The following is a 55,337-nucleotide window of genomic DNA, read 5'->3' as shown; positions in this document are numbered from 1 at the left end:
GCCAGGACAGCGCCGCCCGCCAGCGCAGATCAGTCTCGTCCACCAGCACCACGCCCAGCGGCTCCAGATTGCGCCCTTCGGTCAACAGGCGCGGCAGCAAGGCCACCCCAAGACCGGCCGCCACCAGGGCAATGATGAAATCCAGCTGGCCGCTGCGGGCCGCCAGGCGCGGCGCAAAGCCCCGCAGGGAACAAGCGTGCTCGATGCGCGTATTGAGGGCGAACCCCTGCTCAAAAAGGATAAACGGATCGTTGGCCAATTCCGCCAGCCGCAGGCGCTCCCGGCCGCGCAGAGGATGGTCGGCGGCCAGCACGGCCATCATGGGATCGTCGCGCACCGGCTGCCAGGAAAAGGCCTCGCCAATGGGCAAAAGCGACACGCCAAGCTCCACTTCGCCGGCCAAGAGCGCCTCCTCCAGCCGGGCGCTGCCCTGCTCCATGAGCTCAATCTCCACATTGGGCCAGCGGCTGCGATACTCGGCGAAAAGCGGCGCGAAAAGCCGGGCGCTGCCGAAAATCGGCAGCCCCAGGCGCAGCCGGCCCGAGAGTAGCCCGCGCAAATCGGCCAGCTCGGCCGCCAGATGCTCGCTCTCGGCCAGCATGGCCAAGGCCCGGGCGTAAACCAGCTCCCCGGCCGCCGTCAGGCGCACGCCGGTCCCCAGCCGCTCCAAAAGCGCCTCGCCGCACTCGGCCTCCAGCTGCCCCACCGCCTTGCTCACCGTGGACTGGGTGGAGAAAAGCGCCCGGGCCGCCTTGGAAAACCCGCCCTGGCGCACCACTTCCACGAACGCTTTCAGATTGCGCAGCTCCATGCCCATTCCAATACGGAATAGTTTTCATTCCGACAATTCATTTCACAAATGGGCCAAGCATACCTATCTGATTTCCAGGCAAGGAGTTGCCGCCATGACACTGGAAACAACAAAAATGAAAAACAATCTGCGAGGCCTCGTCGAGACCACGGCCCAAGGCATCGCCCTGATCGGCCTGTGGTGGATCTGCGACGCGGCCGTGCGCGCGGCCGGGCTGCCCATCCCGGGCGGCGTGGCCGGCATGGCCGTGCTGCTGGCGCTTTTGGCCACCGGCGCGCTGCCCGTGGGCTGCCTGCGTCTGGGAGCCAAGGGGCTTTTAAACCATATGCTGCTCTTTTTCGTCCCGGCGGCGGTGGTGCTGCGGGACCATGCCGAACTGCTGGGGTCCACGGGACTCAAGATCCTGGCCGTTATCGTCGTCGGCATCCTCTCGGTGATGGCCGGCACGGCCCTGGCCGTGGAACTGCACATCCGCCTGAGGTCGCGCCATGTCCGCTAACCATTCCGCCCTGTTCTGGCTGGCGGCCACCCTGGCCGCCTATGTCGTCTCGCGTGTCGCCCGGCACTACGTGCGCGCCTGGTGGACCTCGCCGCTGCTTCTCACCTGCGTGCTGTGCCTGGGGCTGACCATCGTCCTGCACGCCGGCTACAGCGAATACATGCGCGGCGGCCAGTGGTTGCTGCTGCTGCTCGGCCCGGCCACCGTCGCCTTTGCCGTGCCCATCTACGAACACCGCGCACTTATCAAACGCCACTGGCCGACCCTGGCCGTGGGCGTCGCGGTGGGCTGCGGCCTGGCGTTCGGCGGCGGCTGGCTGCTCTCGGGGCTGCTTGGACTGTCCCAGGAAATGCGCCTGTCGCTTCTGCCCCGGTCGTTCACCACGCCCTTTGCCATGGACTTTGCCCGGGAAGTGGGCGGCGCGCCGGATCTGGCCGCCGTGTGCGTCATCGCCACCGGCATCCTGGGTGCGTCGCTGGGCGGCATGCTGCTCAAGGTGCTGCCCCTGCGCACCGCCCTGGCCCGCGGAGCCATGCTCGGCATGGGCGCCCACGGGGCCGGCGTGGCCCGGGCCCTGGAAGCCGGCGAAGAAGAAGGAGCCATCGCCGGCCTGGTCATGATCCTCGCCGGCGTCACCTGCGCCCTCATCGGCCCGGCCATTTCGCTGCTGGAATCGTAGTTTTTTGCCTCCGGCGGCCAGGAGAGGCGCTGCCTCTGCCTTACCCTCTCCGCCGGGGGCCTGAGGCCCCCGGACCCCCCATAGGGGTTTTAGGGGGACGGGTGGTGCCCTGGACGAGAACAGTAATTTTTTCGCCCCCTCCGGCGGCGGCTACCAGACCAGCCGCTGCTCTCCATACAAGAGGCCCTCGAATCCTGGCGGACTTCGAGGGCCTCATCTTTTCTTCATCCTCAACACCGGCCTTTTAACTTCCCGGCCGACAGAGCACCAACCCCGTCGATACCCCCTTTAACCCTTTCCCCATTCGGGGGGTCTGGGGGCCTCAGGCTCCCAGCCGCCGGAGGCCTCTTCATCTTCTCCCCTTCTCCCCCTCACTCCCTAAACAAACCACCCCTGCCAAGCCTCCCACTCCCCAACGCGCGCCGCGAAGGCGGCGTAGCCGGCCGCGCCGGGGTGGTAGCCGTCGCCCACGGCGGCCAGGCTGTCGAGGTAGGCGGACTGCCGGCACAGCGGCCGGCACATGTCGAGGTAGGGCAGTCCCATTTCGGCGCAGCTGCCGGCGAAGACGTCGGAGAGTTCCTCGATGCGCGCCCGGTAGGCGTCGTCGAGGACCGGCGGCGGCCCGACCATGAGCGTCGGGCACAGGGAGCTGGTTTTGCTGACGATCTCGAAAAGGTTGTCCACGGATTCGGCCAGTTCGACCTTGCGCCGGCCGTTTTCGATCTTGGCGTCGTTGACGCCAAAGGACAGCACGACGCGGGCCTCGTCGCGGGGGAGCAGGCGCGGCGGCAGTTCGCGGCCGAGGCGGTTTTTGATGTGGCGGCTGGTTTCTGAGCGCACGCCCAGGTTGTAGAGGGTAAGCGGCAGGCCGGCGGCCGACGAGGCGGCGCACAGCCGGCCGGGCCAGCCCAGGTAGGTTTCGTCGCCGACGCCAACGGTCAGCGAATCACCGACAAAGACGATGCGCATGGCGGCCTCCGTAGGAACGTGCTAATCCCACTCGCCGTGGGGCGGGTTGGCCTTGCCGGTCATGGACGCGATGTCGATGCGCACCACGGCCGTGACGGGCACGACTTCGGGTTTGAAGCCGTCGGCCGGGCCGCCGTGGCGGCGCATGATGACCTTGAGGCCGGCCAGCTTTTCCGCTTCGTCTTCGAGGATCACGGCCGTGCCGAAACCAATGATGGACTTATAATAAGTGGTCCAGTCGCAGGGCCGATCTCCGGTGACGATCTCCACATCGGCGTCGAGTTCAAAGCACACGTTGGGATTGGCCCGCAGGATGTCCATTTTCTTCCCTTTTTTCGAGGAATGAAAATAGATGCGGCCCGGCTCGTAGCCCATGTTGACCGGCACGACATAGGGCCATTGACCGTCGAAGAGCCCAAGGCGGCAGATCCGCGACTGCATGAGCAGTTGTTCGAGGATCGCCTTGTCCTTGATTTCCCGTTCCTTCTTGCGCATCCCGTACTCCTTGCCCGATCCGCGCCGGGCGACGTAGGCATTGTCCGATCAGGCCGAAGCCAGGGCGTCGAGAAACTGGTAGGTCAGGGCCTTGATGGCCGGGAACACTTCGCGTCCGGCGTGCATCTGCTTGGGATGGTGCACGGTTGGTCCGGGAACCGCCACATCGGCGGCGCAGTGTTTGATGAGGTTTTGCATCCCCATCGGCGTGGTTTCCAGATGGTATTGCAGCCCCACGACCTTGTGCTTATAGACAAAGGCCTGATTGGCGCAAGCGGCCGAGGAGGCCGCGTGCACGGCGCCGGGGGGGATGGCGAAGGTGTCGCCGTGCCAGTGGAAGGCGTAGTAGGACTCGGGGAAGCCGGCGAAAACCGGCTCGGCCAGCCCTTCCGGGGTCATGGTCACCTTGAACCAGCCGATTTCCGGGACCGGATTGCGCGACACCGAGCCGCCCAGGACCACCGAGAGGAGCTGCGCGCCCAGGCACACGCCAAGCACCGGCTTGCCCGAGGCCACGCCGGCCTCGATGGCCTTTTTCTCGGCGGCCAGCCACGGATACTGCTTTTCGTCGTATACGCCCATGGGGCCGCCCATGACCACGAGCATGTCGTAGTCGGCGGGCGACGGCGGCGTCTCGTCGGCGTACAGGCTGGTGGAAACGACCTCATGGCCGCGTTCGGCGGCCCACAGGCCGATGGCTCCGACTTCTTCGAAGGGAACATGATAAAATGCGTGCAGACGCATGGGAACCTCCGGTATGACGTTGGGAGCCGCCGGTCAAAACGGCCGGCCGCATGGTGGGTCGCCCTCCCCGGCTTGTCAAGGAGCAAGGCGCGCCGGGCCGGTAACTCCTGAGCGTTTTTTGGTCTTTCCTACTAAATGAGTATAGTATACAAGGTCACCATGCCCGCATTCCCCGGGCGACACCGTCTAACCGGCGAGGCATCAACATGGCCGACAACACCTGGCACGCCCAAACCCTGGCCCTGCACGCCGGGCATGCCCCGGACGCCGACACCCTGTCCCGGGCCGTGCCCATCCACCAAACCACGAGCTATCTGTTCCGCGATCCCGAGCATGCCGCCAACCTCTTTGCCCTGAAAGAAGGCGGCTACATCTACACGCGCCTGGGCAACCCCACCACCGACGTGCTGGAACGCCGGCTGGCCGCCCTGCACGGGGCCAGCGCCTGCGTGTGCACGGCATCGGGCATGGCCGCCATTTTCTACGCCATCGCCGCCATCACCAAGGCCGGCCAGAACATCGTCTCGGGGCTCAATCTCTACGGCGGCACGCACACCCTTTTCGAGCACACCCTCAAGCGTTTCGGCATCGAGGTGCGCTTCGTCGATTCGTCGAACCCGGCCAATTTCGCCGCCGCCATCGACGAGAACACGCGCCTGGTCTACACCGAGACCATCGGCAACCCGCGCTGCAACGTCGACGATCTGCCGGCCATCGCCAAGGTGGCCCATGACCACGGCCTGCCCTTCGTGGTGGACAACACCGTGGCCGCGCCGCCCATATTGAACCCCTTCGAGCTTGGGGCGGACATCGCGGTTTATTCGCTGACTAAAATCATCGGCGGCCACGGCACGGCCATCGGCGGAGCCATTGTCGAGGGCGGCAACTTCGATTGGTCCGTCGGCGGCAAGTTCCCGGAGATCACCGCCCCGGACCCGACCTACCACGGGGCCAATTTCTGGGAGATGCTGTGCTCGCTGGAAGGCGGCACGCCCTGCTCGGCCTTTTGCACCAAGGTACGCACGGGCCTTATGCGCGACATCGGGGCCACGCCTTCGCCCTTTAACAGCTTCCTCATCATCCAGGGGCTGGAGACGTTGCCGCTGCGGGCCAAGGCCCATTGCGCCAACGCCCAGAAAGTGGCGGAATTCCTAGAAAGCCATCCGGCCGTCACTTGGGTCAACTACGCCGGCCTAGCCAGCCACAAGGATCATAGCCGGGCCAAGGCGCTCTTCCCCATCGGCCCCGGCGCGGTCTTCGGCTTTGGCGTCAAGGGCGGCCTGGAGGCCGGGCGCAAGTTCATCGCCTCGGTGAAGCTGTGCTCGCACCTGGCCAACATCCTGGACGCCAAGACCTTGGTCATCCATCCGGCCAGCACCACCCATTCCCAGCTTACGTCGGCCGAACAGCTCGAAGCCGGCGTCACCCCGGACATGGTGCGTATCTCGGTCGGCATCGAGGATGTGGAAGACATCATCGCGGACCTGGATCAGGCGCTTAGGGCTGCCAGCGCTTAGAGAAAGAGAAGACGAAGACTGGGGGAAACGCTTTTAGAAAGCGTTTCCCCCAGACCCCCTTCGAAATGGCTGGGCTACGCCCAACAGGAAGGGGGGCCGGGGGCCTTAGGCCCCCGGTGGGTCCAGGGCAACGCCCTGGCCGCCGGAGGCATTCCCCCTCATTCCTTCTCCACCTCGCATAACAGCCCCCGCAGTTGGTACGAGCCGAAGGCCGGGTCGTAGGGCGGGCCGGCGCTCGTCAGCACGTTGGCGGCGGATTCCAGTTCGCCGAAGTTGCCCGGGCCGCGCTCCGGGAACCACCAGCCGTGGTCCAGGCTGGCCACGCCCTCCATGATGTCCGGCGTCACCCGCGCCCGCATGCGGACCTGCCCGCGCGGGCTTTGCACCCGCACCCAGTCGCCGTCACTGATGCCGCGCACCGCCGCCGTGGCCGGTCCCAGCTCGGCCAGGGGATCGGGACGCCGGGCGCGCAGAGAGGCGATCTGCCGGCCGTCGCTGTGAAAATATTCGCTGCGCCGCGCCCCGGTGGTGAGGATCAGCGGATAGTCGCGAGCCGTCTCGGGCGAGGCTTCCGGGCTTTCCGGCGGCGGCGCGTAGCTGGGCAGCGGATCGTAGCCCAGGCGCGCCAAGCCTTTGGAGAAAAGCTCCACCTTGCGGGTGGGCGTGCGAAAGCCTTTTTCGGCAAAGCGGCGGTAAGTCGGCGGCGGCATGACCATGCCGCCGTTGGCCAGTTCGGCAAAGGTCACGCCGGCCGGACGCAGCCGGGCGTTAAAGATGTCGTGGAGCGGCTCGCCGGCCCCGGGCAGCCCCAGCCGGACGGCCAGATCGTCCAGCATGGCCTCGATCTGGCGGCACTGGCCGGTCTGCGCCAGCTGGCGGTGGGCGAAGACCGCGCGCGGGGCCACCAGCGGCAGTTCGATGACGCCGTCCATCTCGGGCCACATGGCCGCCGGCAGCACGTAATCGGCCAGGGCGGCCGTGGGCGTCAGGAAATGGTCGGCCACGACCAAGAGTTCCAGGGCCTTGAGGCTATTAAGCACCATCCGGGAATCGGCCACCGTGGCCAGGGGGTTGTTGCCGAAAAGCAGCAGCGCCCGCACCGGATACGGCTGTCCCGTGCGCATGGCCCCGAAAAGCGTGGGGATATGGGCCGAAGGCATGAACGCCCGGAAGCCGCCCAAAAGCTTGAAGCGCTCGGCCCCCAGGCGCAGCGCCTGGGCCTCGGGCGGCAAGGCCTGTCGCAGCACGGGATAGGCCCCGATGAGCTCGGTCCCGAACACGTCGCCGCCCGGAATGTCGAGATTGCCGGTCAGCCCCCGCAGCACGGCCACGGCCCGCACGGTTTGCAGGCAGTTGGGGTTCTGCTCCAGGGACACGCCCCAATCAAGGATGGAGGGCTTGTCCAGGGCGTAGCGCCGGGCCGCCTCCAGCATAAGACCGGCGGGCACGCCGGTGCGTTCCTCGGTCCAGGCCGGCGTGCAGTGGGCCACCGCCGCCCGCAGCTCGTCGAACCCCAGGGTCTGGGCCGCGACGAACTCCCGGTCGTACCAGCCTTCCTCGATGATGGCCCGGGCCATGCCCAGAGCCAACGCCGCGTCGGTTCCCGGACGAATGGGCAGCCACAGGTCGCAACGCTGGGCCGTTTCGCTGCGCCTGGGGTCCACGGCGATGCCGCGCGCTCCGGCGGCCAGGGCCTTTTTGACCGGAAAGGCCAGTTCGCCGTCCGGCCCCGAAACCAGCGGATTGTGGCCCCAAAAAAGGATCGTGCGCGGTGGCGTGTCGCCATAATAGTCGCCGACCACGAAGCCGCCGTAGGTGAGATTGGAGACGGTGATGCGCGGAATGAAGCAGTTGGCCAGCCCCGGCTCGTACCAGTTGGGCGTGCCGAAGGTGTTGGCAAACCGGATGACGTGGAAATAGTGCGGCCGGCCCGTGCCCTGCCCCAGGGCCACGCTGTGGGGGCCGGACTCCCGACGAAACGCGTCGAGCCGCCCGGCAATGGCCGCCATCACCTCGTCCCAGGAGACCGGCTCGAAACAGCCCTGCCCGCGCTCTCCCACACGCTTCAGCGGCACGGTCAGCCGGTCGGGATGTGCCATCATGGCCGGCGCGGACAGCCCCTTGACGCACATGTGGCCCAAATTAAACGGCGAACCAGCCCTGGGCCGCACCCGGACAACCCTCCCGCCGTCCACCGTCACCCAAGCCGCGCAGCCGCCATGGCAGCCCCGGCAGATGCTGGGATGATTAGTAGGCATAAGAAAAGAGAAGAGTGCCTCCGGCGGCTGGGGGCCTGAGGCCCCCAGACCCCCCATATGGAGAGAGGGGGAGCATCAGAGCGCCGCGAAGAAGCAGATGACGGCGAGCAGGCCCAGGCCGGTGCGGATGGCGTGGAGCAGGTTCCACTTCTCCAAGAGCGCCCGGGTGGCGGCGTCGGCCGTGTCCGGGTCGGCGGCCGTCAACTGCCGGTTGACCGGCATGATAAAACGGTAGGTGACGACCCAGTTGGCGATGGAAAAAAGCGCGCCCGTGACGAAAAGCGCCTTGCCGGCCCAGTAGGCGGCGAGCAGGCCGAAAAAAAAGCCGCCCACGGCCAGGCTCGCCTGCATCCGGTAGGCGCGCGGATAGCTCGCCTGCCACTGGGCCAGCATCTCGCCGTCGAGCAGCCCGCGCCGGGCCGGGTGTTCCACCAGATTGATGTAGAGGGCCGCGCCGGTAAACGCGGCCATGAGCGCCAGAGCGATAGCGCCGAATTCCATGGGTTACCTCGTTTGGCCGTCCACCTCGGCCAGGGTGTCGATAAGCGCGGCGATGGCGAAATCCTGCTCGGCGTCGGTGAGCGACGGATACATGGGTAGGGAGAAGATCTCCCGGGCCGCTCGCTCGGTGTGGGGCAGGTCGCCTTCCTTGTACCCCAGATGGGCGTAACCCGTCATGGTGTGGATGGGCCAGGGGTAGCTGATGTTGAGGTTGACCTCACGGGACCTCAGGCCAGCCAGGACGGCGTCACGCCCGGGGTGGCGGGCGACGTAGAGATAATAGGCGTGGTCGTTGCCCGGGGCGGTCACCGGCAGGGTCAGGGACGTGCCGGCCAGGGCGGCGTCGTAGCCGGCGGCCAGATCCCGGCGGCGGGTGATGTAGGCCGGCAGATGTTTGAGCTTGCCGCGCAGGATGGCGGCATGGACCTCGTCCAGGCGGCTGTTGAACCCGTGTTCCAGGGCGTAATAGGTCTTTTCCATGCCGTAGAAGCGCAGTTTCTTGAGTTTTGCCGCCACGTCGTCGCGGTCGGTCATGACCAATCCGCCGTCGCCATAAGTTCCGAGGATCTTGGTGGGATAAAAGGAAAAGGCGGCCGCGTCGGCCAGAGCACCGCAGACCCGGCCATGCCGGGCCGCGCCGTGGGACTGAGCGCAGTCCTCGACCACGAACAGCCCGTGGCGCTCGGCCACGGCGGCCACGGCCTCCATGTCCACGCACTGGCCAAAAAGATGCACCGCCACGATGGCCCGGGTGCGCGGCGTCACGGCCGTTTCCAGCCGCGCCGTGTCCATGAGGTAGGTGGCCGGGTCGATGTCGACGAAGCGCGGCACGCCGCCGGCGCTGACGATGGCCGAGACCGTGGGCACGGCCGTGTTGGAGACGGTCAGCACCTCGTCGCCAGGCTCCAGCCCCAGGGCCAGCAAAGCCAGCATGACGGCATTGGTGCCGTTGTCCACGCCCACGCCGTGGGCCGCGCCGCAGTAAGCGGCGAATTCCTGTTCAAAAGCAGCGACATTGGGGCCGAGGATGAGCTTGCCCGAGGCCAGCACCCCTTCCACCGCCGCCATGATCTCGGCCTTTTCTTCCCGATACTCTTCCAAATATCCCCAAACATTGACCGCCATCCCATCACTCCTTTTTCCCCCAATGGGGGGTCCGGGGGCCTCAGGCCCCCGGCCGCCGGAGGCATCTTATTCTTCTTTCTTCCTACTCACTCAACCGTGCCCGAACTCGGGCGTCGGCAATGAGCGCCGCCGCGAGGGCGGGGTCATGGCCGTGGGCCATGGCCGTGAGCGCGCGGGCGAAAAAGCGGGCAAAGGCGTCGGCCGGCGGGATGATTTCCACGGTGCAGCCTGTGGGCGTGTTGCAGGCCAGCTCCAGGGCGGCTCCGGGCGGCGGGGTGAAGACTCGGTCCAGGGAGACGGCCAGATTGGGGCCGAGCACGTCCAGACGGTTGGCGTAGCCGGTGTCGAAGCCGAAGGTTCCGGTGAAACTGCGCCCGCCGGGGTAGGTCATCTGGCAGACAAAGGCGGTGTCGACTTCCGGGCCGCGTGAAAGGATCCGGCAGTCCACGGTGTCCGGCTGGCAGCCGAAAAGGACGCGGCCGGGGCTGGCGGCGTAGGCTCCGAGGTCGGCCAGGGCCCCGCCGCCCAGGGCGGCGAGGTGGCGAAAATTGCCCGGCGGCAGGGGCGGAAAGGAAAAGACGGCGGAAGCGCGCGTGGGGGCCGAGCCGGCGGCGGCAAAGGCGGCCAGAAGGGCCTCGACGCGCGGGTGGTCGGCCCAGACCGTGGCTTCGGCCAGGGTGAGGTACTTTTGGGCGGCCAGTTCGGCGGCGGCCTCGGCCTCGGCCAGGCTCAGGAAGGCCGGCTTGTCCACGACGACGTGGCGGCCCGAGGCGAGGGCGGCCAGGGCCAGGGCGGTGTGGCGGCCGTTTTCGGTGGTGACGTAGACGACCTCGGCCGGGCTGTGGGCCAGGGCGGCCTCGGCGTCATCGCGCCAGATAACGGAAAGCTCGGGCGGCAAAGCCGGCCGGCGGCCGCTGCGGGAGACGATCTCGACCCCGGCCACGCCCAGGGCGGGCAGGTTCGGGGCCACGCGGCGGGCGAAGATGTCGGACGCGCCGAAAACAAGGAGCTTCACGGCAGGGTCTCCAGCAGGCCCAGGCAGGCCATGAGATTTCGGGCCTCGATGTTGACGTGGCCGTGGCGGGCCATGCGCCACAGCTGCCCCAGCGTCATCCAGGCGTAGTGGTCGGGCAGGTCGAGTTTTTGCCCTGGCGGCAACTCCACCACCATGTAGCGGTTCTGGAAATGGTGGAAGCGCCCGCCCTCTTCGGACTGCACGGCGTCGTAGCGCACAATGCCCTTGCCGGGTTCGAGGAAATGGGCCAGCAGCGGCGGGGCGCAGGTCCGGCAGGCCCTGGCGGCCACTTCGGAACAGGCGATGGTCGGCCCTATCTCCATGCCGTCGCGGTTGCCGGGTTCCAGGCTCCCCCGAGCCAGGAAATGGAGCACGCCGCCGTGGCGCTGGCACAAAAAGCCGACCAGCCCCTGGCCGCCGTGGTGAAGCAGGGGCTGGGACCAGCTGGAGGCCTCACGGGTGTGGGCCTTCACGTCCACGCCGATGACGGAAAAATACAGGCCCGTTTCGTGGCGGATTTCCTCGTCGGTCACGATCCAACCACGCAGCCGGTCTAGGTCCAGGCAAGAAACGCGCATGGCGTGGCGAGCCTTGCCGGCCGTGAGCCAGGCCATGAGCTCGTCCATGGTGTGGCGTTCCTTGTCCGAGCGGCAAAAAGACAGATAGACGTCGAGGCCAAAACCGCCCACATCGTGGATCAGGCCGTAATCCGGCCCTTCGTCGGGGTCGGCCAGGGGGATGAGCGACACCACGGTGCGGGCGTCCATGTTGACGATGTTGTCGTGGGCCAGAAGCGCTTTGATCTGCCCCAGGGTGAGCCAGCGGAAATCCTCGTGTTCGGGCACGGGGGCATCCGTGACCACCACCATGTTGCGGTTGCGCTTGCGCAAAAACCGCGCCCCCTGTTCGGGCTGGAGCTGGTCCAGGAGCACCCTGGCCCGGCCGGGCTCGGTGAAATAGTCGAGGTAGCGCGGCGTGGCCCCGGCATGGACCCGGGAATAGTTGCTGTGGGTGGCCTGAACCGTGGGCGAAAGCTGGAGGATGTTGACGTTGCCGGGCTCCATCTTGGCCTGCATGAGAAAATGGAGCACGCCGTCGATTTCCTTGGCGAGCAGGCCCAGGATGCCCACCTCGGGCTGGTTGATGATGGGCTGGTCCCAGGAGGCCACCGGGCCGAAACCGGTTTCCGCCCGCAGGCCCTCGATGGCAAAAAACCGTCCCGAGCGGTGCATAAGCCGCATGGGGTGTGGCGCGTAATGCCACTGGGAAAGGGCGGTCAGCGGGGCGCGGCGCACCTCGAAACGGCTGCGGTCCTTGGCGTCAAACCAGTTGAGGACGGCGGCCACGCTCGGCAGTTCCCCGGCCAGAGCCCGGCTGGAACGCAGAAAGGCCAGACGGACGGCGGCGGTGCTCATGGCTGGGCAACCGCCTCCAGAAAGGCTTCGTAGCTGCGAATGGAACGGCTTATGTCGTAGTGGGTGCTGGCCAGCACCAGGCAGACGGCTCCGGGCGCGATGTCGCGTATGTCGATAAAGACCATGGCCGGGATGAAAAGCCCCTGGGCCGGGTCGGCCAGGCGCACGGACAGACGGTCGCGGCCGTCGGTAAGGTCCAGACGCAGGGAACCGGCCAGGCAGACCACGAGCTGGTCGGTGTCGCGGTGGGCGTGGCCGCCGCGCTCGGCCGTCATGCCGTGCATGTAAAAGACCCGACGGATGGGAAAAGGCACGGTCTGCCCGGCCTCGACCACGGACAGCCAGCCCCGGTCATCGCCCACGGAGGGAATGGCCACAGGACGCACCAGTCCGAGCGGCCCTACCACCGACGCGGCTCCCGGGCCGGGGGACGGCCGCCGCCGTGGACCTCGCGCACCACGAACTGCGGGGCGCGGTTGGCCTCAAGGAGTCCCCGGCCGACGTATTCGCCAAGCAGCCCAAGCATGACGAGCTGGATGCCGGCGAAGATGACCACCGTGACGTAGAGCGTGGTCCAGCCCGTGGGCACATCCAGGCCAAGCAGCTTTTCCAGCAGGCTCCACCCGGCCATGAGCAGCCCAAAGGCGCTGACGCCAAGGCCCAACACAGCGGACAGGCGCAGTGGGGCCACGGAAAAATTGACGAACATGGTCAGCCACAGCCGGATGAGCTTCCACAGGGTGTAGCCCGAACGGCCGGCCCGGCGGGGACAGTGCTCCACGTCGATCTGGGCGATGTTGTCGGTGACCCGCAGGATCAGGCCGTCCACATAGGGAGAGGGGCCGGCGTAGGCGATGATGCGCTCGACCAGGAACCGGGACAGGCACTTGAAGCTGGAGAGATAGAGATGGCGCGGTTTGCCGAGCAGCCAGGTGGCCACCCGGTCGTTGAACGCGCTGCCCCAGTTGCGCAGGGTGCCGTGGCACTTCTCGCGAAAAGCGCCGTAAACCACATCAAAGCCGCCGGCCACGGCGGTTTCCACCAGCCGGGCCGCCTCGTGGGGGGGATTTTGGAAGTCGTCGTCCATGACCACGACATAATCGCCCCCGGCCTGGCACAATCCGGCCATGACCGCACCATGCTCGCCGAAATTGCGGGCCAGGCGCAGATAGGTGACGCGTCCGGGATGGCGGTCGCAGCAGGCCAGGCATTCCCGGTGGCTGCCGTCGCGGCTGCCGTCGTTGACCAGCACCACATCGGTTCCGGGCAGCGGCGGTTGGGCGACCAGGGCGTCCACCAGCCGGCCGATGGATTGTTCGGCGTTGTAGACGGGAATGACGATGGTCAGGGTGGGCGATGCTGCGGCTTGGCTCATAACCCCTTGCCGGCGTTGCGTTGGAAGTTGCCGGAAATGCCCGGGCCGGGCTTGCGGGCCAGGGCGAAAACGGACAGGCCAAAGGGGAAGGCCAGGGCCTTGCCCACAATGGCGGCGTTTTCGAGACGCCGCACGGCAGCCAGGGCGGCGTTGAGCGGTCCGGGCAGCGCGGCCAGGTCGGAAACCGGTTCGCGGCCGGACCGGCGACGCCTGCGGGCCAGCCGCACCAGGGCGGCGGCCGGGAATAAAAGCGTATTGGAATAGGACAAAATGTCCAGGGCAAAACCGGCCCCGGCGAGCATTTCCCGAACCTCGCCAGCCCGGTAGCGCCGCACCACGCCCACGGCCCGGTCGTGCTCGGCGTAAAGCGCCTGAAACGCCACGATATTGAGAACAAGCGCCCCGCCCGGGGCCAGCACACGATACAGCTCGGCCAGGGCCTTGGGCATCTCGCCCGGCGGCACGTTGGCCAGCACGTCCAGGGACAGGGCCACGTCAAAGGCGGCGTTGGCAAAGGGCAGGGTCACGGCCGAGGCCCGGACCAGGGGAAAATCGCCGCGCCCTCGGGCCAGAGACAGGGCCGTGGCCGACAGGTCGAGGCCCACGGGCTGCAAATCGGCGAAAAGCTCCAGCACCTTGCCCGTGCCGCAGCCGGCGTCCAGGACCCGGCCCGGGCCGGACACCAGCCCCCGACAGCGGGCCAGCGCCCGGCGGACCTGATCGTGCAGGCCCAAGTACCACCAGTGCCGTTCCTCGGCCTGGCGCATGGCGGCGTATTCGGCTTCCAACATGATCCCACGCACCTCGCAACGCAAGCGGGGCCGTCTGGGCCGCAACGGCCGGGACGGGAAGACCCAGTCTAGCGGTTTGCCCGGAAAAAATCTATTGCACCAAGGAAGTTCCGCCGCAACGAGGCCCCCATGTCGCCGCGCCATCACCCTTCGCCGCTGTTTTCCGTGATCGTTCCCGTGCTGGACGAGGCGCGCCGCATAAACGGCGTCATCGACAACATTCACGCCGCCGGCTACGGCACGCCGCTGGAAATCGTGGTGGTCGACGGCGATCCGGCCAGCGGAACTATCCGGGCCATCGACCGGGAGGGAGTGACGGGACTGACCGCCCGGCCGGGCCGGGGCAGCCAGCAAAACGCCGGCGCGGCCGTGGCCCGGGGCGAATATCTGCTCTTTCTCCACGCCGACACGCGCCTGCCGGCCGGGGCCTTTGCCGAGGCGGCCCGCCTCCTCGAGACCCAGGCGGAACTGGCCGCCTTTTCCCTGGCCATCCGCTCCGAAAAATGGCTCCTGCGGGCCATTGCCGCCGCCGCCACCTGGCGCTCAAAGCTGTGTTCCCTGCCCTACGGCGACCAGGCCCTGTGCCTGCGGCGCGACCTGTTTACGGCCATGGGCGGCTTTTGCGACATCCCGGTCATGGAGGACGTGGAGCTGGTGCGTTGTCTGCGCCGGGCCGGCGGCCGCGTGGCCGTCTCGCCATTGCGGGTGACCACCTCGGCCCGGCGCTGGCTGGCCGAGGGACCGCTTTTCGCCACGGCCCGCAATCTGGCCCTACTGGCCGGTTACACCCTGGGCGTGGCCCCGGACCGGCTGGCCCGGTTCTACCCGCCCCGGCCCATCCCCCCGGCTCACGGCCCCGGTCCGGCCGGCGGGCGCTGACCCGTGGCGGCCGTATCGCTGCATATCCTGGCCAAGGCCCCGCTGCCCGGGCTGGTCAAGACCCGGCTGGCCGCCGTGTGCGGCGACGAACTGGCCTTGGCGGCCTACCGGGCCATGGCCGGCAACGTCTTTCGCGCCGCCCTGGCCTCGGGCCTGCCGGCCACGGTCCATTTCGCCCCGGGAAACGCCCGGGCGGCCATGGAAACCCTGTGCGGCCCGGGATTTCAGCTTTCGCCCCAAGCCCCGGGCGATCTCGGGGCGCGCATGGCCGCCGCCCTGGCCGGGGCGCTCACGGCCGGCGACGCGGCCGCCCTGCTTATTGGCGCGGACCTGCCCCTTCTCACCCCGGAGCTGCTGGGTAAGGCCGCCAAGGCCCTGGAGGAAAAGCCGGCCGTGCTGGGGCCGGCCGCAGACGGCGGCTACTGGCTCATCGGCTTCACCCGGGAGGGATTTACGCCCGAGGTTTTCGCGGACATGCCCTGGAGCACCGCCGCCGTGGCCGGGCTGACCCGGGCGCGTCTGGCCGCGGCCGGCCGGGACGCGGCCGAGCTGGCGACCCTGCCCGACTGCGACGAGGCGGCCGATCTGGCCCGGCTGGCCGGCCCGCCCTGGCGGCAGGCCCTTGGCGGCACGCCCTTTGGCCAATTTCTGGACGCGGCCCCGGCCGGGCTATTTGACCAAAATCGCGCCAACCGTTAGGGTTGAAGGAAAATACAGGCGAGCCTGGGGCTGGCCGGCACGGCAGGGAGGCGCGGTTGGGGACGCCTGGCGGAGAATTGCGCGCGCGCACGCTTGTCAGCTGCTTTCTGCGCTGCTACCTGATCGGCGCGGCGTTCAACACGCGCGGCCTGCAGCACGTGGGGCTGGCTTACGCCATGGAACCGGGACTGGCCCGGCTCTATCCCGACCCGGCCCAGCGCGACGCCGTGTTCGAGCGCTACCTCAAGCTCTACAACACGCACTTTTTCTGGACCCCCTTGCTCGTGGGGCTTTTCTTGTCCCTGGAGGAGAAGATCGCCCAGGGCCTTGTGCCGGCGGAAATGCTTGACAACGTCAAGACCACGACGGCATTCACCCTCTCCGCCATAGGCGACACGTTTTTTTCGGCCAGCGTCATGGGTCTTTGGGGGCTTTCGGCCGCCTGCCTGGCCGCCGACGGGCGTTACGGACTCTTGGCCGGCCTCACCGCCGTCCTGTTCCTGACTGTCCAGGCCTTCAAGGCGCTGACCTTTCGCGCCGGCTACCGCGAGGGCTTCCAGGTGCTGCGCCGCCTCAAGCGCTGGGATCTGGTCAACCTGGGCCGACGGGTCAAGGTGGCCAACGCCGTGCTGTTGTCGCTTTTCTGGGTGCTGGCCCGGCCCCGGGGCGAGACCGGCTCGCCCTTGGCCGACGCGGCGCTCATCGGCATCCTGGCCGCCTGGGCCGCCACGCGGCCGTCGGTGTCCCGGGAAGCGGCGCTTTTGGCCCTGGCCGCCGGCTGGGTGCTGGCCCGCTCCATGTGGCCGGCCTAGCGCCGGCATAACCGCCAGGCCCGCGCCTGGCCCGCCGCCCCGCAGGCGGCCGAAACGACGGTGGACGATGACCGAGCCGACCCTTGCCGCCCCCTTGTCCGGGGCCGACGACATCCTGGCCGAAGCCGACGGTTTCGTGCTGCGCGTGCGCGTGGCCAACGAACAGGGCCTGCACGCCCGCCCGGCCGCCAAGCTGGCCCAGGAAGCCCAGAAATACGACTGCGACATCCAGGTGCGTCAGGACGGCGGCGCAGCCGTGGACGCCAAGAGCATTCTCGATATCCTCACCATGGCCGCCGGCCAGGGCTGCGAACTGGAACTGCGCGCCGTCGGCCCCGACGCCGCCCTGGCCCTTGGGCGCCTGGGCGAACTTTTCCGCAACCGCTTCCGCTGACGCCGCGACCGGTCCGTAACAGGGACCGGAAAACCCCCAACCCCGCCGCGCCGCGGATCGCCGCCGCGCCAAGGACCAGCCCGACATGGCAACCCTCAAAGGCATCCCCGTCTCGGCCGGCATCTCCATCGGACGGGCCTTTTTCTTAAACCGCTCCGGGGCCGGCCCCCTGCCCCGCCAGACCCTGCCCGAAGCCCTGGTCGGGCCGGAAATGGTCCGCCTGGATCGCGCCATCGAGCAGTTCGCCCAGGAAATCGAACAGGCTCGGGAGCGCATCCCGGCCGACCTGCGCGAACATGCGCTCATTATCGACTCCCACCTCATGATCCTGAAAGACCCCAAACTTTCGGGAGTCGCCAAACGCTACATCCAGACCCTGGGCATCAACGCCGAATGGGCCCTGGACAAGGCCGTGGCCGATCTGGAAAAGGCCTTCGAGGCCCTGGACGACCAGTATTTCCGCGACCGCATCCAGGACGTGCGCACCGTCTCGGGCCGCGTCCAGGCTAGGCTCGCCGGCCAGACCGCCGAGATACGGGCCATCGAGAGCCGGGTGGTGCTCATGGCCCACGACGTCTCCCCGGCCGACACGGCGTCGCTGGAGACCGACAAGATCATGGCCCTGGTCACGGTCCAGGGCGGCAAGACCTCCCACACCGGCATCCTGGCCCGGACGCTTGGCATCCCGGCCGTGGTCGGCGTCACCGAACTCGAACGCGAGGTGCGCGACGGCGACCTCGTGGTGGTGGACGGACTGCGCGGCGTGGTGGTGCTGTCCCCGGCCGAGGAGGAGCTGGCCCGGCTCTCCGACCTCAAGTACCAGTTCGAGGCCTACCAGGCCGGCATCATGCGCGGCTGCCACCTGCCCGGCGAAACCATCGACGGCTACCGGCTCAAGGTCAAAGCCAACATCGAGATGCTTGAGGAAGTGCCCACCGTGGTCAACAACGGCGGCGAGGGCATTGGGCTGTACCGCACCGAATACTCCTACATGAACCGGGCCAAGCTGCCCACGGAAGAAGAACTTTACCAGGAATACCTGGACCTTGCCACGATCATGTCGCCGCGCCGGGTGACCCTTCGCACCCTGGACGCCGGGGCCGACAAGTTCGTCTCCACCCTGGGCAGCCTGGACGAGCGCAACCCGGCCCTGGGGCTGCGGGCCATCCGCCTGTGCATGCACCACCGCGACATCTTCATGACCCAGCTGCGGGCCATGCTGCGGGCGTCGGTTGCCGGCAACATTTCGGTGATGTTCCCCATGATCTCCGGGCTGCGGGAAATCCGGCAGGCCAAGGCCATGCTGGCCGAGGCCCGGGCCCAGCTGCGCCAGGAAGGCCACCGCTTCAACGCCGATCTGCCGGTCGGCATCATGATGGAGCTGCCCTCGGCCGTGATGATCGCCGAAATCCTGGCCCGGGAGGTCGATTTCTTCAGCATCGGCACCAATGACCTCATCCAGTATTCCCTGGGCATCGACCGCACCAACCGGTACGTGTCCCACATGTACCAGCCCCTGCATCCGGCCGTGGTGCGCAGCATCAAGCACGTGGTCGACGCCGCCCACCAGGCCGGCATCGAAGTGAGCCTGTGCGGCGAAATGGCTTCCGACCCCTTTTGCGTGCCCATCCTCATGGGCATGCAGATCGACTGCATCAGCTTGACCCCCCAGGCCATACCGGGCATCAAGCGGATCATTCGCCAGGCCACCATGGACGATTGCAAAAATCTGCTTAAATTGGTTCTGGAAAGCCCGTCCGTGACCCGGACCAACGCCCTGGTCCAGGAAACCATCTTCCGGCAGTTCCCGGACGAGCTGATGTTCTATTCCTCCCTGCTTGACCGGGAGGAATCCCCGGCCCATTGACCGCTCCGGCCGCCCGGCCTACACACGACACGGACGCGGCAGGGCTGGCCGTGATGCGACGCCCGGACCTGTCCGGGCGCGAAACGGCGGCGGCATTGCCTGCCAAAGGACGCCATGGCTGCGAAAGAATCGGGCGAAAAACTTGTCGCCCTCAATAAAAAAGCCCGCCACCTCTACGAATTCCTGGAAAAATACGAGGCCGGCCTGGTGCTCATGGGTTCCGAGGTGAAGTCCCTTCGCCTGGGGCGCATCAGCTTCAAGGACGGCTACGTGAAGTTCCAGGACGGCGAGGCGTTTATGATCGGCGTGCACATCGCGCCCTACGAAAACGCCGGCTACGCCGGCCACGAACCCGAGCGGCCGCGAAAACTCCTGCTCCATGCGGCGGAAATAAACGCCATGCGGGTCAAGGTGGAACAAAAAGGGCTGACCGTGGTCCCGGTGCGGGTGTATTTCAAAAACGGCCGGGCCAAGGTCGAAATCGCCCTGGCGCGCGGCAAGAAGGTCTTCGACCGCCGCGACGACCTCAAGTCCCGGGACCTCGACCGCGACGCCGCCCGGGAGCTGGCGCGACATTAACCGGCCCAGGCCGGATCGGACGAAACCGCTGCAAGGAACATTTTGATGGGTCGATTCCGCCATTTTTTCCTGACGCTGACGGCCATGCTCCTGCTGGCCGCCCAGCCCTGCGCCGCCGCCGACGCCGACGAACGCCTGGAGGCGTTTCTCGACGAGACCGCCGCCCTCTACGGCCCAACCGAAGCCGACGTCGTCAAGAAGCTCGGCTCGCCCCGGGAACGGCAGGCCGTGCCCTTCAGCAATCCCTACGACGCCACGCCCTACGAAATCATCACCCTCACCTACGACGGGCTGGTCGTGTCGCTGTACAGCATGGAAGAAGGCCAGCGGCAGTTTTTCCACCAGATTCGCATCTTCGCCGCGCCCGGCTGCTTCGCCCGGGGCGTGTGCCGGGGCATCCCCCGGGAACGCCTGGCCATTGCCCTCGGGCAGCCCGAGGAAGTCGAGGGCAACGTCTGGCGCTATTCGGACTTAAGCGGCTACAACGAAGTCTCCTTCACCTTCGACGCGGCCGGTCTCGTTGACACCATGACCTGGACCGCCGAGGCCGACTGATCCCATGAGCCCCACCCCGACCCTGCCCGCCGACGTCCGCCGCGCCCTGGAAAACATCTTCCCCGGCGACGCCGCCGTTTTCAGCCCGGAAGAAATGTTCGTCTACGGCGTCGACGCCTCGCGCCGCCACGCCCTGCCCTCGGCCGTGGTGCGCCCCGAAAACCTGGAACAGGTCCGGGCGCTTCTGGCCCTGGCCCAGGAGCATCGCCTGCCCGTGCTGCCGCGCGGCCGGGGCACCAACACCGTGGGCGACTGCACCCCGGTGGCCGGCGGCGTCGTCGTCTCCACGGCGCGCCTTGCCCGCATCCTGGACATCGACGCCGACGACTTCGTGGCCGTGGTCGAACCCGGCGTGGTCACGGCCGATCTCCAGGCCGAGGCGGCCAAAAAGCGCCTCTTCTACGCCCCGGACCCGGCCAGCGTGAAATTTTCCACCATAGGCGGCAACGTGGCCACCTGCGCCGGCGGCATGCGGGCCGTCAAGTACGGCGTCACCCGCGACCACGTGCTGGGGCTCACCGCCGTGCTGCCCGGCGGCGAAGTCGTCCACTGCGGCCGGCGCACCCATAAAAACGTCGTGGGCCTTGACCTTGTCCGCCTCTTTTGCGGCTCCGAGGGGACGCTGGGGGTCATCACCGAGCTGACGGTCAAGCTCCTGCCCCTGCCTGCCGCCACGGCCACCCTGGCCCTGGCCTTTGCCAACGTGGACGCGGCGCTTACCGCCGCCGGCGACGTGTTTCGGGCCGGCATCCTGCCCACCGCCCTGGAATTCATGGCCCGGGAGGCCATGGCCGCCGTGGCCGCCATCAGCCCCGTGCCCTGGCCCGAAACGGCCGGCGCGGCCCTTATCATCCGCCTGGACGGTTCCCCCGAGGCCCTGGCCGCCGATCTGGCCCTGCTCGAAGCCGCCACCAGGCCGGCCGGGCCGGTCTGGAGCCGCCGGGCCGCCACCCCCGAAGACGAGGAAGCCGTCTGGGAGCCGCGCCGGCTGCTCAACCCGGCCTCCTTCAAGGCCGCCCCGGACAAGATCAGCGACGACGTCACCGTGCCGCGCGGCCAGCTTCGGGCCGCCGCCGCCGGTATCCGGTCCGTGGCCGACGAACTGTCCCTCAAGATTCTGCTGTTCGGCCATGTGGGCGACGGCAACCTCCACGTCAACATCATGCACGACGCCGCCAATGCCGACGAGCGCGCCAGGGCGCAGACCGCCCGGGAACGCATCCTGTCCCTGGCCCTGTCCCTGGGCGGCACGCTGTCGGGCGAGCACGGCGTGGGCCTGTCCAAGCTGCCTTTCCTCGACCGCCAGCTTTCCCCCATCGAGCGCGGGCTCATGGCTCGGATCAAGGCCGCCTTCGACCCCTACGGCATCATGAACCCCGGCAAGGCCTACTAGACGTGTCCACGGAACTTTCCCCCGTCCACTGCCTCCACGGCCAGGGCCGCCGCCCGACCTGCATCCTGTGCGGCCGCTGCCTGCCCGTGTGCCCGCTTTTTACGGCCACCGGCCGCGAGGAGCTTTCCCCGCGGGCCAAGTTCTTCCTGGCCAAGGCCCTGGGCGAAGGCCGGGCCGAGCTGTCGGCCAAGGCCGCCGAGATGCTGACCACCGCCTGCCTGTCCTGCGGCCGCTGCGAGGACGCCTGCCCCTTGGGGCTGTGCGGCCCGGATCTGGTGGCCGAAATCCGCGCCGCCCATCCCGGGTTTGCCGGGATGCTGTGGAAGCTGTGGGTCGAACGGGCCGGACTGGCCTGGCCCCTGGCCATGACCCTGGGCAAACTGCTGCCCGGCAACATCCCCATCGCGGCCGTGTCCCGGGCCCGAGACGCCCTGGCCGCCCTGGGCGCGGGCAAGGCCCCGGCCCCCTGGCTGTTCCCCAAGAATTTCGACACGCGCCAGGCCGGCAAAAAGGCCGTCATCTTCGCCGGCTGCGTGGCCGAACATGCCAACCCGCGCTGGAAGGCCGAGGCCGCCCGGCTCCTGGAGGGCCTGGGCGTCGAGGTCCTGCCCGATCCCGGCTTTACCTGCTGCGGCTGCACCCTGGGCCACGCCGGCGCGCCCCAGGCCCAAGCCGCCATGCAGCAGCAGAATATCGACGCCTGGCGTCGGGCCGGCCGGCCGCTCATGGTGGTTTTCTGCGCCACCTGCCGCTGCGGGCTGCGGGCCTATGCCCGCAAGGACCTGGGACTGGCCATGGACGAACTTACGCCGTGGTGCGAAAACCTCGTCTCCCTGGCCGAACTGCTGGGCGACACCACGTTTGAGATCGGCCAAGCCGCGCCCCCGGCCGTGCGCTACCACCGCCCCTGCCACGGAGCCGGCGGCAACCAGGACCTTTCGCTTTTGCGCCGCATCATGGGCGAGCGCCTCGTTTTCCGGGAAAACGAAACCCCCTGCTGCGGTTTCGGGGGCCTGACCAAGCTCACCCATCCCGACCTGTCCGAAGCCGTGGCGCGTGACGCCCTGGCGATCTATGCCCCCAAGCCCGGGGAGCAGATCGTCACCGGCTGCTCGGGCTGCGTCACCCAGCTGCGCGCCGCCGCCCCGGACGGGGTGGGAGTCGGCCACTGGCTGGAAACCATCGGCTAAAAACCTTCACGACCATTTTTCGGGGCCGTTTCCCATCGCCCCGCAGCCATAAAGGAGTCCCTGCCATGCTCAAAGCCATTGCCCACAAGGTCTTCGGGTCGCGCAACGAGCGCTACCTCAAGGGCCTTCGCCCGCTCATCGAGGCCATCAACGCCTTCGAGCCGCAAATCCAGGCCCTATCCGACGACGCCATGCGCGCCCGGGTGGCCGAGCTGCGCCAGGAGGTGGCCGAGGGCCGCCCCCTCGACGACGTGCTGCCCGAAACCTTCGCCATCGTGCGCGAAGCCTCGGTGCGCTCCCTTGGCATGCGCCACTACGACGTCCAGCTCATCGGCGGCATCACCCTGCACCAGGGCAAGATCGCCGAGATGAAGACCGGCGAAGGCAAGACCCTGGTCGCCACCCTGCCCGTGGTCCTAAACGCCCTGTCCGGCAAGGGCGTGCACCTCATCACGGTCAACGACTACCTGGCCAAGCGCGACGCCGCCTGGATGGGCAAGCTCTACGGGTTCCTGGGCCTTAGCGTCGGGGTCATCGTCCACGGCCTCGACGACCAACAGCGCCAGGCCGCCTACGGCGCGGACATCACCTACGGCACCAACAACGAATTCGGTTTCGACTACCTGCGCGACAACATGAAGTTCTACCAGGAACAGCTCGTGCAGCGGCCGCTCAATTTCGCCATCGTCGACGAAGTGGACTCCATCCTCATCGACGAAGCCCGCACCCCGCTTATTATCTCCGGCCAGGCCGAGGATTCCTCCACCCTCTACGCCCGGGTCAACGCGCTTATTCCCATGCTGCGCCGCGAAACCCACTTCACCGTGGACGAAAAGGCCCGCACCGTGCTCCTCACCGACGAGGGCGTGGCCCGCATGGAAGACGTGCTCAAGATCGACAACCTGTTCGATCCGGCCAACATCACCCTGCAGCACCATGTGCTCCAGGCCCTGAAAGCCCACCACATTTTCCAGCGCGACGTGGACTATGTCGTCAAGGACGGCCAGGTCATCATCGTCGACGAGTTCACCGGCCGTCTCATGCCCGGCCGGCGCTACTCCGACGGCCTGCACCAAGCCCTGGAAGCCAAGGAACTCGTGCAGGTGGAGGCCGAGAACCAGACCCTGGCCACCATCACCTTCCAGAACTACTTCCGCATGTACAAAAAGCTCTCGGGCATGACCGGCACAGCCGACACCGAGGCCGTGGAATTCCGCGAGATCTACGGGCTGGAAGTCATCTCCATCCCCACCAACAAGCCCATGGTCCGCAAGGACTTCCCGGATCTGGTCTACAAGACCCAGCGGGAGAAGTTCGAGGCCATCGCCGCCGACGTCAAGGACCTGCACAAGCGCGGCCAGCCGGTGCTGGTCGGCACGGTCTCCATCGAGAAATCCGAGCTGCTCTCGGACATGCTCAAAAAGACCGGCGTGCCCCACGACGTCCTCAATGCCAAGAACCACGAGAAGGAAGCCGAGATCGTGGCCCTGGCCGGCCATGCCGGCAAGGTCACCATCGCCACCAACATGGCCGGCCGCGGCACGGACATCGTGCTCGGCCCCGGCGTCACCGACCTTGGCGGCCTGCACATCCTGGGCACCGAACGCCACGAATCCCGGCGCATCGACAACCAGCTGCGCGGCCGTTCCGGCCGCCAGGGCGATCCCGGCTCCTCGCGCTTCTACCTGGCCCTGGACGACGACCTCATGCGCCTTTTCGGCTCCGACCGCTTAAAAGGCCTCATGGACAAGCTCGGCATGGAAGACGGCGAGCCCATCGAGAACCGCATGGTCTCCCGGGCCATCGAAAACGCCCAGAAGCGCGTGGAAGCTCACAACTTCGAAATCCGCAAGCAGCTGCTGGACTACGACAACGTCATGAACCAGCAGCGCGAGGTCATCTACAGCCGCCGCCGCGAACTCATGGGCTCCGACGAACCGGAAACCTTCGTCCAGGAGCATATCGAAGAGATCGTGGACGAAATCTTCGCGCCCTTTGCCGCGCTCAAGGGCGAACCCGATCCCGAGCTGCTGGAAGTAGCCGCCGCCCAGATCGAGGACATTCTCGACTACAAGATCGAGCTGGCCGATGGCGGCGAGGCCGAAAAGCAGGCTGTCCTCGAAGCCGTGACCGGCCGCCAGCGCGAGCTGGCCGAGACCGCCGGGGCGCACTACAAAGAAGTGGCCCGCTACTTCCTCCTCGACAGCCTGGACCGCCACTGGAAGGAGCATCTGCTCTCCATGGACCACCTGCGCGACGGCATCGGGCTGCGCGGTTACGGCCAGAAAGACCCCAAGCAGGAGTACAAGCGCGAAGGCTTCGAGCTCTTCCAGCAGCTCATCTACAACATGCGCGACGCCGCCATCCGGGCGCTGTCGCGGGTGCGCATCCGGGCCGAAGTCCAGGAGCAGGAATTCCAGCACAAGGACGAGACCGCCAACGTGCAGTATTCCGGCCCGGCCGAGTCGGCCGAAGACGCCAAGAAAGAGCCCAAGCGCCGCGAAGCCCCCAAGGTCGGGCGCAACGATCCCTGCCCCTGCGGCTCCGGGAAAAAATACAAGAAGTGCCACGGCGCGAAATAACGCGTCGCAACCAGGGGGGCGGGCCGCTGCGGCGGGTCGCCCCCCTTGCCCGCCCGGCCGGTTTTTTCTACACCAAGGGAAACCACGCCCCAGGCGTCATTCCCAGACACCTCCGGCAGGGCCGTCCCCGCCTGCCGACGAATCGGCGTGCCCGCGCACGCCCCTGACGGTAAACCATGTTCGCGATTATCGGCATAGTGGTGGTTATCGCCTGCGTCTTCGGCGGATTTATGCTCGAAGGCGGCCATATGGGCGTGCTGTGGCAGCCCATCGAGCTGCTCATCATCGGCGGCGCGGCCCTGGGGTCGTTTTTCATCGCCTCGCCCAAGTCCATCGCCATAGGCACCTTCAAACACGTCATGCACGTGTTTACCGGCAAGGAACCGTCGGCCGGCGACTACCAGGACCTGCTCACCCTGCTGTTCGAGCTCATCAACATCGCCCGCCGCGACGGCATCGTCGCCCTGGAGCCCCACGTCTCCAAGCCCGAACAGTCCGCCACGCTGAACAAATACCCGGCCATCGCCAAAAACAAGCAGCTGGCCCACTTCATCTGCGACAACATCAAGTGCCTGCTCTCCGAAGGCATCGACGCCCACCGCTACGACGACCTCATGCGCACCGACATCGCCACCATGCACCACCACGCCATGATCGCCCCGGGCGCCGTCACCAAGGTGGCCGACTCCCTGCCCGGCCTTGGCATCGTGGCCGCCGTGCTCGGCATCGTGCTCACCATGGGCAAGATCAACGAGCCGCCCGAAGTACTCGGCCACAGCATCGGCGCGGCCCTGGTCGGCACGTTTCTGGGCATCCTCATGAGCTACGGCTTCGTCGGCCCCATGGCCAACAACCTGGAATACCAGGCCAAGGCCCAGCAGCACATGCTGCACGTGGTCAAGGAAGTGCTGGCCGCCTTCAACTCCGGCTTCTCGCCGCTACTCTCGGTGGAAATGGGCCGCCGGGCCATCCCCGAGGACGTGCGGCCGAGCATGGACGACATGGAAGGGGCGCTTCGTGGGAAAAAATGACGGCAAAACCGTCATCATCTACCGCGAGTCCGACGGAGACCACGGCGGCCACCACGGCGGCTCCTGGAAGGTGGCCTACGCCGACTTCGTGACGGCCATGATGGCCTTTTTCCTGCTCCTGTGGCTGGTCGTTTCCCTCAAGCCCCAGACCAAGCAGGAACTCTCCCTGGTCTTCCAGGATAAAAACGTGCCCTCCAAGGAAAAGACCCAGAACCTCGAAAAGGTGCCCACCTTCATCAGCCCCGACGCCATCAAGGGCAGCCCGGAATTCAAGCTCTCCCAGGAAAACAAGCTCAAGTACGAAATCGCCATCCTCATCAAGGAACTCATCACCTCCGACCAGAACGTCAAAAACAACTCGGGCGTGAGCAACGATTCCTCCGGCGTTCTCATGCAGGTCAACAACTCCGTCATGTTCAAGCCCGGTTCGGCCGAGATCACCCCGGCCGCCGCCAAGATCATGGACGGCGTGGCCAAAATCCTGCGCGATTTCAAAATCAACCTCACCGTGCGCGGCCACGCCGACGACGACGAAGGCTCCGGCCCCTACCCCTCCAAATGGGAACTCTCGGCCGCCCGGGCCGCCGCCGCCGTGCGCTACCTGTCCGAAAAAGCCGGCATCCCCTCCACCCGCCTGCGCGCCGTGGGGCTGGCCGACAGCCAACCGCTGGTGCCGCCCACCTCGGCCGAAAACAAATCCCGCAACCGGCGCATCGAGTTCTTCTACACCAGCCCCGACATGCGTCCATCTGAACGCTCCCAGGACGGACCCTAGCCGCCAGCGCTCCCGCGCCCCCGCCCGTCCACCACAGCCCATGAAGGGGGTCCGGCGGGCGGTCGGCCCCCGGCGGGTGCGGGCAGAGCCTGCTCTTCTGCCTTTTCCCTGTTTTTCCCCACGTTACGGCGCGGCTGCCGACAAAATCGAGGCCACGGTGTCGGGGTGGCGGACGATGGCGGTATGCGGACAAATATCCATGGCCCGGGCGGCGAGGTCGGCGCGGTCAGTGACGAGGATGGCCCGCAGGTTGGGCGTATGGGCGGCCAGGGCGGCCAGCAGGGCCACGCCGGGCGAGCCGGCGGCGCAGACGAGGTGCGGGCCGGTGGCCAGGTCGAGGTCCAGGGCCTGATTGATGTTGCGCAGGCCTTCGGCCGGGGAGAAGTCGTTCCAGAGGTCGCGGTTGGCCGAGGTGGGGGTGATGGTGACGTCGCAGCCGTCGTCATCGACGCGGAAGTGTTGGCGCTGGGGGTCGATGGCGTCCACGGCGTCGTGGATGTGCTCAAGCAGGGTAAGCGAGTCGTCTTCGTCGATGGAGCGGACGGCGTCCTGCCGGGCGATGCTGATTTCGCCCTGGCGCAGTTGCAAACCCGAGCCGATCCAGACAAAGGGGAGCCGGTCCGAGGAAGCCATGAGGCTTGTTAGGCGCTCGGCCATGGCCTGGTTGAGGTCGTGTTTTTCCTGGGACAAGGCGGCCTGGCCCTGGTTGCCGGCAACGGTTTGCCACTGTCGGCCCAGCGACCCGGCGTAGGCGAAGGTCTGGGGCGGCAGGGAGGCCCGGCCGAGCAGGCTTGCCAGGGGCGCGTCGGACCACAGCACGGGATGACGGCTTCGGGCCATGGCGAAGCGGCCGGCGGCCACGGCGTTCCAGGCCGGCTGGAAGCTGGTGGCCAGCCGGTGTCCGGCCGGGCGGAACAGGGCGTCGGCGTCGCAGATGAGCGTGTTGAAGGTTTCGCCGGCAATGGCTTTGAGCCCCCGCCGCACGGCGTCGCCGAGGCCAGGACGGCGTTTGCCCAGGCGTTTTCGCAGGGCTTCGCGGCCGTCTTCCAGGTAGAGCGCGTCGTTTTCGAGTTGTTCGATTTCCAGGCCGAGGTCCAGGCGCAGGCTGGCGTCTTCGCTGTGGCTCAGGGCGGCGACGTGGTCGCGGCCGGCGCAACGGCGCAGATCGGCGGCCAGGCGGGCGATTGCGGCCATGGCCTCGGGCGGCACGGGCCGGCCGGCCAGAATGGCGGCGGCGGCGGCGCGGCGGGCGCTGGCGGCACGGTCAAGGAGCTGCGTAAGATCTTCAAGGCTGGCCGGGGGGCCGCCGGGCGTCGGGGGTATCGGCATGGCCGCATCACAGCCGAAAACCGGCTCCTTGGCAAAGGAAATATCGGGCCGGCCCGGGTCTGGCCGGTTGCCTCGTGGCGGGCCTTGGGCTAGACAGGACGATGCCGCTTCGGGCGGCGGCGAGCCAAGGAGGAAGGGGACATGCGGCTTTTGACGCGTTCGGATTTCGATGGACTCATTTGCGCGGTGTTGCTCAAGGAAGCCGGCGTCATGGACGAGTGGGTGTTCGTGCACCCGAAAGACGTCCAGGACGGCAAGGTGGAATGCGGGCCAAACGACATTCTGGCCAACGTGCCCTACGCCCCGGGCTGCGGGCTGTGGTTCGACCACCACACCAGCGAGGCCGACCGGCTGGGCGACATCGAATTCACCGGCGTGTCCAAGCCCCTGCCGAGCTGCGCCCGGGTCATCTGGGAGTACTACGGCGGCCATGACCGCTTCCCGGCCCGTTTCGACGAGATGCTGGCCTACGTCGACCGCTGCGACAGCGGCGATTTGCGCCCCGAGGAAGTGGCCAAGCCCTCCGGCTGGATACTTTTAAGCTTCCTCATGGACCCGCGCACCGGCCTTGGCCGGTACCGCGACTACCGCATCAGCAATTACCAGCTCATGATGCATCTGGTGGAGCTGTGCCGCACCCAGCCCGTGGAGGCCATTCTGGCCGATCCCGACGTGGCCGAGCGGGTTACGCGCTATTTCGAGCAGGAGGAGCAGTTCGCTGGCATGCTGCGGGAGCGTTCCAGGCTGATCGGCAAGGTGCTGCTCATTGACCTGCGCGAGCAGGAAGAAATTTTTACCGGCAACCGCTTCACGGCCTACGCCCTGTTCCCCGACGCCGAGGTCAGCGTCCAGGTCATCTGGGGCAAGGCCAAGCAGAACGTGGTGCTCACCGTCGGCAAGTCGATTTTCGACCGCACCAACCCCGTGGACATCGGCCGGTTGATGCTGTCCTACGGCGGCGGCGGCCACCGCAACGTCGGCACCTGCCAAGTGCCCGAAGGACAGGCCGAGCGGATCATCAGCGACGTGATCGCGGTGCTAAACGGCGACGTCGCCATGGAAGCCTAGAGCCGCGCCCCTTGAAACTACGAGCGTATTTTTAAGAATAAGTACTAACTTAGTGCGCTGCCTGCGAAACACCATCGGCGCTTTTCGTGGACGCGACAGGAACGCACAACGCCCTTAGCCAACACGGCGGCGGGCCGGGGCATCCGGCCCGCCGCTTTCGCCTCGCCGCTTTTTTTCCAAGGATTGCCCGTGACCGACGCCAAAGCGCCCCCCGCGCCCCCAGTTCCTGAAGACCTGCTCGCCTCTTACCATTTCGAGCTGCCCGACGCCCTGATCGCCGATCGGCCGTGCGAAGTGCGCGACGCCTGCCGCCTCATGGTCCTTGACCGGGCCGCCGGGAGCCTGGACCACCGGGTGTTTACCGACCTGCCCGACCTGCTGCCCGAGGGCGCGCTGCTCGTCGTCAACAACACCAAGGTCGCCCCGGTGCGGCTTCTCGGCAAACGCCCCACCGGCGGCGCGGCCGAATTCCTGCTTTTGACGCCCGTGGCGCTGCTTAAACCCGAAACCGACCCGGCCACCGGCTGGACCAGCGCCCCGGCCGCTGGCTTGCTGCGCGTCTCCCGGCCGCCAAGGCCCGGGGACCGCATCGACTTCGCGCCCGATCTGGCCGTCACCGCCGTCTCGCGCGGGGCCTTCGGGCATACCGAGGTGACGCTGTCCTGGCGTGGCGCGCTACCCGAGATACTCACGCGCATAGGCCATGTGCCCCTGCCCCCCTACATCCGCCGGGCCGACGACGCGGCCGACCGGGAAACCTACCAGACCGTCTACGCCCGCGACGACAAGCTCGGCAGCGCCGCCGCGCCAACCGCCGGCCTGCACTTCACCGAGGAACTCCTGGCGCGCCTGGCCGGGCGCGGCTTTAGGCTCACCGCCGTCACCTGCCACGTCGGCCTGGGCACCTTCTCGCCCGTTCGCGTGGAGGACCTGCGCGACCACGCCATGCACCAGGAATGGATCGAGGTGTCGCCCGAGGCGGCCTCGGCCGTGTCCCGGGCCAAAGCTGAGGGCCGGCCGGTCATCGCCGTGGGCACCACCGCCGCCCGGACCCTGGAGGGTGCTGTGCGCGAGGCCGGGGCTTTCGGAGCCTTCGCCGGCTTCACCGACATCTTCATCCGCCCGGGCCACCGCTTCGCCGTGGTGGACGGCATGGTCACGAATTTCCATTTGCCTGGATCATCGCTGGTGATTATGCTGGCCGCCCTGGCCGGAAGAGAGTCCATCCTGGCTGCCTACGGGCAGGCCGTCGCTTCCGGCTACCGCTTTTTTTCCTACGGCGACGCCATGTTGGTCCTGTAGCCGTCTGGCGTCTCCCCACCGTCTGGAACATTCGGGCCGGGGCGCGCTCCTGTGTTGGCGCGCGCCGATCCCTTGCCCGCCAAGGAGAAACAGATGTCGCGGATTGTCATCGACGAGCAGCGCTGCAAGGGCTGTCTGCTTTGCGTCGAGGCCTGCCCCAAGTCCATCATCGTGGCCTCCTCGCGCTTCAACGCCAAGGGCTACAAGGTCGCGGAACTGCCCGAGGCCTCGATGGACAAATGCACGGGCTGCGCCTCCTGCGCCCAGATGTGCCCGGACGTGGCCATCACCGTTTGGCGCACGGCCAAAAGCAAAGCCAAGGAGAACGACTGATGTCGGCCAAACGCATCTTCATCAAGGGCAATGAAGCCATCGCCCATGGCGCCCTGGACGCCGGCTGCCGTTGCTACTTCGGCTATCCCATCACCCCCCAAAACGACATCCCGGAAATGCTGTCCTCGGCCATGCCGGCCGCCGGCGGCGAGTTTGTCCAGGCCGAGTCGGAAGTGGCCTCGGCCAATATGCTGCTTGGCGCGGCCGCCTGCGGCGTGCGGGCCATGACCACCTCGTCGAGCCCCGGCGTTTCGCTCATGCAGGAAGCCATCTCCTACATGGCCGGCTCCGACCTGCCCGGCGTGGTCGTCAACATGAATAGAGGCGGCCCGGGCCTTGGCGACATCGGCCCGTCCCAGGGCGACTACTTCCAGTCGGTCAAGGGCGGCGGCCACGGCGACTACCGCACCCTGGTCCTGGCTCCCGGCTCCTGCCAGGAGTGCTACGACCTGACTTTCGAGGCCTTCGAGCTGGCGTTTAAGTACCGCAATCCCGTGCTCATCCTCGGCGACGCCATCGTTGGCCAGATGAAGGAGCCCGTGGCCCGGCGCGAGGCCCTGCCCATCGACTCGGCCGAGGGCGCGGACTGGAAGCTCACCGGACGCGGACAGCGCGCCCCGCGCATCCTCAAGTCGCTTTTCCTCGAAGACGGGGCCCTGGCCGGCCAGAACATCCGCCTGCGTGACAAGTACGCCGCCATGACGGCCGAAGTGCGCTACGAAGCCTTCGAGACCGCCGACGCCGAACTCGTCGTGGTGGCCTACGGCTCCATCGGCCGCATCGTCAAATCCACGGTGCGCGCCCTGCGCGCCGAGGGACTCAAGGTGGGCCTGCTGCGCCCCATTACGCTTTTCCCCTTCCCCGAGGCCGCCCTTCGCGACCTGGCCGGACAGGGCAAGCGGTTTCTTACCATTGAGCACAACCTCGGCCAGATGGTCGACGACGTGCGTCTGGCCGTGCGCGGCCTGGCCGATTCCGAATTCTTCGGTTTCCTGCCCGGCAACATGCCCACGCCCGAAGACTTCGACGCGCCCGTGCGCGCCGCTGTGAAGGGGGCCTAACATGTCGGAACAGCTTGTTTTCACGCGCCCGGAAGTGCTGGCCGACGTGGCCACCCACTACTGCCCCGGCTGCCAGCACGGCGTCGTCCACCGCATCGTGGCCGAATGCCTGGAAGAATACGGCCTGGTGGAAAAAACCATCGCCGTCAGCTCCATTGGCTGCTCGGTCTTTCTCTACAACTATATCCTGGTCGACACCGTCGAGGCTCCCCATGGCCGCGCCCCGGCCGTGGCCACCGGCGTCAAGCGCGCCCGCACCGACGCCTTCGTCTTCGCCTACCAGGGCGACGGCGACCTGGCCTCCATCGGCATGGCCGAGATCATGCACGCCGCCAACCGGGGCGAGCGCATCTCCGTCATCTTCGTCAACAACACCGTCTACGGCATGACCGGCGGCCAGATGGCTCCCACCACCATGGTGGGCCAAAAAACCACCACCTGCCCCGGCGGACGGTGCCTGGAGCGCGAAGGCGGCCCCATCCACATGTCCGAGATCATCGCGACCTTGGGCGGCGTGGCCTACTGCGCCCGCACCGCCGTCAACACGATCAAAAACATCGCCCAGACCAAGCGCGCCATCCGCCGCGCCTTCGAGACCCAGATCAAGGGCGAAGGCTTCGGCTTCGTCGAGGTCCTGGCCACCTGCCCCACCAACTGGCGCATGTCGTCGGTTGCCGCCAACGAGCGCGTGGGCAAGGAAATGATCCCCGAATTCCCGCTCGGCGTCTTCAAGGACGCGGCCAAGGAGGAATAGCCGTGAGCCTCTACCAGGACGTGATCATCGCCGGCTTCGGCGGCCAGGGCGTCATGCTCATCGGCAACTTGCTCGCCTACGCCGGCATGGAACATGGCTTAAATGTCACCTACATCCCGGTCTACGGACCGGAAATGCGCGGCGGCACGGCCAACTGCACCGTCGTCGTCTCCGACGACGCCATCGGTTCGCCCATCATCAGAAGCCCCAAAAGCCTCATCATCATGAACCGGCCGTCCCTGGACAAGTTCCAGCCCCAGCTCGTGGACGGCGGCGTGCTCGTCGTCAACTCCTCGCTGGTGGACCCGGCCCTGGCCGACGCCTCGCGCGTGCGCCTGGTCCCTGTGGCCTGCAACGAGATCGCCGATGGCCTGGGCAATACCCGCATGGCCAACATGGTGGCCCTTGGCGCGTTTATCGAAGCCACCGGCGTGCTGCCGCTGTCCGTGGTCGAGGAAAGCCTCTCCCACGTCATCGCCAAGCACTACAGCCACCTCATCCCCAAAAACGCCGAAGCCCTGCGCGCCGGGGCCGAAGCGGCCAAGGGGTAAGAAGAAGAGAAGATGCCTCCGGCGGCCGGGAGGGGCTAAGCCCCTCCCGGACCCTCCCTGAAAGGGGGTTTAAGGAGGCTTTACGGCGTCGCCTTCGATGTGGTGGAGAGGCGAACGTCGTTTGTTCTCTGAAGAGGTAGCCGCGAGAATAGTTCTCGGGCCAGAGGCCCGAAGCGACGCTTGAGTGGTTCCCTGATTGTCTTTCTGCCGCAGGCAAGGGCACGAATATGCAGCTTTTTGGCATCATCGGCCATCCCCTGGGCCATACGCTCAGCCCCCTGGTGCACAACTGGGGGTTTTCGCGCTACGGCCTGGACGCCCGCTACGAAGCTTGGCCGACCCCGCCCGAGGACCTGCCGGCCTTCATGGAGCGCCTGCGCCAAACGCCCATCGCCGGGGCCAGCGTCACCATCCCCCACAAAACGGCGGTCATGGCCTTCGTGGACGAGGTCACGGACCTCGGCCAGGCGGCGGGCGCGGTCAATACGCTCTATTGGCGCGACGGCCGGCTCGTGGGCGACAACACCGACGTCGAGGGCTTCTGCCGGCCCCTGGTCATGCGCGGCATCGCGCCCCGGCGCGCCCTGGTGCTCGGAGCCGGCGGCGCGGCCCGGGCAGCCGTGCTCGGGCTCACGCGCCTGGACTCCGGCGTGGTCGGCGTCACGGCCCGGCGGTTCGAACAAGCCCAGGCCCTGGCCCGGGAATTCGGCGTCCTGGCCGTGCCCTGGGACGAGCGCGGCGCGTTTGGCGCGGATTTTTTGACCAACGCCACGCCCATGGGCATGGCCGGCCGGTTCGAGGGCGTGTCACCCTACCCGGCCCAGGCGCTTGCGCCCGGCGTGGTGGCCTTCGATCTGGTCTACAACCCGTACGAAACGCGGCTGGCGGCCGACGCGGCAGCGGCCGGCGGCACCGTCGTGCCGGGACTGGAAATGTTTCTCTATCAGGCCCTGGAGCAGTTTCGCCTCTGGACCGGCCGGCTGTTGCCCGACGACGAGCTGCGCTCCCTGCTGCTCAAGACGCTCTACGGTCAGGCCGTGCCCCGGACGTGACCGGCGTCGCCAGACGGCGCGCCGGTTTCACCAAAGCCGCCCCTGTGTCGCGACGGGAAGCGAAAAGATTTCCATGGAACAGATTGTAGAGGCTCTGGCCGCCCTTGACGCCAAAACCATGATCCTCATGGCGGCGGTGCTCTATTTTTCGCTGACCATGGTGATGTTCTACACCTATTTTTTTCGCAAGACCTATCCCGGCTTTGCCTCCCTGGCCCTGGGCCAGCTGTTCTGGAGCCTGGGCGTCTACCTGGTTTTTTACCGGGTTCTCGGCGACCATCTGTCCCTGGCCCTCAGCAACGGCCTGCTGTTTTTGCAGGCGGTCTGCTGGCACCACGGCATCGCCATGTACGGCGGCATCACGCCGCTGCGGCCAAGGCTTCTGACCAACGTCGCCTTGGCCGTGCTGGCCGAACTGGCCATCCTCTATTACGTCTACGTGGATTTCAACACCTGCCGCCGGGTGGTCATTTTTTCGGCGTTTAGCGCCCTGCTCTACAGCCGCATCGCCCTGGAGCCGTATCTGGTGCGACGCTGGAAGACCTATTCCATGCAGGGCATTTATTCGGCGATTTTCCTCTCCGTCGCCGTGGCCTTTGCCGTGCGCGCCGTCCAGGCCGTAAACGCGACGGATTGCCAGGTCGGTGGCCCGGATGCCATCGTCAAGCTGCTGTTGCTTGCCAGCATGTGGATTTTTGCCTTTTTGACCTTTTGCGTGTTGTCCATGACCTCAAGCCGGGTCGAGGCGGAGCTGCGGGAAGCCCGCGACGCCTTGCGGCAGCAGGCCCAAACCGACGCCCTGACCGGGTTGTCCAACCGCCGCCATTTTCTGGAACAGGCCCAGGCCGTGCTGGAGGACCTTGAGGCTCACGGCGGCCGGGCCAGCCTGATCATGCTGGACCTCGACCATTTCAAGCGGATCAACGACGTCCACGGCCATCAGGCCGGCGATCTGGCCTTGCAGGAGGCGGCGCGGCATCTGCGGGCGGCCTTGCGAGACGGCGACGTCATCGGCCGTCTGGGCGGCGAGGAGTTCGGCGTGCTGCTGCCAGGGCTGGAAGCCGGCGAGGCTTTGGCCGTGGCCCGGCAGTTGCGCCGGGCCGTGGCCGCCTCCCGGCCCGGCGGGCTACGCGTCACGGCCAGCTTCGGACTGGCCGACGGGGCGCTGCGGTTGGACAGCCTGCTGGCGCAGGCCGACGAATACCTGTATGCCGCCAAGGAGGCGGGACGCGACCGCATCGCCTGGTCTGGGGGGCTGGTCGCGGACAACGAGAGCGGGGAGGCTTTGGCATGATGGACACTCTGCGCGCGCTGGTGCGCTTTTTCGAATCCGTGGGCCAGGTGGCGGCGGTGGCGCTTTTGGTCGCCATCGTCGTTGGCGTGGCGGTTTTTGCCTGGCTCGGCGCGGTCAGCCGCAAGATGCCGCCGCTGGTGTCGCCCACGGGCGGCCCGCTTCGGGCCGACGGGCAAAATCCCAACTGGGTCTCGACCACTGCCCGCAAAAACGATCCCCTCCACTACATCGCCCCGCGCCCCTGCGCCGATAATCCCCTCCCGGCCCTGGTGGAAATCCTGCGCCAGCAGTCCGGGGTGACCCTGGTGGATGTCGCCGAACGCTACGTCCACGCCACGGCCAAGTCATCGCGTTTCGGCTTCGTGGACGATGTGGAGCTGCTCTACGACCCGGCCGCCGGCCTGCTCCAGGCCCGCAGCGCCTCGCGGGTGGGCAAAAGCGACCTTGGCGTCAACCGTCGACGGTTGGAGCAGCTTTTCAAGGACGCCGGCCTGTAACCAGTCGCCGTTTCAACGCAAAAGGGGCGCGACCGTCATGGTCGCGCCCCTTTTGGCGTCTTTGGCCGGGAAGTTCAGCCCTGGTCGAACGCGTCGAGGATGGTAAAAAACCGGGCCACGTCCGTGGCGTCGTTGTAGAAATGGGGCGACAGGCGGATGCGGCCGCCGCGCGGCGAGCAGGCCACGCCCCGGGCGTCGAGATGGGCGAAAAGCCCGGCCGGATCGGGATGCTCAAAGGACACGATGCCCGAATGCTGGCCCCCCGTACGCGGCGAGACAACCTTGTGGTCCCGCTCGGCCAGCCCCTCGGCCAGGGAGTGCGTGACGCCGAAAATGTTCTTCGCCACGGTCTCCATACCGACCTCTTCCAACAGTGACAGCGCCTCACCGTAGGCGGCGATGGCCGCGATGTCCTGGGTGCCCGGCTCGAACCGGCCGGCCCCGTCCTTGAGCACGAAGGCTTCGGAGAGCTGCTCCGCGTCGCGCACGCTGCGCCAGCCGGCAAGCGTCGTGGCCAGGGCCGCGTCAGCCTCGGGCGAAACGTAAAAAATGCCCAACCCCATGGGGCCGAACTGCCATTTGTGGCAGCCGGCGGCCACGAAATCGACCCCCAGCGCCGTCGCGTCAAAGGGCATGGCCCCCAGACTCTGGATGGCATCCAGACAGCACAGCGCCCCGGCCTCGTGGCACAGCCGCACGAAATCCGCCGTGGGCAGGGCCGCGCCGGTCAGCCAGTCGACCGTGGAAGCCACGGCCAGCCGGCAGCCCGGCACAAGCTTTGCCGCCGCGTCCATGTCCAGAATGCCGTCGTGCTTGGGCAACTCGACGAGTTCCACGCCAAGCCGCACCAGATTGTCGAAGGGGAAACGCACCGAGGGAAAATCCGGCCAGGCCACGGCCACCTTGTCGCCGGGCTTCCAGGCAAGGCCGGCCGCCACCAGCGACAGGCCGCAGGAGGTGTTGCCGGTAAAGGCCACGCGCTTAGGTTCGGTCCCGAGCAGCCAGGCCGCCCGGTCCCTGGCCTCGTCCACCAGCCCCATCCAGCGCATGTAGTCCTTGGACGCCCGCCGCCAACGCTCGGCGTAAATCTCGTCGCCGGCCAGACAGGCCCGGCGGGGCAAGGGCGAGATGGCCGCGTGGTTAAAAAACACCGTGTCCGCCGTCACCGCGAACTCGTCGCGCCAGTTGGGGGGGTGGTTGTCGTTCATGAGGAGAAGTTGCCTCCGGCGGCCGGGAGGGGGTTACCCCCTCCCGGACCCTCCCTTATAGGGGGTTACGGGGTGGGTGCGGTTGAATGTCGTGGCGTCAAGCGCCGACGGATTCGGGCACGAGGCGGTCGCGGCGGCGTAGTTCCGGGAAAAGGCGCATCCACATGAGCGCCAGGGCCACCGCCCCGACGCCGCCGAAAATGACGGCCGGCACAGCCCCGACGAGAGCCGCCAGCAGGCCGGACTCGAAATCGCCGAGCTGATTGGACGCGCCGATAAACACCGCGTTGACGGCGCTGACCCGCCCGCGCAGGGAGTCCGGGGTGTCGATCTGAATGAGCGTCGAGCGGATGACCACGCTCACCATGTCCCCGGCCCCCAGGACCGTCAAGGCGGCCAGGGATAGCGGAAACGACCGCGACAGCCCGAAGACCAGGGTGGACAGCCCGAAAACGATCACCGCACCGAACATGGCCGGCCCGGCATGGCGGGTCAAGGGAAAGCGCGTGAGACAAAGCGACATGGCCAGGGCCCCCAGGCTTGGCGCGGCCCGAAGCGCGCCAAGGCCCCCCGGGCCAACAGCCAGAATGTCGCTGGCGAACACCGGCAACAACCCCACCGCGCCGCCCAGCAGCACCGAAAAAAGGTCCAGGGAGATGGCCCCGAAAATGACCGGCCGGCTTTTGATGTAGCGCAGCCCGTCCAGGGCCGAGCGCCAAAGCCCCTCGGCCTGTGGCGGCCGCCTGGCCGGCTTGGCCGGAATGGACAGCACGGCCAGGGCCGCGCCGACGTAAAAGACCGCGCCCAGGCCGTAGACCACGCCCGGTCCCAGGGCAAAAAGGAAACCGCCCGCCGCCGGCCCCAGGATCATGGCCGTCTTCCAGACCGAGCCGCTCCAGGCCAGCATCCTGGGCAAGGCCTCCAGGGGCACCAGCGAAGGCAGCAAGGCCTGCAGCGAAGGCGTCTCAAAGGCCCGGGCCGCGCCAATAAGCCCCACGCAGGCGAACATGCCGCCAAGGCCGAGAAAGCCGCCGGCCGTCTCGGCCAGAAGCGTGAGCAGGGCCACGGCCTCGATGAGCTGGCACACCCCGGCGATGCGGCGGCGGTCCACCCGGTCGGCCACCTGCCCCACCACCAGGGTCAGCAGGAATTGGGGCAAAAATTCGGTCAGCCCCACCAGTCCCAGCATGAAGGCGCTGCCGGTCATGGCGTAGACCTGCCAGCCCACGGCCACGGCGGTCATGTGGTAGGCAAAGCCCGAGGCGCTGCGGGCGGTCCAGAACCGGGTGAATGACGGATTGCCGAAAATTTCCGAAGCCATGGGAAGTCCTCGCGGGGTGATGCAGCCACAGGCGGCCGGGCCGCCTGCGCAACCGGCAACGCCGGCGCGCCCCTCCTACGCCTTCGCCGCCCCGGCGTCGAGGGGGACGGCCGGCCCGGCCTCGGCCAGCCCCAGGACGACGTCGTAAAGGGCCAGGTAGAAAAAGGCGTAGCGCGAGACAAAGGACGTGAGGTCGTAGTCCACCAGGCCGTGGATGGCGACCTCGGCCGTAAAGGCGGTCAGCACGGCGAAAAACATGACCAGGACGAAATCGGCGCTGGCCGGTCCGGCCGGATCGGGCGCGGTCGGCGGCCGGGCCAGGCGGGCATGGTAGGCCATGGCGATGGGGAACGAACGCCGGATGAGAATGAAACCCAAAAAAAACAACAGGAAGATGCCGGCCAGTCCCATGTCGTAGTAGAAGGCGAGGTAGACGTTGTGCACCTCGAAGACCTTGATCCGGTACATGAAGCCGCCCGTGCCCAGGCCGCCGAGGATGGTCCCGCCGCTTTCGCCCACACGCTTAAATCCCTCGCGCCAGATTTTAAAGCGCGTCGAGATGCCTGTGGCGTCGGAGTCGCTGGAGGAGGAGGACTTCTTTTTGCTGAACAGCAACTCGCCCGTGTAGCCGAACCCCACGAGCATCCGGTCGATGTAGCCGGGGGTGGTGACGAGCATCCCGACGATGACCATGACGACAAACAGCGTGGTCTTGCGCAGAAACAGGCGTCGGGTGGCCGGCAGGGCCAAAATGAGCAGCACGGCCGCGCCGCAAAAGCCGAGCAGCGCGCCCCGGCTGGCCGGCAGCAGCATCATGCAGAAAAAAAACATGGCCCCCAGCCCCCAGCCCGCGCGCCGAGCCCTGGTCCGGGCCAGCACGGCGTAGCCGGCGGCGATGATGCTGGCCACGCTCAAAAACCCGGCGCTCTGGTTCCAGGATTCGATGCCGCCGGCCCGGGTGGTGTAGAAATAGATCTCGAACACGAGCCGGAGACTGCGATCCAGGGGCACGTGCAGGACATATTCCCACTCCAGGGCCCCGAGCACGCCGGCGGCGGTCATGACGGCGCTGGCGAACAGGGTCTTAAAGAGGATATCCAGGCGGCGCGGCGTGTCGACCAAAACCATGACGGTCCAGTAAAGGAGTAGGTTCGTGGTCAGTCGCGCGATGTTGGCTAGTCCCCAGGCCGTGTGGGGCGTCCACAGGAGGCTGGCCGCCTCGGCCACGAAAACCAGCAGCAGCACGGGCAGAAAGGCCGAACGCGGCCGTAGCGACAGTCGGCCCTGGCCGGCCCGGACAAGCATCCCCAGAAACGTGAACACCAGCGGCAAGACGTAGGGATACAGGTGCAGTTGCAGGGTGTTGACGACCAGGGTGTAGATATTGGGCGAGGCCAGGATGAGGCAAAAGGCGGTGGCGCACAGGCCGAAAAAGGGGCTGGCCAGGCAGGCTATAAAAAGCGCGAGGGTCCCGGCTCCGGCCAGGACCGACCACCAGGGCAGGCCCGAGGCGGCCAGGACCACGGCGGCCAGCCCCCCGCCGGCCAGGACGGCGGCGACGGCGGCGGCGTATCGGGACGCGGCCGGGGCGCTCGGGGCGAGGTGGTCGTTCAAGGGCTAGCCGGTCTCGCCGGTTCGGGCCGGAAACGCCGGGATGGCCTGCTTGCGGGCAACAGCGTGCATGGGGAAATCATTACCGAAAACAGCCGGCCTTGTCCCGCGTCGCATCAGGAGCCGCCGGCCGACGCCCCGGAGGCCGAAGAGCAGTCGGCCGGGCACACGCCGCGTGAGCGCTCGAAATCGTCGCACACCCCGTCGCCGCATTTGCCGGCCGCACCGGGAGGCGGACCGCCCGGGCCGCCCGGAGAACCGCCGGGCGAACCGGACGAAACCCGCAGCGTCGGCGAGGCCGGCTTGATGCCGGACGAGGCCGGAGCCGCCGGGCTGGACGACGAGCCGGATGCCGGGCCGCAGTCCTGGGGGCACACGCCGCGAGCACGCTCGAAATCGTCGCACACCCCGTCGCCGCACTTGCCGGCCGCGCCAGGGGGCGGGGCACCGGCCGGGCTGGCGCTCGAAACCGGCGGCGTCGCGCCGACCGGAGCCGTCGGGCTGGACGATGCGCCGCAATCGGCCGGACACACGCCGCGCGAACGCTCGAAGTCGTCGCACACCCCGTCGCCGCATTTGCCGGCCGCCCCAGGAGACGGGCCGCCGGCCGGGCTGCCGCTTGAAACCGGCGGCGTTGCCCCTGCCGGACCGGCGGGAGCGGACGCCCCGCAATCGGCCGGACACACGCCGCGCGCCCGTTCGAAATCGTCGCACACCCCGTCGCCGCACTTGCCGGCCGTGCCCGGAGGCGGGCCGCCGGCCGGACCAGCGGCCGGACCAGCAGCCGGGCCAGGCGCGCCAGGGGGCGGCGTCTGGCCGCCGGGACGGCAGGCGGCGTACTCGTCCTCGCTGACCCGGCCGTCGCGGTCGGCGTCGCAGGCAAGATCGGTGCGGCAGTAATTGATCAGCGCCAGTTCGGTGAGCCGGCAGCCGGCCGGCGCGCTGGCCCCGGCGTCGCAGCCGTTTCGGCGGCGCAGTTCCGTGATGGTGTCGCAGGGGCCGCGCCCGGGCGCGGGCTTCCAGGCTTCGATGGCCTTTACCGCCGACAGGGCGTGGGCCGTGCGCCAGGTGGGCAGCCAGGCATTGGCCGTGTCCGGGTCGAGCAGGTCCACGGCGTAGCCCATGACGCCACCCAGGCTTTTGACGCCGCAGCCGATGGCCAGCAGGTAGTTGATCTGCTCCTTGCTCTCCCCGGCCCCGGGGGCCCGGCCCGGCTCGTGGCCGTTCTCGGCAGCCACCCAGGCCAGCTTGCCGGCGGCCACGATCCGCTCCACGGAGCGCAGGATCAGGTCGAGCTGGTCGTTTTCAAAAAACAGCGGCTGGCCGAAACGCGGATTGGGATTGAAAAAGATCCCGTCGATGTCCGGATGCGCCCTGGCCGAGGCCCTGGCCCGGGCGTTGAGGAACAGCACGTGTTTTTTGTCCAATGTCTTGAAGAGCCGGCCGAAATAGTCGGTCTCGTCGTCCCTGGCCCAGGTGCGGAAAGCGTGGAAATCCATGCCCTTGGGCGTAAGCCACCGGGCCGGGTCGCCGTCGCGGTCGTTGGCCGCATCGGGAAACGGCCGGCGGGAAAACAGGGCCGGATCGCGCACCAGCTCAGCCGGAGGCGGCACGCGAAAATCGGTGAGCGATACCTTGGGATCGCCCCAGGCCTGGCGCAGGCCGGCGTCGGTCCCGTAGCGGGCCGTCAGCCAGGAGCGGAAGCGGGCCGTGAAATCCGGAGAATAGTCGGTGAACATCATGGGCCGGCGGCCCAGGCCCGGCCCGCCGCCCGGGGCGTCCACCACGATGTAGTTGGGGCCGTAGCCGTCCTCGCCGGTGGGGCCAAGGCCGAAGGCCCAGCCGACCAGGGCCGGATGGGTCCGGTAGCGCCCGACCAGGGCCTCGATAAACGCCCCGAAATCGCGTCGGGCCTCCGGGCTGCCCATGCTCGGGTTGGCGTAGGCCGTGCCGTAGGCGTCGGTCTCGCAAGACCGACAGGCCGAGTGTTCCTGATAGCCCGCTCCCTGGGGAAAGCCCTGTTCGGCCAGCCACCAGCCGGGCACGAAATGGTTGGCCGAGGTCTTAAGCACCACCTGGGCCTTGCGCCTGGCCGCGTAGTCCATGACGGCGTCCAGGGGGGCGAAGTCGTAGCGGGCCGCTTGCAGCGTGGCCGGCCGGGCCGGGGAGCGGTCGATATCGCTCCACCAGACGCTGGCCATGACCAGGCGCACGCCCTGGGCCAGGGCCGTGTCCACGGCCCGCTTCATGGCCTCGACCCAGCGAGGGTCGCCGTATTCAGGCTGGCCGGGCATGGGGTTGCCCCGGCCGGGATAGTAATAGATCTCGACAAAGCCCGAGGTGGCCGGTTTGCCGTCGACAAGCAGGATGGGCCGGCCGCCCTCGCGGCCAACGGCGCTTGGGGCGGCCAGGGCGCGGCCTGGGCCGGCCAGGGAAGCGGTCAGGATCAGGCAGGACAGCAAAGCAGTCAGGCGGGCGCGGATCATGGGCAGCTCCTGGGGCCGACGGCCCCGGCCGGACTCAGACGGCTGCGAAAGCCAGGGCCGCGCCCGCTCCGGTCTGGCCGGCCACGGCCGAAGCCTGGGGCGTAGGGTCGGCGACAAGGAGGTTGCCGCCAACCAGACTTTTCCCGACAAAGCCTTCGAAATCATACGCATACCGGGTGGCCCGAAAGACATTGTTGGCATAGCCCAGGCCCACGGCCTCGGCCGACGCCCCTTGTCGCAACAAGCCCTGGTCAGTGTCCGGGTTGACGTAATTCCAGACCGTTTGCCCGGCCGGCGTGATTTCCAGCAAGTTGCCGGTCGCGCCAAGGGTCACCAGGGTGTCGCCGTTCTCCAGACGCTGGGCTCCGGAGACGTAGGCCGAATAAAAGCCGGGCACGTCGCCGTCGGGATAGCTCCAGACCACCTCGGGTTCGGCAAAGGACCCGTCGAAATTTCGGCGATACGTGCCGTCCTCGTCCACGGGCAGGACCAGTTCCTGGACGTGGGAATACTCGCCATACGGGCTTTGCCAGCCGTTGTTGAAGACCAGCACATTGCCGGCTCCGGGCAGCCCGTCTTCGATCCACAAAGCGTCGTGCTGACCGTAAAGGGTCTGGTCGGCGGCCGCGCCGGCGTCATAGGTCTGGGGATTGCCGAAGCGGTAGAGGAGATCGCCGCCGTGGCCGGCCTTGCCGCCGGTTGTGCCGGCCGCCTCGGCCGTGGTCGTGCCGTGGTCGATGATCCAGACCTCGCTTTGGGTGTGGACGCTCAACATGATCTGGTCGGTTTCGGCATTGTAATCGATGCCGTTGATGTGGGTCCAGTCGGAATCGACCTTGCCGGTTTCCCTCACCAGGGCGCCGATGGAATTGAGGTTGATGCGCTCGGGGTGGCTTGACACCTGGCCATAATCGGGCAGGGCCGGGTTTTCGTCCTGCACGAGATGGTCCCAGGCGTGCCACTCCCAGACGACCTGGCCCGAATTCGGTCCGGTTTTCTGGACCTCGACGACGTAATCGACCAGCAGGCCCTTGGTCGGGATGAACGCCGGGGAACGGCCGGCCAGATAGGCTTCCTGAGGGCTTTTGTATTCCCAGGCCACCAGCAACAAATTGCCGTTTGGCATGACACAGAAATCGTGGTGCTGGCTGTAGTCCTCGCCGATGTACTTATAACTCCACACGAGGTTGCCTTCCCAGTCGAACTCCTCGATAAGGCCGCCGGCCGGGGCGTTCATGATGCCGACGTGGGCGTTGCGGTAGGCGACAGCGGAGCGCACGAGGTCGCCGTTGTCCAGGAGATACGCCGCTCCAGCGCCGACACGGTCGCTGGTCCAAGAGTTGACGACCTGGCCGGCGTTGTCGAGAAGCCAGGTGTCGTGGCCAAATAACGTCGAAACCAGAGTCAAGCCGGGCTGGGCGGCGACGTCGGCCGCAAAAAGGCCAAGGGTTTGTTCCTGGGCATTGCCGTTAGTCATGGACGCTTCCTGGGTCTGGCAGGCGAAGCAATGCCCGACCGGCCAACGACGCCTGGGGCAGGCCGATAGAGCCTCACCTTTCCTGATGTTGCGCCAGGATGAGTACGAACATCCCCTCTCCCGACTCTCCGGTGGTAGACGCAAGCCATGGGCGCGTCAAGACGGCCGCCTCCGGTTGCCACTGGCAACCGCTGCCGCCGTCATTGACAAATGGCCTGCAGCGTGGTCTATATTATCACCGTTTTCTCTGGAGAATGAACAATAGACTTGTTTGCCAGCACGGAAAGAGGTCTGCCACCTTGCTTGCTTCCTTATTCAAGCCACGCCGTCGCGTTGTTCCCCCTGGGGATGCTCCTATGCCAACCAGCGTCTTACCGAAGCCACCCCTGACTCGGGCCTATACGTTAAAGGTCTCCAAGATTCCGGATTACTTCGGGGTATTGCTTGGAAATCCGATTCCGGAGGTCTTCGACACGGCGTTTCTGGCCAAGTCCGGCTTCCGCTACGCCATTGACCGGACTTTCATCGACATCCTTGCGGGGCTGGGGTTTCTCACTGAAGCCGGCCAGCCAACTCGCCGCTATGCCGATTTCCACGGCCGTCGCCTGTCCGGGACCGTGTTGCGCCAGGGGTTGGCCGACGCTTATGCCGGCCTGCTGGCCGAACTGCCCAACGCCGCCGTCTGCCCCGAACGCGAAATCATGGAGACCGTGTCCCGGTATTTCCAAGGGGAAATCAACGACATGGCGGCCTGCGGCATCGCCGCCACCTTCCTGGCCCTGACGCGTTACGCAGCCAGCCTCGACAACGGTGCGGCCAGCGCCGACGCGGCGCAACAACCGGCCGTCACGCCCGATTCGGCGTCCAGGCCGGCCTCGTCGCCTCCCGGCGCAAACGGCCCAGCGACGGCGTCCAAACCTGCGGCCGCGCCACACTCCGGAGCCGCACCGGCTGCCGCACCTGAGTTGACCGCCGCGCCCACATCCGTGGCGGCGGGCCAGCCCGAGGCGACGCCCAAGCCGGAGGCCGCGTCCGGGTCCGTGGCGGCGGGCAGCCCTGCTGTTGCCGTTGCGCCCGTGGCCGCTCCGGAACCGGTTGCCCAGGAACAGGCCGCGTCACTCCAGGCCGCGCCTGCGCCTAAGGCCGGCGCCCATCCCGAGGCTTTCGCCCCAACCACCGCCGAGGCCACATCCGCCCCCGTCGCTCCCGCGCCGGAACCGGTTGCCCCGACCGCCTCCGTAGCGGCATCGCTTGCCGCCGCGCCGGCGTCCGCCGTCACCAAAGCGCCGACTCCGGCCAAGGACATGGAAACGGCGGCCAGGCCGGACGCAGCCCCAGGCATCGTCATCGAGGCCTTCCCATCGGAAGCCCGGGGTTCGAGCCCGGCCGCGCCCAAGCACCCCACAATCCACATCACCCTGCCGGCCAGCACCGACGAGGCGGTCTACGACGCCATTTTCGCCAGTTTGAAGCGCCATCTGCTGTCGCCGGGCGAAAATGCCTAGTGGAGCATCCCTTACAAAAACACGATAGTTTTTATAAAATTCAGGGGTTTCAGCATGCTGCTTCCGAAATGCCTATGCGCTTTTCGTGGACGCGCCACGAAAGCGTTACCCCGTCAGCAACGCCGCCCAAACGGCGTGTTGGCTGCCTGACATACCCCCAAAAAACATACGCCGTCCCTTGCCGAAGAATGCGGCAAGGGACGGCGCGTTCTCTCTTCTATTCCATCAATCGCGGAAAAGGCCGGCCGTTACTTTGGCAGCGCCTTCCACTCCTCGATCACTTTCTTGCAGGCCGGGCTGGCCTTGTCGAGATTTTCCGGTTTGGCTACGCAACCGCGCCGGCCGCCGCCGCCTTTTTGCACATCGGCACAGGGGCCGCCCGGGGCAATGAGCGCCGCGCATTCTTTTTCAAACAGTGCCCGGTTGGCGGTGTCGGCAGCTTCATCAGCAGCAAAGGCCGTGGCGCTCACCAGCGACAGCGCCAGTACAAACAGCAAGCATCGCATTCTCTTTCCTCCTGACTTTGTTGGAGTTCGGAAAAAGCCAGCAAACTTACGCGATCATCTGTTGAAAAGAACCTCCGCTTGAGATATCCTAAAAGGCTTTTCAGCAAGTTCAAAAAATCACAAAGTTCGCGTCTTGTCCAGTAAAAAGTTGCTTCCCAAAACGATTCTGCCAGGTTCTCTGCAAAAAAGCCTGCGGCGGCCTTCCTGCCCGGTGCTCCGCCTATTACGGCAAAGCCCCCAAGAGGTCGTCTGAGCCGGAAAAACTACCGGCCAAGAAACCCGGGCAACCGGGGGCCAAGGGGCCGCGCCGGTTCAGTCCCGGTCGATCGCCACAGCCGTTGGCCGCCCGCCGGAGGCCCAGCTGCGTCGCCGCAGCGCCACGGCAGCCTCACCGCAGCATCAGCGCAAACACGCCCCAGCCCAGGTATTCGCGCGTGTACGTGGCGTAACGTACGGGTTCCGAGGTCAGCTTGGCCCGAACCTCCCCGGCCAGCTCGTCGTCGGGATGGGCCTGGAGCCAGCGGTGCATGGTGAGCCATTTGGCCGCCTCGTAGCGGTCCCAGCCGTCCTGGTCGGCCAGGACCATCTCCACGACGTCGCAGCCCAGGCGGCCATAAGACGCGACAAGCTCCGGGAGGGCGAGAAAGTCGGCGACCGCGCCGGCCAGACAGCCTTTGGCAACGTCTTCGGTCGGCGGCAATTGCCGCCAGTAGGGTTCGCCGATGAGGATGATCCCGCCCTCACCCAGGCTTCGGGCCAAGAGCTCGACCGTGCCGGCAACGCCGCCGCCAATCCACGTCGCGCCGACGCAGGCGGCCACATGCACCTTCTCATCGGCGACATAGCCGGCGGCGTCGCCGTGGACAAACCGGACGCGGTCGGCCACGCCGAGCTCCACGGCCCGGCTTCTCGCCTGCTCGGTGAACAAGGAACTCATGTCCACGCCGACGCCGCGTATGCCGTGATCGCGGGCCCAAGTGCACAGCATCTCCCCCGACCCGCTGCCGAGATCGAGGATGCGCGTCCCGGGTTCCAGACGCAACGCCTGGCCCAGCACCGCGAACTTGTCGGGCGTGAACGGATTGTGGATGCGATGCGCGCTTTCCGTGATGGTGAAAATCCGCGGAATGTCCATTGGGGATAAGCTCCTTCGTGGGATGAAGGCATCCAAAACGCGCCGGTTGGGCGACCATGTCCTTCATCGTTATGATTGGAACAGCTTTGGAGCAAATCATCAAGGCAACCAAAAAGGGACTACCGACCGAGTCGGCAGTCCCCAAAATCGTGGTGCCCGAGGCCGGAATCGAACCGGCACGTCCCGAAGAACAAGGGATTTTAAGTCTCAAAAATCGCTCAATTTTAACCGTAGATTACCAAGAATACTCAAATAATATCAGACAGATGACTGCTCACGACTTTTCATGAAAATGCACGTTTTTCCAGACCGAGTGGAGCAAAATTGGACCAAATTGGAGCAACTTTTTTTGCTCCACTGACGAGAAATGTGCTTTTATCGAGCTTGGCGGAATGTTCATCCAGTCCCGGGGAGAACTCGCGGCTGGCCGGCAAGCGCTCTCCGGAGTGTGCACTGCGACGCCGTTCCCTTTCTGCAGGAGGATGAAAAAGGAGGACGCCAAGAAGCATCAGCAGGAAGGGCGCCCCTGATTTTCCCGAAGGATCGTGAGCGCGTCAGGCACGGCGTCCAGCACCTTCAACAGGTTGGTCACGGCCCGACTGGTCAGGGCATCCCCCTTCTCATACTTGGTGAACGCTTTCGGGCCGCCGCCGATGAGGTCGCCGGCCGCCGCCTGGGTCAGCCCGAGCTTTTTGCGGATGCGCTTGACCTGCGGGCCGTCCAACAGCCCCTCGCACCTCGCCTTCATGGCGTTTAGTGCTCGGTCGGAGACCTTCATGTCCGCACGGGTATAGAGACCTTCCCCGCATTTCGGGCAATACCATCCGGGCATGGCGACAGTCATCGTCTGTCCCTTGTAGGAAAATTCCACCGGCCTCACGTCACGAACCATTTCGATTCCGTCTTCGTGGCACATGGGATGTGTTTCCACGCTATTTCTCCTTGAAAGAGAGCAGGTCAAAGGCCGAAATCCTTCCAGCCATAAATTTCACGTACAAAATCCCGGCGGATGTCGGCACATGATACACATCCTGCCAGGCCGCGTTGTCCGCGTAGGCGGTCATGGATTTGTAAAAGTGCCTGCGGTTCATGCTCTCAATGACCACCATCATGCCATCATAATCGAAGCCGAGGCGTTGGGCTGCCTGGGCGGCGGTTCTCGTCACGGCGACTTCGCCCCTTCTCGCCGCATCCTGGAAAGAGCCCAGGTCATACGTCGGCTTTCGCTTTTCCATGAGGAAAAGTTACCATAAAGGTACTTTTTGTCAAGGCCATCGGCCTCGGCCCGGGCAGGGGCATTGTCGCCGCAGCCCCCCTCCTCCCCGTCGGCAGGCATCCTAACGAGCGAGAATAGATCTAACTTATTAAAAACAATGGAAAATAAAATTTAAAATTTTTTCCACACCTCGCTATCTATCTGAAATATTTAACTTTCTAAAAACGGCTTATACGGCAATCCCCTTCAACTATACCATGCAATGACATTCAGTGACAAAACTACACTCTACGTTGACATACAGTGACATAACTGCATTTCAGTCAACTTGCCACTATTTTAAAAATCGTGTTTATGCCTGCGTGCTCACAATTTGCACAGATACCGAGGAGTACTCATGGTCAAAAAAATGTTTTACTACATCGAAGACATGTCCATCATTCTTGGAAAAACTCCAGCATCAATCCACGGTCATCTCGCCCGAAAGCAGTTCGACGCTGTGCCGCCGCCTATAAAGTTGGGTCGCCGCCTCGCCTGGAATCCAGCCGTGGTCGAAAAATGGGTCCAGGAAAAGACCGATCGAGCCGACGGAAAAGCGAATCCCCAACGCACCCTCACAACGCCCCCCACTAAACGGCGCGGACGTCCGCGAAAATCGGAACGGAAAAATGGGGATGAGCAATGAGCAGCGCAATCCGGGGGCTGCCCCGGGCTCAGCTGCAGATCGGTGCCACAACCGACGATCCTGATGACCTTGCCCTCAAGGAATGGCCTCGATTCTCGTTTGACGCCTGCCCAGGCATCCTGGGCGAGTTCGTGCGACTGGCGACACGCGACAGCGAAGCCGATCCGGCGGCGGTCTGCATCACCGCGTTGGTGCGCTTCGGGGCGGAGGTTTACGGCTACGCGCCCAACCGAGGCCCACACCTCTATGTGGGCGAAACCATCCACCCACCGCGACTCTTCGCCGTCATCTGCGGCAATTCCAGCAAGGCCCGCAAAGGGACCTCCCGGCATCCCGTGACAAAGCTCTTTGAGCGGAAACACTGCCTGCCCATCGACCTGAAGACATGGGGCGTCCCTTTGCCCGCCAGGGAGAGCGGCGGCCCGCTCTCCACGGGGGAAGGCCTGGCCCACCATGTGCGAGACGAAAGCGACGAGGAGCGGGAACGAAGGCAGCGACAGAACCCCGCCGAACCGGTCCGCGAAAAGGGAGACAAAAGGCTCGTCATCATGGACGAAGAGTTAGCAAGCGCCTTTGCTTGCTTCAAACGGGAAGGCAACACACTCTCCATGGGCATCCGTTGTTTCTGGGACTCCGGCGACTATGCCCCCCTGACCAAAAACAATCCCATCCTGGTACGCGGCGCGCATATCAGCATCATCGCCCACATTACCATGCAGGAACTCGCCGTGTGTTTGGGCGAGGTGCAGGCAGTGAATGGCTTCGGCAACCGGTTCCTTTGGATATGCGCCCGGCGATCGAAACTGGTGGCCTTGCCTTCACGGATGCCGGACGCAGAGCTTGCGCCCTTGCAGCGCGAGCTTTGGCGGCGCGTGGGGCAAGCGCAGCAACGTGGGGTCATGACCATGACGGCGAATACCTTGGAGCTCTGGAGACACGTCTACCCAGAGCTCTCCCAGGAGCACACAGGCTTGGCCGGAAGTATAATCAATAGAGCAGAGGCCCAAACCCTGCGTTTGTCGCTTCTCTACGCGCTCTTGGATGCACAGGGGGAGATCGAGGAGCCCCACCTGCAGGCGGCCCTTGCCATGTGGCGCTACGCCCAGGACTCGGCGCTGTACATCTTCGGGGATCGGGCGACAGATCCGCTTGAGGATAAAATCCTGGAGGCGCTCAAGACCGGTCCGCTCACAGCGACCGAACTGAGCTCAGCCCTCAGTAGGCATGTCCCCCGCGACCGCCTCAAACCCCTGCTGCAGCAACTCGAAGCACAACAGCGCATTACCATCACCAAGGTCAAAAACGCGGGCCGTCCCCGGATCATCCTGGCCTTGCGCGAATTAAGCGAAAAAAGCGAACAAAGGAGGATCGGTGCATGAGGCTTTTTGCGCTTCTTTCGCTTTTTTCGCCATGGGTATGTTTCTCCGCAGAATCTGCGCTCATTGGTGGTATGCCGCATAGCCAGCCTACCCGTTGTGGGCACGCGCTGACGCGGTGCCCCCTGCCGGGGCTGGCGGGTGGGCTGCGCCCCCCCTCGACCCCTGCCAAAGACATCAAGACAGGTGACGCCATGAAAGAAAACGCCCCAAACCGCACAGCCTGGATCAAGCTTCGCGTCACCCCGGCTGAGAAGGAAGCGATCATGGCCAAGGCGAAAGCCCAGGGGCAGACCGTGACGGATTTCATCCGCCAACGAGCCTTGGATTATCGTCTGCGCAAAACGCCCTTGGAAAAGGAGCACGTGCGCCAGCTCGCCCGAGTGGGAGCGCTCTTGAACCAGTTGGCTCGGTGGGCCAACACGTACAAAAGCCGCGCGGAGACCATACGTGTATTGGCAGCCCTTTTAAGCTTCGAGAGGGCACTCAAGCGAGACGCTGCCCCAGATGACCGTGACCGGCAAGAAACCTCTCTTCCCCTGGAGTCAAAACCCTCCGTGGAGACGCCATGTATATGAAGGTCTTCCCGCACGGCCAAGGGACCGGGGATGGGCCGACGCGCTACCTGGTGCTGCCGGACTACCCGGGCCGGGACAACCATCCCCCCGAGGTGCTGCGTGGCGATCCTGAGCAGACCCGAGAGCTGATCGACTCCCTGGACACCAAATGGAAGTTCACGGCCGGGGTTCTTTCCTGGCATCCGGACGAGGTCGTGACGCCCAAGCAGGAAACACGCGTCATGGACGACTTCGAGGCCGTGGCCTTTGCCGGCCTGGAGCCGGACCAGCGCAATATCCTCTGGGTGAGGCATCACCATGCTGGGCACCATGAGCTCCATTTCGTCATACCACGCGTGGAGCTCTCAAGCGGCAAGGCGTTCAATCCCTGTCCGCCCGGCTGGCAAAAACACTTCGACGTGTTCCGGGACCTGCACAATCACCGCGAAGGTTGGGCCAGGCCGGACGATCCGGCCAGAGCCCGACTGCGCACGCCGGAACACGCGGACCTGCACAAAGCCCGTCTGCTCCGATGGGGCACAAGGCCCGGCAAGGACGAACGCGCGGAGGCCAAGGACGCCGTCCACGCCTTCCTGCTCATGAAGATCGAAGAGGGACAGGTCACCAACCGTTCAGAGCTCCTTGCGGCGCTTCAGGAGGCAGACCTGGAAATCAACAGGGCGGGCAAGGACTACATCACCGTCAAAGACCCAGCCAGCGGCGAAAAGCTTCGCCTCAAAGGGGGAATCTATGTCGAGCACTGGCAACTCACTGGCCTCCCTGGCCTCCCTGGCCGAGCGCATGCGGGCCAAGACAGAGCAGGACCGGCAGAGGTTCGAAGCCCTGACCCGGCAGCAATTCGACGCCTTGAGCGAGAGCTTGCGGCAGTCATCGACCGCCGCGCTGCGTACAACCGAAGCCGTTATCCAGGACAGCTCGCGCAGGACAGTCAACGCCCCTTCAGCTAGGGGGACTGTCCGGGCCTCGCTGTTCTTGGTTTCGGGCAAGAGGACGTATCGACCTCGGATATTGACATTCTTCCAGAACAGGCTGGCGATTTCTTCCCGGCGCATGGCGGTTTCCAGGGCGAAGAGGATGACCGGCCTGAACCTGGGCGAAGCGGCAGCCAGCAATCGCTCTTCCTCGCCATCTTCCAGGCGTCGGTCGCGGCCTTTGGCGGGCCTTGGCTTGGCGGCCAGCTCCACAGGGTTTTGCAGGCTTTCCATGCCCCAATCCGAGCGGGCGTAGTTGAAGAGCTTGGAGAGCAGGGCGAAATCCAGGCGTATGGTGTTGCCGCTCCCCCCTTCACCTTCGCGTTCGCGGCGGAAGTCGGCAATGTCCCGGGCGCGGATGGTGGCCATGATCCGATGGGCGAGGGTCCGCTTCTGGAGGAACCTGGCCCGGTCGGTTTCCCGCTTGGCATGCTTCAGGCGCGGGATATACTCCTCAATGTAGCGCTCAAGGCACTCGCTCAGTGTATATTGCTCGGCCTCCTTGGCGGACACGAAGAGGCTCTTGTTCATGGTCGTTTCAATGTCCTTGGCCCATGCTTCAGCTTCCACCTTGGTGTCAAAGGTCTTGCACGTCGTGGGATAGCCCCGCTTGCGAATCCGGGCTTCCCACTGCGCTGCACCGCGTTTTCGGATAGTCGCCATGCTGCCTCCTCAAAAAGTCGAATCTCAGCCGATCCCCAGGTAGCCAAGGATGCCCTGGAGGGAATTGACGACATGCCCATTCTCGCCCTGGAGCGAGGCGGCCTTTCGATCAAGCCATAGGGCGTGAAGCCCGAGATCGCGGGGAGCCTGATAGTCGTTTTGCAACGAATCACCGACCATGAGGAGTTCCTCTGGGGCACAGCCGAGCCTTTCCCAGGCATACCGGTAGATGGGGACCTCTGGCTTGCGCGCGCCGACCTCGTAGGAAAAGGCGCGAACATCCGGTTCAAAGGGCAGAAGCTCAAGACATGACGCGCCATAGGGCTGAGCGAGGTTGGAGACTACCGCGATTTTGACGCCATGCTCCCGGAGCGTCTCCAGCGTTTGCGCCACCTCGGGGAAAAGGCACACGGAGTCCGTTTCCTTGGCCACTTGCGCTTCCAGGAGAGCGGTTTCCTCCCTGGACAAACCGGCTTCCCCGGCGAATTCCGCCAAGGAAACATCCCGCGTCATGATGGCTTGATAGCAATCGACCGCCCCTTTCTCCCATCGCTTCATAATCGAACGGTAAGGGAGCCGGGGGGATTCGATGTGACACAAGGTGCCGAAAGCGTCGAAAAGCACGCCTTTGATGTGCCGTGGCTCCATGCTCGTCTCCCGGGCACCAACCCTGGGTAAACGGGGTTTTCCAGACGCGAATCCCTGAACCATTTCCTGGAGCGAGTGGAGCAAAAAATCAAGACAACGGAAAATGGGTTACTGACTGTGTCAGTAACCCATTGAAATTTTTGGTGCCCGAGGCCGGAATCGAACCGGCACGTCCCGAAGAACAAGGGATTTTAAGTCCCTTTTTTGCCGTTTCACGGGGTTTCACTCGCCCTCCCTAGAAATTGAAAAAACCTTGACCTGACGGTGACAAAGCTCTATTTCTCTTTCACTGGTTTTCATCAGAGTCCACCCCCCTTCAGCTTAAAAGTGGGGAGAGAGTGGGGAGAGGATGTCGCCAGGGATTTTCAAAAAGGGGTTCCAGCGCATGGCCGTCACCTGGATAAAGACCAACTTCCCCGGTGTCCGTTACTATGAACACGCCGCCCGCAAGCATGGCGTCCAGCGGGACCGATATTTTGCCATCCGTTTCCAGACCGAAGGCAAACGCCGCGAAGAGGGACTTGGATGGGCAAGTGAAGGCTGGACAGCGGCCAAGGCAGCCCAAACCCTGGCAGACCTCAAGAAAGCCGCCACGACGGGAGAAGGCCCGGCCACCCTGGCCGAGAAGCGTGAACTGGCCGAGGCCCGGCGCAAGGCCGAACAGACCGCCATGGAGCGTGATGCCCGGCAAGGCGTGATCTTCGATGCCTTTTGGCAAGATGACTACGTGATTGCCCTCCGCAACCGGGTCAAGCCCGAGTCATATCAAAAGGAAGAGGCTCACTTCAAATTCTGGCTGTCCCCTACCCTCGGCAAACTGCCCTTGCGCGAAATCACCGAAGCCGACCTTGAGCGCGTCCAGGACAAGATCAGGGCCGCCGGCCTGTCCGACCGATCCCACGAGTACATCATGGGCACGTTCCGCCGCGTCTGGAAGCACGCCTTCAAGCGCAAGATCGTGGCCGTGGAGTGCCCCGTGGGCAAGCTGGACATCCCCAAGCCCGTCAACACCCGGCTCCGCGTCCTGACCCCGGAAGAGATTCAAGCTCTTCTGGCGGAACTGGCGACCGTGGACCAGACTGCCCACGATCTGACCGTCTTTGCGCTGCTCACTGGTTGCCGGGCCTCCGAGGCGTTCAAGCTGCGATGGGAAAACGTGGACTTCGTGCGCGAGGCCGCCCTTTTCCCCGAGACGAAGAACCGCGAACCCCGCGAAGTCTTCCTTGCCGCCGACGTGCTGGATATGCTGAAGCGCCGAGGCCCCGGCCGCCCTGGCGAGTACGTCTTCACCAAGCGCGACGGCACGCCCTACGACGCCGCCCCGTCCTCTTTCAAGACGGCCCTGGAACGCCTCGGTTTCAACGAAGGGCGTGCTCTGCGTGACCGGGCCACGTTCCACAATCTTCGGCACTCTGCCGCCACCTACGCGGCCAGACGCGGCGTCCCGGTCAAGGACATGCAGACCATTTTCGGCTGGAAGACCCCGAGCATGGTTTTCCGCTACGCCAAGGGCAGCGAGGATGTGCAGCGCCGGGCCATGAAGGGACTTGCCAGCGCGTTCATGGAAGACAAGGGCGGGAAGGTGGTTCCGTTCCCGGCCGAGAAGGTGTCGGGCGAATAATCGGGCAGGACCCAAACCATGGACCAATCCGACCTCTTGCGCGTCATCTATCTGGTGCTTCTCCTGGCGGCCATCGTCGCCATGCGCTGGTGGCCGGGACTGAATCACCGGAAGTTCGATTGGTGGCTGTTCAAGGGCG

Annotated in this window: 56 protein-coding genes, 1 tRNA gene and 1 pseudogene (2 of these 58 running past the window's edge); 32 read left to right on the top strand and 26 right to left on the bottom strand. The window is 66.1% G+C overall.

Translation table 11 applies throughout. The features are described 5' to 3' along the window. Positions 1-811: the 5' portion of a LysR family transcriptional regulator gene (locus tag DMR_RS03705; RefSeq protein ID WP_012750335.1), read on the bottom strand. 68 nt of this gene lie to the left of the window's left edge; 811 of the gene's 879 nt are visible here — the first part of the coding sequence; its start codon is at positions 809-811; its stop codon lies off the left edge, out of view. 115 nt (positions 812-926) lie between these two features. On the opposite strand from DMR_RS03705, the gene DMR_RS03700 reads away from it, so the two are divergent. Further along, a complete protein-coding gene (locus DMR_RS03700; protein ID WP_052278944.1) occupies positions 927-1,310 on the top strand; it encodes a CidA/LrgA family protein in 384 nt (127 codons plus the stop codon). Continuing rightward, complete coding sequence (locus DMR_RS03695; RefSeq protein ID WP_012750333.1) at positions 1,300-1,989, top strand: LrgB family protein; 690 nt, start codon at positions 1,300-1,302, stop codon at positions 1,987-1,989. Before DMR_RS03700 ends, DMR_RS03695 begins: the two co-directional genes overlap by 11 nt. Before the next feature lie 378 nt (positions 1,990-2,367). Here DMR_RS03695 and DMR_RS03690 read toward each other — a convergent pair whose 3' ends face one another. The 3 genes from DMR_RS03690 to DMR_RS03680 are packed head-to-tail and all read right to left on the bottom strand — an operon-like array spanning position 2,368 to position 4,197. Further along, positions 2,368-2,958, bottom strand: a complete 591-nt coding sequence (locus DMR_RS03690) for a GDSL-type esterase/lipase family protein (RefSeq protein ID WP_012750332.1) — start codon at positions 2,956-2,958, stop codon at positions 2,368-2,370. Positions 2,959-2,979: 21 nt separating this feature from the next. Further along, positions 2,980-3,453, bottom strand: coding sequence for a pyridoxamine 5'-phosphate oxidase family protein (locus DMR_RS03685; RefSeq protein ID WP_012750331.1), 474 nt, complete (start codon positions 3,451-3,453; stop codon positions 2,980-2,982). A 48-nt stretch (positions 3,454-3,501) separates the two neighbouring features. Then, positions 3,502-4,197 carry a type 1 glutamine amidotransferase gene (locus tag DMR_RS03680; protein ID WP_012750330.1) on the bottom strand — a complete coding sequence of 232 codons (696 nt, stop codon included), beginning with the start codon at positions 4,195-4,197 and terminating at the stop codon, positions 3,502-3,504. 206 nt (positions 4,198-4,403) lie between these two features. Here DMR_RS03680 and DMR_RS03675 point away from each other — a divergent pair, with 206 nt between their 5' ends. After that, positions 4,404-5,714 (top strand): O-acetylhomoserine aminocarboxypropyltransferase/cysteine synthase family protein, encoded by a 1,311-nt coding sequence (locus DMR_RS03675; protein ID WP_012750329.1) that lies wholly within the window; start codon positions 4,404-4,406, stop codon positions 5,712-5,714. A gap of 158 nt (positions 5,715-5,872) precedes the next feature. Here the strand turns inward: DMR_RS03675 and DMR_RS03670 are convergent, their stop codons facing one another. The 8 genes from DMR_RS03670 to DMR_RS03635 all read right to left on the bottom strand — a co-directional run bounded on the left by DMR_RS03670 (position 5,873) and on the right by DMR_RS03635 (position 14,194). Next, on the bottom strand, positions 5,873-7,972 hold the full coding sequence (locus tag DMR_RS03670; RefSeq protein ID WP_012750328.1) for a molybdopterin-containing oxidoreductase family protein: 2,100 nt from the start codon (positions 7,970-7,972) through the stop codon (positions 5,873-5,875). A gap of 75 nt (positions 7,973-8,047) precedes the next feature. Further along, positions 8,048-8,473 carry a DUF1772 domain-containing protein gene (locus DMR_RS03665; RefSeq protein ID WP_012750327.1) on the bottom strand — a complete coding sequence of 142 codons (426 nt, stop codon included), beginning with the start codon at positions 8,471-8,473 and terminating at the stop codon, positions 8,048-8,050. A 3-nt stretch (positions 8,474-8,476) separates the two neighbouring features. Beyond that, positions 8,477-9,598, bottom strand: coding sequence for a DegT/DnrJ/EryC1/StrS family aminotransferase (locus DMR_RS03660; protein ID WP_012750326.1), 1,122 nt, complete (start codon positions 9,596-9,598; stop codon positions 8,477-8,479). Positions 9,599-9,680: 82 nt separating this feature from the next. Next, positions 9,681-10,613: a Gfo/Idh/MocA family oxidoreductase gene (locus DMR_RS03655; protein WP_043600019.1), complete on the bottom strand. Its 933-nt coding sequence runs from the start codon at positions 10,611-10,613 to the stop codon at positions 9,681-9,683. Beyond that, positions 10,610-12,028 (bottom strand): NDP-hexose 2,3-dehydratase family protein, encoded by a 1,419-nt coding sequence (locus DMR_RS03650; RefSeq protein ID WP_012750324.1) that lies wholly within the window; start codon positions 12,026-12,028, stop codon positions 10,610-10,612. Before DMR_RS03650 ends, DMR_RS03655 begins: the two co-directional genes overlap by 4 nt. Further along, entirely contained in the window at positions 12,025-12,435 is a 411-nt protein-coding gene (locus DMR_RS03645; RefSeq protein ID WP_012750323.1) for a sugar 3,4-ketoisomerase, read from the bottom strand. Before DMR_RS03645 ends, DMR_RS03650 begins: the two co-directional genes overlap by 4 nt. Further along, a complete protein-coding gene (locus tag DMR_RS03640) occupies positions 12,429-13,403 on the bottom strand; it encodes a glycosyltransferase family 2 protein (RefSeq protein ID WP_012750322.1) in 975 nt (324 codons plus the stop codon). Before DMR_RS03640 ends, DMR_RS03645 begins: the two co-directional genes overlap by 7 nt. Continuing rightward, the gene (locus tag DMR_RS03635; RefSeq protein ID WP_012750321.1) at positions 13,400-14,194 is read right to left on the bottom strand and encodes a class I SAM-dependent methyltransferase; all 795 of its coding nucleotides are present in this window, start codon (positions 14,192-14,194) and stop codon (positions 13,400-13,402) included. The genes DMR_RS03640 and DMR_RS03635 overlap by 4 nt, the downstream gene beginning before the upstream one ends. 129 nt (positions 14,195-14,323) lie before the next feature. On the opposite strand from DMR_RS03635, the gene DMR_RS03630 reads away from it, so the two are divergent. The 12 genes from DMR_RS03630 to DMR_RS03575 all read left to right on the top strand — a co-directional run bounded on the left by DMR_RS03630 (position 14,324) and on the right by DMR_RS03575 (position 26,950). After that, positions 14,324-15,073, top strand: coding sequence for a TIGR04283 family arsenosugar biosynthesis glycosyltransferase (locus DMR_RS03630; protein ID WP_012750320.1), 750 nt, complete (start codon positions 14,324-14,326; stop codon positions 15,071-15,073). Between the two features lie 3 nt (positions 15,074-15,076). Beyond that, a complete protein-coding gene (locus tag DMR_RS03625; protein WP_012750319.1) occupies positions 15,077-15,772 on the top strand; it encodes a TIGR04282 family arsenosugar biosynthesis glycosyltransferase in 696 nt (231 codons plus the stop codon). A 77-nt stretch (positions 15,773-15,849) separates the two neighbouring features. After that, the gene (locus DMR_RS03620) at positions 15,850-16,584 is read left to right on the top strand and encodes a PTS system mannose/fructose/sorbose family transporter subunit IID (RefSeq protein WP_232502871.1); all 735 of its coding nucleotides are present in this window, start codon (positions 15,850-15,852) and stop codon (positions 16,582-16,584) included. A 67-nt stretch (positions 16,585-16,651) separates the two neighbouring features. After that, on the top strand, positions 16,652-16,978 hold the full coding sequence (locus DMR_RS03615; RefSeq protein WP_012750317.1) for an HPr family phosphocarrier protein: 327 nt from the start codon (positions 16,652-16,654) through the stop codon (positions 16,976-16,978). A gap of 85 nt (positions 16,979-17,063) precedes the next feature. Further along, entirely contained in the window at positions 17,064-18,845 is a 1,782-nt protein-coding gene (ptsP, locus tag DMR_RS03610; protein ID WP_012750316.1) for a phosphoenolpyruvate--protein phosphotransferase, read from the top strand. Positions 18,846-18,959: 114 nt separating this feature from the next. Beyond that, positions 18,960-19,424 (top strand): SsrA-binding protein SmpB, encoded by a 465-nt coding sequence (gene smpB / locus DMR_RS03605; protein ID WP_012750315.1) that lies wholly within the window; start codon positions 18,960-18,962, stop codon positions 19,422-19,424. A gap of 45 nt (positions 19,425-19,469) precedes the next feature. After that, positions 19,470-19,979, top strand: coding sequence for a hypothetical protein (locus DMR_RS03600; protein WP_012750314.1), 510 nt, complete (start codon positions 19,470-19,472; stop codon positions 19,977-19,979). Positions 19,980-19,983: 4 nt separating this feature from the next. Further along, positions 19,984-21,372, top strand: coding sequence for an FAD-binding oxidoreductase (locus DMR_RS03595; protein ID WP_012750313.1), 1,389 nt, complete (start codon positions 19,984-19,986; stop codon positions 21,370-21,372). Between the two features lie 2 nt (positions 21,373-21,374). Beyond that, positions 21,375-22,562, top strand: a complete 1,188-nt coding sequence (locus DMR_RS03590; RefSeq protein ID WP_012750312.1) for a (Fe-S)-binding protein — start codon at positions 21,375-21,377, stop codon at positions 22,560-22,562. Positions 22,563-22,627: 65 nt separating this feature from the next. After that, on the top strand, positions 22,628-25,144 hold the full coding sequence (gene secA / locus DMR_RS03585) for a preprotein translocase subunit SecA (RefSeq protein ID WP_012750311.1): 2,517 nt from the start codon (positions 22,628-22,630) through the stop codon (positions 25,142-25,144). A 176-nt stretch (positions 25,145-25,320) separates the two neighbouring features. Further along, entirely contained in the window at positions 25,321-26,175 is an 855-nt protein-coding gene (gene motA / locus DMR_RS03580; RefSeq protein ID WP_012750310.1) for a flagellar motor stator protein MotA, read from the top strand. Further along, positions 26,162-26,950 (top strand): OmpA/MotB family protein, encoded by a 789-nt coding sequence (locus DMR_RS03575; RefSeq protein ID WP_043600012.1) that lies wholly within the window; start codon positions 26,162-26,164, stop codon positions 26,948-26,950. Before motA ends, DMR_RS03575 begins: the two co-directional genes overlap by 14 nt. Before the next feature lie 123 nt (positions 26,951-27,073). Here the strand turns inward: DMR_RS03575 and DMR_RS03570 are convergent, their stop codons facing one another. Continuing rightward, on the bottom strand, positions 27,074-28,279 hold the full coding sequence (locus DMR_RS03570; RefSeq protein ID WP_012750308.1) for a hypothetical protein: 1,206 nt from the start codon (positions 28,277-28,279) through the stop codon (positions 27,074-27,076). 141 nt (positions 28,280-28,420) lie between these two features. On the opposite strand from DMR_RS03570, the gene DMR_RS03565 reads away from it, so the two are divergent. The 9 genes from DMR_RS03565 to DMR_RS03525 all read left to right on the top strand — a co-directional run bounded on the left by DMR_RS03565 (position 28,421) and on the right by DMR_RS03525 (position 36,191). Beyond that, positions 28,421-29,347, top strand: a complete 927-nt coding sequence (locus DMR_RS03565) for a hypothetical protein (RefSeq protein ID WP_012750307.1) — start codon at positions 28,421-28,423, stop codon at positions 29,345-29,347. A gap of 189 nt (positions 29,348-29,536) precedes the next feature. Further along, a complete protein-coding gene (gene queA / locus DMR_RS03560; protein ID WP_012750306.1) occupies positions 29,537-30,649 on the top strand; it encodes a tRNA preQ1(34) S-adenosylmethionine ribosyltransferase-isomerase QueA in 1,113 nt (370 codons plus the stop codon). Between the two features lie 93 nt (positions 30,650-30,742). Further along, on the top strand, positions 30,743-30,982 hold the full coding sequence (locus tag DMR_RS03555; protein WP_012750305.1) for a 4Fe-4S binding protein: 240 nt from the start codon (positions 30,743-30,745) through the stop codon (positions 30,980-30,982). After that, the gene (locus tag DMR_RS03550) at positions 30,982-32,043 is read left to right on the top strand and encodes a 3-methyl-2-oxobutanoate dehydrogenase subunit VorB (protein ID WP_012750304.1); all 1,062 of its coding nucleotides are present in this window, start codon (positions 30,982-30,984) and stop codon (positions 32,041-32,043) included. The genes DMR_RS03555 and DMR_RS03550 overlap by 1 nt, the downstream gene beginning before the upstream one ends. A gap of 1 nt (position 32,044) precedes the next feature. After that, positions 32,045-32,797: a thiamine pyrophosphate-dependent enzyme gene (locus DMR_RS03545; RefSeq protein WP_012750303.1), complete on the top strand. Its 753-nt coding sequence runs from the start codon at positions 32,045-32,047 to the stop codon at positions 32,795-32,797. 2 nt (positions 32,798-32,799) lie between these two features. After that, positions 32,800-33,348, top strand: coding sequence for a 2-oxoacid:acceptor oxidoreductase family protein (locus DMR_RS03540; protein WP_012750302.1), 549 nt, complete (start codon positions 32,800-32,802; stop codon positions 33,346-33,348). 227 nt (positions 33,349-33,575) lie between these two features. Beyond that, entirely contained in the window at positions 33,576-34,400 is an 825-nt protein-coding gene (gene aroE / locus DMR_RS03535; protein ID WP_012750301.1) for a shikimate dehydrogenase, read from the top strand. A gap of 73 nt (positions 34,401-34,473) precedes the next feature. Beyond that, positions 34,474-35,694 (top strand): GGDEF domain-containing protein, encoded by a 1,221-nt coding sequence (locus tag DMR_RS03530; protein ID WP_012750300.1) that lies wholly within the window; start codon positions 34,474-34,476, stop codon positions 35,692-35,694. Further along, the gene (locus tag DMR_RS03525; protein ID WP_012750299.1) at positions 35,691-36,191 is read left to right on the top strand and encodes a DUF1499 domain-containing protein; all 501 of its coding nucleotides are present in this window, start codon (positions 35,691-35,693) and stop codon (positions 36,189-36,191) included. Before DMR_RS03530 ends, DMR_RS03525 begins: the two co-directional genes overlap by 4 nt. 74 nt (positions 36,192-36,265) lie before the next feature. On the opposite strand, the gene DMR_RS03520 is transcribed toward DMR_RS03525, so the two are convergent. The 5 genes from DMR_RS03520 to DMR_RS03500 form a co-directional block, all read right to left on the bottom strand. Further along, positions 36,266-37,399 (bottom strand): aminotransferase class V-fold PLP-dependent enzyme, encoded by a 1,134-nt coding sequence (locus DMR_RS03520; protein ID WP_012750298.1) that lies wholly within the window; start codon positions 37,397-37,399, stop codon positions 36,266-36,268. A gap of 97 nt (positions 37,400-37,496) precedes the next feature. Next, entirely contained in the window at positions 37,497-38,720 is a 1,224-nt protein-coding gene (locus DMR_RS03515) for an MFS transporter (protein WP_012750297.1), read from the bottom strand. Between the two features lie 75 nt (positions 38,721-38,795). After that, positions 38,796-40,334 carry an O-antigen ligase family protein gene (locus DMR_RS03510; protein WP_070098046.1) on the bottom strand — a complete coding sequence of 513 codons (1,539 nt, stop codon included), beginning with the start codon at positions 40,332-40,334 and terminating at the stop codon, positions 38,796-38,798. Positions 40,335-40,447: 113 nt separating this feature from the next. Further along, positions 40,448-42,817 carry a beta-galactosidase gene (locus DMR_RS03505; protein WP_012750295.1) on the bottom strand — a complete coding sequence of 790 codons (2,370 nt, stop codon included), beginning with the start codon at positions 42,815-42,817 and terminating at the stop codon, positions 40,448-40,450. A 34-nt stretch (positions 42,818-42,851) separates the two neighbouring features. Beyond that, positions 42,852-44,294, bottom strand: coding sequence for an aryl-sulfate sulfotransferase (locus tag DMR_RS03500; protein WP_043600009.1), 1,443 nt, complete (start codon positions 44,292-44,294; stop codon positions 42,852-42,854). A 356-nt stretch (positions 44,295-44,650) separates the two neighbouring features. On the opposite strand from DMR_RS03500, the gene DMR_RS03495 reads away from it, so the two are divergent. Continuing rightward, on the top strand, positions 44,651-45,799 hold the full coding sequence (locus DMR_RS03495) for a DUF5343 domain-containing protein (protein ID WP_043600006.1): 1,149 nt from the start codon (positions 44,651-44,653) through the stop codon (positions 45,797-45,799). A gap of 248 nt (positions 45,800-46,047) precedes the next feature. Here DMR_RS03495 and DMR_RS03490 read toward each other — a convergent pair whose 3' ends face one another. Continuing rightward, on the bottom strand, positions 46,048-46,305 hold the full coding sequence (locus DMR_RS03490; protein ID WP_012750292.1) for a hypothetical protein: 258 nt from the start codon (positions 46,303-46,305) through the stop codon (positions 46,048-46,050). 388 nt (positions 46,306-46,693) lie between these two features. After that, complete coding sequence (locus DMR_RS03485; RefSeq protein WP_012750291.1) at positions 46,694-47,440, bottom strand: class I SAM-dependent methyltransferase; 747 nt, start codon at positions 47,438-47,440, stop codon at positions 46,694-46,696. 56 nt (positions 47,441-47,496) lie between these two features. Here DMR_RS03485 and DMR_RS24220 point away from each other — a divergent pair, with 56 nt between their 5' ends. Further along, the gene (locus DMR_RS24220; protein WP_012750290.1) at positions 47,497-47,730 is read left to right on the top strand and encodes a hypothetical protein; all 234 of its coding nucleotides are present in this window, start codon (positions 47,497-47,499) and stop codon (positions 47,728-47,730) included. On the opposite strand, the gene DMR_RS24870 is transcribed toward DMR_RS24220, so the two are convergent. The 3 genes from DMR_RS24870 to DMR_RS03475 all read right to left on the bottom strand — a co-directional run bounded on the left by DMR_RS24870 (position 47,725) and on the right by DMR_RS03475 (position 48,675). Continuing rightward, positions 47,725-47,874: a hypothetical protein gene (locus DMR_RS24870; RefSeq protein ID WP_158304238.1), complete on the bottom strand. Its 150-nt coding sequence runs from the start codon at positions 47,872-47,874 to the stop codon at positions 47,725-47,727. The two genes, DMR_RS24220 and DMR_RS24870, sit on opposite strands and share 6 nt — an antisense overlap. A 74-nt stretch (positions 47,875-47,948) precedes the next feature. Next, positions 47,949-48,371, bottom strand: a complete 423-nt coding sequence (locus DMR_RS03480; RefSeq protein ID WP_043600002.1) for a type II toxin-antitoxin system MqsA family antitoxin — start codon at positions 48,369-48,371, stop codon at positions 47,949-47,951. Between the two features lies 1 nt (position 48,372). Next, complete coding sequence (locus DMR_RS03475) at positions 48,373-48,675, bottom strand: type II toxin-antitoxin system MqsR family toxin (protein ID WP_012750288.1); 303 nt, start codon at positions 48,673-48,675, stop codon at positions 48,373-48,375. 378 nt (positions 48,676-49,053) lie between these two features. Here DMR_RS03475 and DMR_RS22900 point away from each other — a divergent pair, with 378 nt between their 5' ends. The 4 genes and pseudogenes from DMR_RS22900 to DMR_RS25720 form a co-directional block, all read left to right on the top strand. Beyond that, positions 49,054-49,341, top strand: a complete 288-nt coding sequence (locus DMR_RS22900; RefSeq protein WP_081429567.1) for a transcriptional regulator — start codon at positions 49,054-49,056, stop codon at positions 49,339-49,341. Then, positions 49,338-50,720 carry a DUF3987 domain-containing protein gene (locus tag DMR_RS03470; RefSeq protein WP_012750287.1) on the top strand — a complete coding sequence of 461 codons (1,383 nt, stop codon included), beginning with the start codon at positions 49,338-49,340 and terminating at the stop codon, positions 50,718-50,720. The genes DMR_RS22900 and DMR_RS03470 overlap by 4 nt, the downstream gene beginning before the upstream one ends. A gap of 191 nt (positions 50,721-50,911) precedes the next feature. After that, positions 50,912-51,295 carry a plasmid mobilization protein gene (locus DMR_RS03465; protein WP_043601480.1) on the top strand — a complete coding sequence of 128 codons (384 nt, stop codon included), beginning with the start codon at positions 50,912-50,914 and terminating at the stop codon, positions 51,293-51,295. Then, positions 51,286-51,693, top strand: a pseudogene (locus DMR_RS25720) (relaxase/mobilization nuclease domain-containing protein); the annotation flags it as partial. The gene DMR_RS03465 and the pseudogene DMR_RS25720, both read left to right, overlap by 10 nt. 213 nt (positions 51,694-51,906) lie before the next feature. Here the strand turns inward: DMR_RS25720 and DMR_RS03455 are convergent. The 3 genes from DMR_RS03455 to DMR_RS03445 all read right to left on the bottom strand — a co-directional run bounded on the left by DMR_RS03455 (position 51,907) and on the right by DMR_RS03445 (position 53,809). Beyond that, positions 51,907-52,929 carry a tyrosine-type recombinase/integrase gene (locus tag DMR_RS03455; protein ID WP_012750285.1) on the bottom strand — a complete coding sequence of 341 codons (1,023 nt, stop codon included), beginning with the start codon at positions 52,927-52,929 and terminating at the stop codon, positions 51,907-51,909. A gap of 24 nt (positions 52,930-52,953) precedes the next feature. Beyond that, positions 52,954-53,577 carry an HAD family hydrolase gene (locus DMR_RS03450; protein ID WP_043599996.1) on the bottom strand — a complete coding sequence of 208 codons (624 nt, stop codon included), beginning with the start codon at positions 53,575-53,577 and terminating at the stop codon, positions 52,954-52,956. A 141-nt stretch (positions 53,578-53,718) separates the two neighbouring features. Further along, positions 53,719-53,809, bottom strand: a tRNA-OTHER gene (locus DMR_RS03445). A 117-nt stretch (positions 53,810-53,926) separates the two neighbouring features. Here DMR_RS03445 and DMR_RS03440 point away from each other — a divergent pair. Further along, positions 53,927-55,198 (top strand): tyrosine-type recombinase/integrase, encoded by a 1,272-nt coding sequence (locus DMR_RS03440; RefSeq protein ID WP_081429566.1) that lies wholly within the window; start codon positions 53,927-53,929, stop codon positions 55,196-55,198. Positions 55,199-55,216: 18 nt separating this feature from the next. Beyond that, on the top strand, positions 55,217-55,337 hold the 5' portion of the coding sequence (locus DMR_RS25010) for a hypothetical protein (protein WP_012750282.1). Its footprint extends 20 nt past the window's final position; only the first 121 of its 141 coding nucleotides appear in the window; it begins with the start codon at positions 55,217-55,219; its stop codon lies beyond the right edge, outside the window.

Source organism: Solidesulfovibrio magneticus RS-1 (assembly GCF_000010665.1).
Taxonomy (GTDB): domain Bacteria; phylum Desulfobacterota; class Desulfovibrionia; order Desulfovibrionales; family Desulfovibrionaceae; genus Solidesulfovibrio; species Solidesulfovibrio magneticus.
This window is presented reverse-complemented; position numbering and strand designations above follow the sequence as displayed.

Excerpts from the sequence above, each read along its gene's own strand:
- DMR_RS03700 (WP_052278944.1), top strand. The coding sequence starts at position 927 with ATGAAAAACAATCTGCGAGGCCTCGTCGAGACCACGGCCCAAGGCATC.
- DMR_RS03695 (WP_012750333.1), top strand. The coding sequence starts at position 1,300 with ATGTCCGCTAACCATTCCGCCCTGTTCTGGCTGGCGGCCACCCTGGCC.
- DMR_RS03690 (WP_012750332.1), bottom strand. The coding sequence starts at position 2,958 with ATGCGCATCGTCTTTGTCGGTGATTCGCTGACCGTTGGCGTCGGCGAC.
- DMR_RS03685 (WP_012750331.1), bottom strand. The coding sequence starts at position 3,453 with ATGCGCAAGAAGGAACGGGAAATCAAGGACAAGGCGATCCTCGAACAA.
- DMR_RS03680 (WP_012750330.1), bottom strand. The coding sequence starts at position 4,197 with ATGCGTCTGCACGCATTTTATCATGTTCCCTTCGAAGAAGTCGGAGCC.
- DMR_RS03675 (WP_012750329.1), top strand. The coding sequence starts at position 4,404 with ATGGCCGACAACACCTGGCACGCCCAAACCCTGGCCCTGCACGCCGGG.
- DMR_RS03670 (WP_012750328.1), bottom strand. The coding sequence starts at position 7,972 with ATGCCTACTAATCATCCCAGCATCTGCCGGGGCTGCCATGGCGGCTGC.
- DMR_RS03665 (WP_012750327.1), bottom strand. The coding sequence starts at position 8,473 with ATGGAATTCGGCGCTATCGCTCTGGCGCTCATGGCCGCGTTTACCGGC.
- DMR_RS03660 (WP_012750326.1), bottom strand. The coding sequence starts at position 9,598 with ATGGCGGTCAATGTTTGGGGATATTTGGAAGAGTATCGGGAAGAAAAG.
- DMR_RS03650 (WP_012750324.1), bottom strand. The coding sequence starts at position 12,028 with ATGAGCACCGCCGCCGTCCGTCTGGCCTTTCTGCGTTCCAGCCGGGCT.
- DMR_RS03640 (WP_012750322.1), bottom strand. The coding sequence starts at position 13,403 with ATGAGCCAAGCCGCAGCATCGCCCACCCTGACCATCGTCATTCCCGTC.
- DMR_RS03635 (WP_012750321.1), bottom strand. The coding sequence starts at position 14,194 with ATGTTGGAAGCCGAATACGCCGCCATGCGCCAGGCCGAGGAACGGCAC.
- DMR_RS03630 (WP_012750320.1), top strand. The coding sequence starts at position 14,324 with ATGTCGCCGCGCCATCACCCTTCGCCGCTGTTTTCCGTGATCGTTCCC.
- DMR_RS03615 (WP_012750317.1), top strand. The coding sequence starts at position 16,652 with ATGACCGAGCCGACCCTTGCCGCCCCCTTGTCCGGGGCCGACGACATC.
- ptsP (WP_012750316.1), top strand. The coding sequence starts at position 17,064 with ATGGCAACCCTCAAAGGCATCCCCGTCTCGGCCGGCATCTCCATCGGA.
- smpB (WP_012750315.1), top strand. The coding sequence starts at position 18,960 with ATGGCTGCGAAAGAATCGGGCGAAAAACTTGTCGCCCTCAATAAAAAA.
- DMR_RS03600 (WP_012750314.1), top strand. The coding sequence starts at position 19,470 with ATGGGTCGATTCCGCCATTTTTTCCTGACGCTGACGGCCATGCTCCTG.
- DMR_RS03595 (WP_012750313.1), top strand. The coding sequence starts at position 19,984 with ATGAGCCCCACCCCGACCCTGCCCGCCGACGTCCGCCGCGCCCTGGAA.
- secA (WP_012750311.1), top strand. The coding sequence starts at position 22,628 with ATGCTCAAAGCCATTGCCCACAAGGTCTTCGGGTCGCGCAACGAGCGC.
- motA (WP_012750310.1), top strand. The coding sequence starts at position 25,321 with ATGTTCGCGATTATCGGCATAGTGGTGGTTATCGCCTGCGTCTTCGGC.
- DMR_RS03570 (WP_012750308.1), bottom strand. The coding sequence starts at position 28,279 with ATGCCGATACCCCCGACGCCCGGCGGCCCCCCGGCCAGCCTTGAAGAT.
- DMR_RS03565 (WP_012750307.1), top strand. The coding sequence starts at position 28,421 with ATGCGGCTTTTGACGCGTTCGGATTTCGATGGACTCATTTGCGCGGTG.
- DMR_RS03555 (WP_012750305.1), top strand. The coding sequence starts at position 30,743 with ATGTCGCGGATTGTCATCGACGAGCAGCGCTGCAAGGGCTGTCTGCTT.
- DMR_RS03550 (WP_012750304.1), top strand. The coding sequence starts at position 30,982 with ATGTCGGCCAAACGCATCTTCATCAAGGGCAATGAAGCCATCGCCCAT.
- DMR_RS03545 (WP_012750303.1), top strand. The coding sequence starts at position 32,045 with ATGTCGGAACAGCTTGTTTTCACGCGCCCGGAAGTGCTGGCCGACGTG.
- aroE (WP_012750301.1), top strand. The coding sequence starts at position 33,576 with ATGCAGCTTTTTGGCATCATCGGCCATCCCCTGGGCCATACGCTCAGC.
- DMR_RS03530 (WP_012750300.1), top strand. The coding sequence starts at position 34,474 with ATGGAACAGATTGTAGAGGCTCTGGCCGCCCTTGACGCCAAAACCATG.
- DMR_RS03525 (WP_012750299.1), top strand. The coding sequence starts at position 35,691 with ATGATGGACACTCTGCGCGCGCTGGTGCGCTTTTTCGAATCCGTGGGC.
- DMR_RS03520 (WP_012750298.1), bottom strand. The coding sequence starts at position 37,399 with ATGAACGACAACCACCCCCCCAACTGGCGCGACGAGTTCGCGGTGACG.
- DMR_RS03515 (WP_012750297.1), bottom strand. The coding sequence starts at position 38,720 with ATGGCTTCGGAAATTTTCGGCAATCCGTCATTCACCCGGTTCTGGACC.
- DMR_RS03505 (WP_012750295.1), bottom strand. The coding sequence starts at position 42,817 with ATGATCCGCGCCCGCCTGACTGCTTTGCTGTCCTGCCTGATCCTGACC.
- DMR_RS03500 (WP_043600009.1), bottom strand. The coding sequence starts at position 44,294 with ATGACTAACGGCAATGCCCAGGAACAAACCCTTGGCCTTTTTGCGGCC.
- DMR_RS03495 (WP_043600006.1), top strand. The coding sequence starts at position 44,651 with ATGCCAACCAGCGTCTTACCGAAGCCACCCCTGACTCGGGCCTATACG.
- DMR_RS03490 (WP_012750292.1), bottom strand. The coding sequence starts at position 46,305 with ATGCGATGCTTGCTGTTTGTACTGGCGCTGTCGCTGGTGAGCGCCACG.
- DMR_RS03485 (WP_012750291.1), bottom strand. The coding sequence starts at position 47,440 with ATGGACATTCCGCGGATTTTCACCATCACGGAAAGCGCGCATCGCATC.
- DMR_RS24220 (WP_012750290.1), top strand. The coding sequence starts at position 47,497 with ATGTCCTTCATCGTTATGATTGGAACAGCTTTGGAGCAAATCATCAAG.
- DMR_RS03475 (WP_012750288.1), bottom strand. The coding sequence starts at position 48,675 with ATGGAAAAGCGAAAGCCGACGTATGACCTGGGCTCTTTCCAGGATGCG.
- DMR_RS22900 (WP_081429567.1), top strand. The coding sequence starts at position 49,054 with ATGGTCAAAAAAATGTTTTACTACATCGAAGACATGTCCATCATTCTT.
- DMR_RS03470 (WP_012750287.1), top strand. The coding sequence starts at position 49,338 with ATGAGCAGCGCAATCCGGGGGCTGCCCCGGGCTCAGCTGCAGATCGGT.
- DMR_RS03465 (WP_043601480.1), top strand. The coding sequence starts at position 50,912 with ATGAAAGAAAACGCCCCAAACCGCACAGCCTGGATCAAGCTTCGCGTC.
- DMR_RS03455 (WP_012750285.1), bottom strand. The coding sequence starts at position 52,929 with ATGGCGACTATCCGAAAACGCGGTGCAGCGCAGTGGGAAGCCCGGATT.
- DMR_RS03450 (WP_043599996.1), bottom strand. The coding sequence starts at position 53,577 with ATGGAGCCACGGCACATCAAAGGCGTGCTTTTCGACGCTTTCGGCACC.
- DMR_RS03440 (WP_081429566.1), top strand. The coding sequence starts at position 53,927 with ATGTCGCCAGGGATTTTCAAAAAGGGGTTCCAGCGCATGGCCGTCACC.